The sequence below is a fragment of the Streptococcus sp. DTU_2020_1000888_1_SI_GRL_NUU_041A genome, assembly GCF_032387735.1.
Taxonomy (GTDB): Bacteria; Bacillota; Bacilli; order Lactobacillales; family Streptococcaceae; genus Streptococcus; species Streptococcus sanguinis.
Genome location: NZ_CP135591.1, coordinates 1,729,727 through 1,787,397, shown reverse-complemented (window position 1 = coordinate 1,787,397; position 57,671 = coordinate 1,729,727). Strand labels below are relative to the sequence as shown.

Below are 57,671 nucleotides of genomic sequence, written 5' to 3'. Positions count from 1 at the left end.
GATGCCTATATCGGCGAGCTGTTCATTTCAGTGGACAAGGCGCGTGAGCAGGCAGAGGAATACGGCCACAGCTTTGAGCGGGAGATGGGCTTTTTGGCAGTGCATGGTTTTCTGCATATCAACGGCTATGATCACTATACGCCGGAAGAAGAAGTGGAAATGTTTGGTTTACAGGAAGAAATTTTAACTGCTTATGGACTCACAAGGAAATAACAAACGCAAATGGAAAAATCGAGATGTGGTCTCGAGTCTGGAATTTGCTTTAACCGGTATTTTTACAGCCTTTAAAGAGGAGCGCAATCTGCGCAAACATGTACTTTCGGCTCTGGCGGTGATAGTTGCGGGACTGATTTTTGACTTGTCCGCGATAGAATGGCTCTTTCTCTTTTTGAGCATTTTTCTGGTCATTGCCTTTGAGATTGTCAATTCTGCCATTGAAAATGTCGTGGATTTGGCCAGCGATTACCACTTTTCTATGCGGGCTAAGAATGCCAAGGATATGGCAGCGGGAGCTGTTCTGGTCGTGTCTGGCTTTGCAGTTGTGACGGGACTGATTATTTTTGTTCCCAAAATTTGGGATTGGATTTTTTAAAGACTTGAAAATCGGGGGAGACTGCCGATTTTCTGCTGTTTTTATGGAAATAATAGAGGTAAAATAATGACTTTTAAATCAGGTTTTGTAGCTATTTTAGGACGTCCCAATGTTGGGAAATCAACCTTTTTGAATCATGTTATGGGGCAAAAGATTGCCATCATGAGCGATAAGGCTCAGACCACACGCAATAAAATTATGGGAATTTACACGACGGATAAGGAGCAGATTGTCTTTATCGACACGCCGGGAATCCATAAGCCTAAGACGGCTCTAGGCGATTTTATGGTGGAAGCAGCTTACAGCACCCTGCGTGAGGTGGATACCGTCCTCTTCATGGTGCCGGCTGATGAGCCGCGTGGCAAGGGCGATGACATGATTATCGAACGCCTGAAAGCGGCTAAGGTGCCAGTTATTTTGGTGGTTAATAAGATCGATAAAGTCCATCCGGATCAGCTCTTAGCGCAAATTGATGATTTCCGTCAGCAGATGGACTTCAAAGAAATCGTGCCGATTTCAGCTCTTCAGGGCAACAATGTTTCCCGTCTGGTTGATATCCTTAGTGAAAATCTGGAGGAAGGTTTCCAATATTTCCCAGAAGATCAGATTACCGACCACCCAGAACGTTTTCTGGTATCAGAGATGATTCGGGAGAAGGTTTTGATGCTGACGCGGGAGGAAATTCCCCATTCAGTCGCAGTGGTTGTTGACAGTATGAAGCGAGACGAGGAGACGGACAAGGTCCATATCCGAGCGACAATCATGGTGGAGCGTGACAGCCAAAAAGGCATTATCATCGGTAAAGGCGGATCCATGCTGAAGAAAATCGGATCCATGGCTCGGCGCGATATTGAGCTCATGCTGGGGGACAAGGTCTTCCTAGAAACCTGGGTCAAGGTCAAGAAAAACTGGCGGGACAAGAAGCTGGACTTGGCGGACTTTGGCTATAATAAGAAGGAGTATTGAGGTTTTCTAAGCTAGTAAGTGAGGTGATGGAGATGCCGTCATTATTCATTGATGAAAGAGGGGAGCAAAATCCAAAAAGTATTATCTTTTTGCATGCTTCAGGCTCTAGCAGTCAGATGTGGCGACACCATGTTGCTGTGCTTGAGCAAGATTTTCATTGCATTCTTGTGGATTTACCTGGTCACGGAGCCAGTCATAATATTGAGTGGACAAACTTTGATGATGTCGTGGAAATGATTGTGGCTGTCATTAAAAGCAAAGCACATGGCAAGCCGCACTTGGTTGGGCTTTCATTAGGCGGTTCCCTCATACTTAAGTTGTTGGAAAAACATTCCAGTCTTATAGATAAAGTCATTGTGGATGGGGCAAGCCCTCAGCCAATTAAGGGCTATCTCAAGATCATTGCCATTGTCTATCTTATGTCTTTCTTGAAAAATACTAAATTTGTAGCCAATTTCCTGACAAAGATGATGCAAGAGGACGGAGCACCTGTCCAAGACGTTCAGCGCTTTGTTGCAGATTTCCAAAGAGCTGAACGGCGCTCATTTCGACGTGCGATGTCACAGGCAAATCTGCTGAGACTTGACTTGCAGTTTGATAATCCTGCTTTCTTTGTCTCAGGTGGGAAAGAAGCCGAAACTATTCATGACTGGCACCGCAGGTTGGCACAGAAAAATGTTAGGTCTGAATACGCCTACTATCCTGACAAAGGGCATGCTTGGCTTTTTAGTGATGTGGATACACATATTCAGCTGCTGTGCTATTTCTTTCAAAATGCTGCCTTTCCAGAGAAATTGAAAGGATTTTGATATGGACTATATTTCCTATATTCGCTCCAAGGTGGGGCATGATAAGGTTATCTTGAATTTTGCTGGTGGAATTCTGGCAGACGAGGAAGGTCGTGTGCTTCTGCAGTTGCGAGGTGATAAGAAAACATGGGCGATTCCTGGTGGAGCTATGGAGCTCGGGGAAACTTCTCTTCAAGCAGCCCTGCGTGAATTTCACGAAGAGACAGGCATTGCTGTTGAAGCCAAGCGCTTGCTGAATGTTTATACTAATTTTGATGAATCTTATCCTAATGGTGACAAAGTGCAGACGGTTGTCTTTCTGTATGAATTGCAAGCACTGGAGGATTTTGATATTTCCAATTTTCACAATGAGGAAACTCTACGTTTAGGCTTTTTTTCTAAAGAAGAAATAGCAGAGCTGGAAAATGTATCGGATAAACACCGCCTGATGCTGGGTGAGTATTTTTCGGACAGCTTTGCTATGGGGCTTTGATATTAGGAAGAATAAGAAAGGAGCTTTATGCCTGAATTACCTGAAGTGGAGACGGTTCGGCGCGGTTTGGAGTGTCTGGTTGTTGGCAAGACGATTGATCAGGTGCGGGTCTGCTATGCCAAGATGATTGGTACGGGAGCGGATAGCTTTGTCCATGACTTGCCAGGTCAGACCATTGAAAGGATTGGCCGTCGGGGCAAGTATTTGCTCTTTTACCTGACGGGTGGAGTGCTGCTTTCCCATCTGCGAATGGAAGGCAAGTATCTTTTTTATCCTGATGAGGTGCCTGAGCGCAAGCATGCTCATGTCTTTTTCCAGACGACGGATGGTGGAACGCTTGTTTATGAGGATGTCCGCAAGTTTGGGACCATGGAGCTCTTGAGAAAGGACCAGCTGGAGGCTTATTTTGCTGCCAGAAAGCTTGGTCCTGAGCCGACAGAGGCGGACTTTCTTTTATCTCCTTTTGCAGCAGCTTTGAAGCGTTCCAAGAAGCCCATCAAACCCTATTTGCTGGAGCAGTCCTTGGTCGTTGGGCTAGGCAATATCTATGTAGATGAGGCTCTTTGGCGGGCGCGGATTCATCCGGCAAGGCCAGCAGATAGTCTGAAGCCTGCTGAAGTCAATCGGCTGCGTGAGCAGATTATAGAAGTTTTGCAGCTCGGGATTGAAAAGAGAGGATCGACTATTCGGACCTATCGCAATGCTTTGGGTGAAGATGGCACGATGCAGGATTTTCTGCAGGTCTATGGAAAGACTGGGCAACCCTGCGCTAGATGCGGCAGCCCGATTGAGAAAATTAAGCTGGGTGGACGCGGTACTCATCTCTGTCCTCACTGCCAGAAAGCGAGGTAGCTGTTATGGCAAGAATTATCGGTATCACTGGCGGCATTGCCTCAGGTAAGTCAACTGTGACAGAGTTTTTAAGGCAGCAGGGTTATCAGGTCATTGATGCGGATCAGGTAGTGCATGAGCTGCAAGAGCCGGGGGGACGGCTTTATCAAGCTCTTTTATCTACTTTTGGCTCATCTATCTTACAGGAAGATGGGCGCTTGGACCGGCCTAAGCTGGGAGCTATGATTTTTGGGAATCCCGAACTCTTGGAGCAGTCCAGTCAAATACAAAATCAGATTATCCGCGAGGAACTGGCTGGCAGACGAGATTTGCTGGCAGAGACGGAAGATATCTTTTTTATGGATCTTCCCTTGCTGTTTGAGTTACAATATGAAGACTGGTTTGAGCAGATCTGGCTGGTGGATGTGACTGAGGAAACTCAGCTCAGTCGCCTTATGACTCGAAACTCTCTCAGTCAGGAAGAGGCAGAAAAACGCATAGCAGCTCAGCTATCTCTCCAAGAAAAGCGAAAGAGGGCGGATGTGCTGATAGATAATAATGGCTCGCTTGAGGAAACTCGACAGCAGCTTCGCGATGCTTTGCAGAAATTAGAAAGAAGATGATTTGTCACGACACAAGTAAACTGGAAACATAACCTGAAAGTCGCTTGGTTTGGGAACTTCCTGACAGGTGCTAGCATTTCTCTGGTGACGCCTTTTATGCCACTTTTCGTGGAGCAGTTGGGTGCCAGAGGTCATGAGGTGGAGTATTACGCTGGGCTAGGGATTTCACTCTCTGCAATCTCAGCGGCACTGCTCTCTCCTGTATGGGGAAGTCTGGCCGATCGGTATGGCCGTAAGCCTATGATGATACGTGCAGCTACTGCCATGGTTTTCACGATGGGCGGCATTGCTTTTGTGCCCAATATTTTCTGGCTCTTGCTCCTACGCTTTCTAAACGGTGTTTTCGCTGGTTATGTTCCCAACAGTACAGCTCTGATTGCCAGTCAGGCTCCCAAGGAAAAAACAGGTTATGCTCTGGGAACTCTCTCGACCGGTGTCGTTGCGGGTAATCTTATGGGTCCCTTTATTGGGGGTCTGATTGCGGAGATGTTCGGCATTCGCAATGTCTTTCTCCTGATTGGCGGCTTTTTTCTAGTGGCAGCCTTGATGACCTTTTATTTGATTCGGGAGGATTTTGTGCCAGTGACCCGACAAGAAGAGGTAGGCTTTAGGGAATTGCTGCGTCAACTCAGGTATCCTAGGATGCTGATGAATCTCTTTCTGACCAGCTTTGTTATCCAGTTTGCAGCTCAATCTATCAGCCCTATCCTTGCCCTCTATGTCAGAGAACTGGGTCAAAAGGACAATCTGATTTTTATTTCGGGTCTCATCGTTTCTAGCATGGGACTTTCCAGTATGATGAGCTCCAGCATTCTGGGGCGGTTAGGAGACCGTATCGGCAATCACCGGCTTCTGGTGCTGGCTCAGTTCTATTCAATCCTGATTTATCTGCTCTGTGCCAATGCTGGCTCCCCTATGCAGCTAGGCTTTTATCGCTTTTTATTCGGTCTAGGAACAGGGGCGCTGATACCAGGTGTCAATGCTTTGCTAAGTAAGATAACACCCAAATTTGGAATCTCTAGGATTTTCAGCTATAATCAGATTTTCTTTTATCTGGGTGGGGTGGTCGGCCCTATGTCTGGATCGGTTATTGCGGCAGCCTATGGCTATCATTCAGTCTTTTATGCAACAGCAGGGCTGGTTGCCGTTAGTATGCTGGCCAATCTCTTTAGTTTTCGAAATTTATTTAAAAAGAAGGATATTTAGTGCGCGTTAAAATAAATTTAAAATGTTCCAGCTGCGGCAGTCAGAACTATCTGACCAGCAAAAATACAAAAACGCATCCGGAAAAAATTGAGGTCTTAAAGTATTGTCCTAAGGAAAGAAAAGTTACTTTACATCTTGAATCCAAGTAAATTTTATGATAAAATAGATAGGATTTTAAGGAGTTTTTATTTATGTACAACCTATTATTAACCATTTTAGTCATTTTATCAGCTATTATTGTCATTGCAATTTTCATGCAGCCAACCAAAAATCAGTCCAGCAACGTTTTTGATGCCAGTGCCAACGACTTGTTTGAACGTCCTAAGGCACGTGGTTTTGAAGCTGTGATGCAGCGTATGACGGGAATTATGATTTTCTTCTGGCTACTGATTGCATTGGTATTAGCAGTATTATCTAGTAAATAAAATGGGCTCTGACTTCGTCTTGGCCTATTTTTTAAGTTTTAAAGAGATTTAGCAAGGATGAAGAAAACGCTCATCAAGAGAAGAGGAATATGAAATCAGAAATCATTGAATATTTAAAAGACAAGCAGCAGGCCAGCATGGATGAGCTGGCGGCTGCTTTGGGGAAAGAATCTTCCAAGGACTTTAGTAGCTTGGTCAAGACCATTTCCCAGATGGAAAGAAAGCATCAGATTCGCTTTGATGACAAGGGGCGGATTGAGCTTTATGAGAAGAAAAAGCAGGAGCGTCTGACGCTCAAGGGTGTTTTTCATGCCCACAAGAATGGATTTGGCTTTGTTACCTTGAATGAGGAAGAGGATGACCTCTTTGTCGGCCGTAATGATGTCAATCATGCCATTGATGGTGATACGGTGGAAGTAGTCATTACCAAGGTGGCAGACCGTATCAAGGGAACATCAGCTGAGGCTAAGATTATCGATATTTTGGAGCACAGCCTGACGTCAGCGGTTGGTCAGCTGGTTCTGGATGAGGAAAAGCCCAAGTATGCGGGTTATATCCGCTCGAAAAATCAGAAAATAAGCCAGCCTATTTATGTCAAAAAACCAGCTATGGTTCTGGATGGTACAGAGGTGCTCAAGGTCGCTATTGACAAATATCCGACCAAGAAACACGATTTCTTTGTGGCTAGTCTGGTCGATGTGGTCGGTCATGTCAACGATCCAGGTATTGATGTATTAGAAGTGCTGGAGTCGATGGATATTGTCTCCGAATTTCCAGAAAAGGTCTTGGAAGAGGCCGAGCGAGTTCCGGATGCACCGACAGAGAGTGATTTGGCAGGACGTTTGGATCTGCGCGAAGAGATTACCTTTACCATCGATGGGGCGGATGCCAAAGACTTGGATGATGCTGTCCATATCAAGCGCCTGAAAAATGGCAACTTTGAGCTAGGCGTACATATCGCAGATGTGTCCTACTATGTCAAAGAAGGCTCTGAGCTGGACAAGGAAGCCCTCAATCGAGCGACTTCAGTCTATGTGACCGATCGCGTGGTACCTATGCTGCCAGAGCGCTTGTCAAACGGAATCTGCTCTCTCAATCCCAATGTGGACCGGCTGACCCAGTCGGCTATCATGGAGATAGATGCCAAGGGGTGCGTGGTCAAGCATACCATTACTCAGACTGTCATCAAGACGACCTTCCGCATGACCTACAGCGATGTCAACGACATCATTGCTGGAAATCAGGAAAAAGCTGAGCAGTTCAAGGAAATTGTGCCTAGTATTGACAGCATGGTTCGTCTGCATGAAATTCTGGAAAGCATGCGTTTTAAGCGTGGTGCACTCAACTTTGACACCAATGAAGCCAAAATCATGGTCAATAAAGAAGGCCGGCCGGTTGACATTGTCCTGCGTCAGCGGGGAATTGCCGAGCGAATGATTGAGTCCTTTATGCTGGTGGCGAATGAGACGGTGGCTGAGCATTTTGCTAAGCTAAATCTGCCCTTCATCTATCGGATTCACGAGGAGCCTAAGGCGGAGAAGGTGCAGAAGTTTATCGACTACGCCTCTAGCTTTGGGATTCGGATATACGGGACGGCTAGCTCTATGAGTCAACAGGCCCTGCAGGATATTATGGAATCGGTCAAAGACCAGCCTTATGAGGATGTCCTATCCATGATGCTTCTGCGCTCCATGCAGCAGGCTCGCTACTCCGAGCACAATTACGGCCACTACGGTCTGGCAGCGGAGTTTTATACGCATTTCACCAGTCCGATTCGCCGCTATCCGGACCTTCTGGTTCACCGGATGGTACGGGATTATGGCAAGTCTAAAGAAATAGCAGAGCATTTTGAGCAAGTGATTCCAGAGATTGCCAGTCAGTCTTCCAGCCGGGAGCGTCGGGCTATTGAGGCCGAGCGTGAAGTTGAAGCCATGAAGAAGGCTGAGTACATGGAAGAATTCGTTGGAGAAGAGTTTGACGGCGTAGTTTCAAGCGTGGTTAAGTTTGGACTCTTCGTCGAACTGCCTAATACGGTCGAAGGCTTGATTCATGTTACCAATCTGCCAGAGTTTTACAGCTATAATGAGCGGACGATGACCCTGCAAGGAGAAAAGTCCGGCGTGGTCTTCAAGGTCGGTCAGCAGATTCGCATCAAGCTGGTCCGAGCGGATAAGGCTACAGGCGAGATTGACTTTGAATACCTGCCAAGTGAATTTGACCTGGTAGAAAAGACTAGCAAGAGTGGCAGAGGCAGGTCAGGCAGAAAGAGACGCCGTGAGGATGGCAAGCGCAGCCATTCTTCCAAAGAAAAAGGCAACAGAGATAAGAAAGAGAAGAAGTCCAAGAAAGGCAAGAGCCAGAAGGCATTTTACAAGGAAATAGTCAAGAAAGGAGCCAAGCATGGCAAAGGGAGAAGGAAAGGTCGTCGCGCAAAATAAAAAGTCCAGACACGACTACACCATCGTGGATACCATCGAGGCGGGCATGGTGCTGACTGGTACGGAAATCAAGAGTGTCCGCGCTGCCCGTATCAATCTAAAAGACGGCTTTGCCCAGATCAAGAACGGTGAGGCCTGGCTCAGCAATGTCCATATTGCGCCTTATGAAGAGGGCAATATCTGGAACCAAGAGCCTGAGCGTCGCAGAAAGCTGCTGCTGCATAAGAAGCAGATCCAAAAGCTGGAGCAGGAGACCAAGGGAACCGGAATGACGTTGGTGCCACTCAAGGTCTATCTCAAGGATGGCTATGCAAAGCTCCTCCTAGGCTTAGCCAAAGGGAAGCACGACTACGACAAGCGCGAGTCAATCAAACGTCGCGAGCAAAACCGCGATATAGCAAGACAGATGAAGAACTTTAATACAAGATGAAAGACTGGGCGACCGGTCTTTTTGAATCCTCATTCTAAGTGTGTTAAAATATAAAAGATATTAATAGACTGGAGATTATATGTGAGTTTTAAAAAATTTTCATTATTATTTTTATTTTTTTCTGCTATAGTAGCTTTCTTTGTTTGGAAATACTATAAGGATGAGCAAGCAAAAAAGGCGCAAGATGACTATTACAATAGTATCTATTCTTATAGTGGTGATTATGAAATTGGTGACTATGTATTTTTGGGAGATAAGGGGTTAGTAGCACAATGGATCAGTAAAGATCCAAAAGAAGATAAGAAGATTCAGAAGTATATACAAAATGATTCGGACAACAAAACATTCTCTAGCAATGATGATGTCATTATTGCAGGAGAACGTTTTATAATTCGAAAAAATTTCAAATTAGCTTTTGGGGGGAAAAGTAATAGTAGTTTTAAGATTGTTATATATGATACTCAAAATCAGAAGTTAAAGAAGAAAGAATTTGATTTGTTGGAATGGCGGTATAAAAAGGGGAAAAAATGGAAGCTAACAAACATTGGACCTAAAATTGATAAGTTATCTGATGGACGAGAAGTGCTTTTGATTAATATTGTGACATATGTGGAAAAGACAGTAAATGGTGCACAAGATTCTGAAAGAGTCGTTGAAGCGTACTATCTGGATTTAGAATCTAATAAAATAATCAACTACACACCGGAGAATCAACAAATTGAGAGTTTATATTATTCAATTAATAAAGATTATCAGGGGGAAAATTTACCGGGAGATAGATTGCTTAAATTTGGAATTGACTTCAACTACAACACTGTAAATTTCAAAAAGGAATTCTTTAAACAAAGTAATAATCTCCCAATTCAGAAAGAGTATCCTAAGGCTTATCAAATTCTGCAAGAAAAGAACAGTGCATATTATCCAACTTTTAACAAAAACCGCAGTCCGAAGGATATTCTTAATAGTCTTTCACCCCTTATACCTCAGAACAGTACTATTTTACAAGATACAGAGATTCAATGAAAAATAGAGAATATGACACAGGCTATGCTTCTATTCAAAAAAAAGGAGGTGAATCTTGATGAATAGTTTAGAACCTAAAATAAAAAAGTATATTTTGATATTCATTTCGTTTCTAGCTATTTTTGGACTTTGGATGCTGCTCTCTTATGATAAAACAGAGCCTAAGCCAAAATTTAAGGAAGAATTCGCAGAAAGACCAGCATCTAAGATTGATGATATTCAAATAAAGCCATTGGAGGAAGGCCGTATTATTACAATCGAATCCCCGGATGTCAATGATCATTTTGATATAGGGCATGAAAAGTTTTACCAGCAAGAATGGCGGAGAAACATCAGTCTAGGAATTGATGACGAGAGGCAGAAAAAAGGAGAATATTATTTTCTTCATTCTTACGATATAGATACTAAGAAAGAGGAAAAGAAAATCGATATTTTTGCACTTATTCGTAAGTACAATCCTAATGCAGGAGTAAAGCTTCCTGGAGAGGTGGTTTACTATCAAGGGAAAGACTATTTTCGTATTACACTCCAAGAACAAGATAAGAAAAAGAAGGGATTCTATCCTCTAAAGGAAGTTTTTATTGATTTAGATAGTGGCAAAGTTATTGATGTTATTCGTGAACAGTCAAAGGGAATGGTACAATTTGATGTTGCTCTTAGTTTAACGAACTTATCAGAGCAGTTTGATAAAGAGGGATATAATATGAATCTTTGGTATAATAAACTAACACCTTCTTTAGAAAAGCATACAAATATACCAACAGGGCTAAATATATCACAAGATTATCCAGAGCTTGTGCATAAGTTAAATGAAGGGAAAATTAAGGTTTTCGTGCGTCAAGGAGACAATAGTTATGAGGAATGGTTTAATCTTATAATGCATTGGTTTGCGCCGGTTGGTCAAGATAGACTAGCTTTGTCAATTACTGATAAAGACACTGGTGAGGTAACAACAATCAACTCTTACCAAGATTACTTGGCTTGGCGAGAATCTCATCCGAAGGATAGTGAGGTACAAGGAAGTGAATAGTAGACATTGTGGGAACATGAACCTACTGGCAAATGACACTTACGCCAAGCGCGAGTCTATTAAAGGCCGCGAGCAAAACCGCGATATAGCAAGATAGATGAAGAATTTTAATACAAGATGAAAGATCGGGCGACCGGTCTTTTTTAGTATGCAACTCTGATTTTTGATTTATGCTATAATGGATAATAAAGTATGTCAATTTATTGTCTAATGAGTATCTGGAGGTTTATATATGAAATTGTCGAAAAAAAGTAAGTTGATTATCGTTGTGCTGCTGTTGCTTATGTTCTTACCCTATCTAGCTTATCAGGGATATGTGGCATACTATATAACCCCATATTATAAAATTACATTAAAAAAGAAAATTCAATCTTATCAATTTATTGAAAATAATAATGCTTTGGTAATGAAATGGTCTTATGAAAACCCCTTGGATTATTGGTTAACAAAAGCAAATAAAAGATTGTATCCTCAGGATGCACGAGTGGGTGGATCAAAAATTGTACAAGAGTATCAAAAGCTAAATAGTAATGGAAATATTCATAATGTAGCAGAAGGGAAAGAGTATTGGGGGATTACCGTCTACAATACAAAAGGGGGGAAACTGACTTCTAAGGATTATGATATTTTTAAGATGGTTAGAGAATATGATTCAGATGCTGTCCCAAGTAGAATACAAAATACTGTATATGTAAGTAAGGGAAGAGAGTTATTAGATATTTATCTTAAGACATCAGCAAATAATTATACAGACGGTTTCCTTAAATCTATTGATTTGAACAGTGGTAAGATTGTTGAGGCCGGTGATGAACAGGATAAATGGACAGCTGAAAGCTCTTCGTATTTTAGTCAGTTATTACCTTTATCATCAGATTATTTTTTACATAACTCTGGATTGTATCTTAATAAAGGTAAAAAACTAGCTTCGGCTGCCCTTATCCGCCAAAAATATCCTAAATCAGCTGCACTTTTAGAAGACGAGAATGGTATGATTGCTATTTTGACTGACAAACCTGATTTTGAAAACAGTCTTTCGTTTTTACAGTTACTGTATAAAAAAGGAGTCAATTTATTTGAAAATGTGACGATTCCAGCAGATAGCTCAATAGATGGTCAGGAACATATTGTCAACAGCCAAGAAGAGTTTGTCAAGTATTATAATTTTGAACAAGTATCACCTTCTAAGAAGTAACTAATAGCTTTAAGCTATCAGCTTAAAAAGACTAGATGTTTAAGATGAATAGAAAGGATAATTAGATGAGTCGTAAAGAGATAGATGCTGAAAAGTAAACTTTCTATGTGAGAAAGAACTGGCTGATTGGCCAGTTTTTTCTTTTTGCAGGGAAGGACATTTCAATTTGCCACTTGTCAAGTAGGTTCTTTTCGAGTATGATAAAGACAGTTAGATTATTTGTAGCTTGGCTTTCAGAGAAAGGATTTTTTATGACAGAAGAATTGCTAGCCTATAAACGTATGCCGCTGTGGACTGCTGAGACCATGCCAGAAGCGGTAAAGAGAAAGCACAATACCAAAGAGGGAACTTGGGGTAAAATCACTGTTCTCAAGGGACATCTTAAGTTTGTCGAGATGTCAGAGGAGGGTGAGGAGCTGGCTGAGCACATCTTTGAAGCTGGTCAGGACAATCCTTTTGCCCAGCCCCAAGCTTGGCATCGGGTTGAAGCCCTGACTGATGACCTAGAGTGGTATTTGGAGTTTTACTGTCGGCCTGAGGATTATTTCCCAAAGAAATACGGCAGTAATCCAGTGCACTCAGAGGTTTTGGAAGCTATGCAGACAGTCCGGCCAGGGCGGGCGTTAGACCTAGGCTGTGGTCAAGGTCGCAATGCTCTCTTTCTAGCCAAGCAGGGCTTTGAAGTGACGGCTGTAGATCAGAATGAGCTGGCACTGGAGATCTTACGGAGCATTGTGGAGCAGGAGGATTTAGATCTGCCAGTGGGTAGCTACGATATCAACTCAGCTAGTTTGACCCAGACTTATGATTTGATTGTTTCCACCGTTGTACTTATGTTCCTGCAGGCGGAGCGGATTCCGGATATTATCCGCAATATGCAAGAGCACACAGCGCTTGGCGGCTACAATCTCATCGTCTGTGCTATGGATACAGAAGACTTCCCATGCTCTGTGCCCTTTCCTTTTACTTTTAAGGAAGGTGAGCTTGCCGAGTATTATAAAGGGTGGGAGCTGGTTAAGTACAATGAAAATCCTGGTCACCTCCATCGACGTGATGAAAACGGCAATCGAATTCAGCTGCGCTTTGCGACTATGCTGGCTAAAAAGGTTCAGTAGAAGACAGTAGGACAGAAGTTGATTTTTGAAAATTTAGCTTGGCTCACTTATTTTGAGGCTCTGGTTTAAAAGGTCTGGGAGAAAATTTAAATTATCTCAACCTCAATATTTTTTGAAGATAATAAAGCTAGACTGAGGCATTTTTGTCCCAGTCTTTTTTATTTTAGTAAAAAACTTTAGAAATATTTTAGAATTTCTTGAGAAATATCTGAAGTTTAGAGGCTATACTAGAAAGTGCAAGGGGGAGAGAAAAGAGCTGGAAGCAACAGGACAGCTGGTAGAAAACTTTAGTTTTTCTTTAAGTGTGAGTCTAGAGCAGATCACTTTTAAAAGCAGACTGAAAGACCTTATTCTCTCCTCTTGCGGCAATTTTTTCCAGACCTTCAGTTTTCTGTTGACGAGGAAAAAAGAATATGTTAAAGTAAATGAGTAAAATAAAAAAGTCAATTATAATTTACTTAATATACAAGGAGGAACTCATGAAGAAAAGAACCAAAATCATTCTAACTTCTACGTTGACTGTGACCGGCCTAATCTTGGCTGCCGGTGGCTACTGGGCTTATAAGACCTTTGTCCCTCAGGAGACACCGATCGATAAGAATGCCACAGTGAGGACCAATTACTATCAGGCCATCAATAAAAAATGGCTGGAAAAGGCAGAGATCCCTAGCGACCAGCCGTCTAACGGTGTGTTTTATGAGCTGAACGAGAAGGTCAAGGATAAGATGAAGGCGGATGTCAAAAATCTAGTCTCTGGTAAGGAAGAGTCTACGATTGAAGGCATGCCTGAGTTTATCAAATACTACCAGCAAGCGACTGACTTCAAGCAGCGGGAAAAGGATGGCTTAGATCCTCTCAAGTCCTATCTCAAGGAAATTGAAGACTTGTCCGATCCGAAGGACCTAGCTGGCAAGGCTGTTGACTGGGAAAAGCGTGGTCTAGCACTGCCGTTTACCCTTGAAATTAGTTCTAACCTAGAAAATACCAATCAGAAACAAGTGAATCTGTCCAGTCCAAGTCTTATGCTGCCGGATAAGAGCTACTATGAAGATGAAGGTGCTAAGAAAAGGATGATGGATCCGCTGGAAAAAGCATTCAAAGAAGCCATGCAAAAGCTGGGCTACAGTGAAAAAAACAGCGAAAAGATTGTCAAAGAAGCCTTAGAATTTGATGGAGAACTGGCCAAGTATGCCCAAAGTAATGAAGAAACTTCGGAAATTAAAAATCTTCACCATCCTAAGACGGCTGAAGACATCAATGCCTACTCTGATACCTTTAAGTTTCACGATATTATCAATGACTATCTAGGCCAGGAAGCTGGTGATGTCAATGTACCTAACCCTAAGTATTATGAAAATTTTGCCAAGGTAGTTAATGACAAGAACTTTGGCAAGCTCAAATCTTGGATGCTTGTGAAGCAGGCAGCATCAGCATCTAGTTTTCTAACCGATGACTATCGGCTGATTTTTGCAGAGTACCAAAAATCCTTGCAAGGTACTAAGGAAGCAACTTCAAAAGAAGATGCAGCATACAATCTGACAACAGGAACTTTTTCAGATGTCTTCAGTCTTTACTACGGTCGCAAATACTTTGGTGAGGAAGCCAAGCAAGAAGTGACCCAAATGGTCAAGGATATCAAGGAAGTCTATCGGGAACGTATGCTGAAAAACGAATGGCTATCAGAAGAAACCAAGCAGAAAGCAGTCAAGAAGCTGGATACGATGAAACTCTATATTGGCTATCCTGAAAAAGTTCGTGAAGTGACTAAGGCTTTGAAAGTAGACGATAAGAAATCCTTCTTTGAGAATGCAATTGCTTTGAGTCAGGCAAAACATCAATATGATGTTGAGCACTTCTCTGAGCCAGTAGACAAGGACGAGTGGGTCATGCCTTCCTATGATATCAACGCTTACTACTCACAGGAAAATAACAGTATCAACTTCCCAGCCGCAATCCTGCAGAATCCATTCTTTGATGTTAAGCAAGAAATGGAAAAGAACTACGGCGGTATCGGTATGGTTATCGGTCACGAGATTACTCACGCCTTTGACTCAAACGGTGCAAACTTTGATGAAGAAGGGAATTTGAACAATTGGTGGACAGAAGCAGATAAGAAAGCTTTTGACAAGAAAATTGAAGCTGTTACCAAGCAGTGGGATGGTATTGAAATCTACGGTGGCAAGGTCAATGGCAAGCTTACGGTAACAGAAAATGTAGCCGATGCGGGTGGACTTTCAGCCACTCTCGAAGTTGTGAAAAAGAAATATCCAGATGCAGACTTGAAGAATTACTTTGAAAACTATGCCAATATCTGGAGAAGCAAGGCTAGTCTGCAATTTAACCAACTTCTCCTGAAGGTAGATGTTCATGCTCCTTCCGAGCTGCGGGTCAACCAGCAACTCAAAAATGTAGAGGCCTTCTATGAAACCTATCCAGAAATCAAAGAAGGTGATGCCATGTATCTGGCTCCAGATAAGCGGGTCAGCGTATGGTAAGATTGCTTGTCTAGAGAAGACGGTAAAATAATATAAGTTATGAAGAACAACCAGTTTGGTAATAGGAGAGAAGTTTGTTCTTTTTCTCCTATCCATTCTTTCCTGCGACACATGCGCGGCTGCGGGTTGTGCCTCCGCAGCCACGTGTCTTTAAAGTCAGATTTTATCTGGCTTTTTTCTTTTACAAAAAAATTTTTATACAGCTTGATATACACCTATGGAAATTTATACAACAGGCTTGGAGGGGCTGCTAGGTATACAGCTAGAGTAATTTTTTCCTAGGGGAATTTATTCATTTTAGCTAGCAGAAGAGGTTTTGGAAACGCTTGCAATCATATCAAGAGAATAGTATACTAAATATGCGATAAATATTTTATCAATTAATATACAAAGGAGAAACTGATGAAAAAGAAATTTTTCAGTTGGGCTATTTCAGCCTTGATGCTTCTTACACTCTTTCCTTTTCAGGCTGTCTCAGCCTGTACCGGCTTTATTATCGGGAAGGATTTGACGACGGATGGTTCGACTCTCTATGGTCGAACAGAGGACCTAGAGCCCAATCACAACAAGAATTTTGTGGTGCGGGAGCGCAAGTATAACAAGGCTGGTGATAAATTTGTAGATGAGACCAACGGCTTTAGCTTTGATTTGCCAACTGTTAGCTACAAGTATACGGCGGTACCGGATGTGACACCAGAGCAGGGAGTTTTCGATGAGGCCGGTTTTAATGAGGAAGGCGTTTCTATCTCTGCGACAGTCTCAGCTAGTGCCAATGATGATATTCAAAAAGTAGATCCTTATGTCAAGGACGGTATCGCTGAATCTGCTTTAACTTCTGTGATCCTGCCTCATGTAAAAACAGCAAAAGAAGGAGTAGAGTTATTAGCTAAAATTGTCAGGGAAAAAGGTGCAGCCGAAGGCAATATCGTGACGATTGCTGACAAGACGGGTGTATGGTATATGGAAATCCTTTCTGGCCATCAATATGCTGCCATCAAGTTTCCAGATGACAAATACGCTGTTTTTCCCAATACATTTTTCCTAGGCAGTGTAGATAAAAATGATACTGAAAACACGATTCTTTCAGCTGATCTTGAAAAAATAGCCCAGGATGCTGGCACCTATAAGGAAATCAATGGCAGCTTCCATGTAGCCCAATCCTATAATCCGCCGCTGGCTGAAGCTGACCGCTCTCGGGTTTGGTCTGGTATCAAGGCGCTGGATCCCAATGCAGATGTGCAATATGATGATGAATACTTTGAACTCATGCACTCAACCAGCGATAAGCTTAGTCTGCGTGATGCGATGAACTTGCAGCGCAATCGCTTGGAAGGAACAGACTTTAAACCACAAGATCAGATGGAGCTAGACGGAAAAGGGATTCCTGATAAAACCAAAGCAGACCCAGTTTATAAATATCCTATCTCCAATCCAAATGTCATGGAGGCTCACATCTTCCAGCTCAAGGATAATTTACCTGCCAATACTGGCGGGGGAATTCTCTGGCTGGCCATGGGAAGTCCGCGCAATGCACCCTACCTCCCTTACTATGGCAACATCAGCAATACCTCTCAGCCTTATCAAGAAATGAGTACAGCCTACAATGAGAATTCCTGGTATTGGACTGTTAGCCGCATCAATGATTTGGTTGCAAAATATCCAGAACTATTTGAAGATGGCTCTATTCGCACTGAAATTGAGCGTATGGAAAGCCAATGGATGGAGGAACAGCCAGCTCATGACAACGAGCAGATTAGTCTATCTGAACAGCCAGAACAAGCCAGTCTGAAAGCAACAAAAGATTCTATGGAGCGAGCGGATTCAGTCTTTAAGCGCCTTAAGGAAATTCAGAAGATTGCTGAAGATAAGGTCGTGGCTGAATATGGTACAAGTGCTTTAGAAGAGATTGAGGAGTTAGAGGACTCTGACACAGAGGAGACCATTCGTCTGGAAGATTTTGACTATGATATTGCTATTGCAGGAGGCATCTTTGTGCTGACTGTCATTGGAATAGCGATTTATCTTGTCAAAGGAAAAAATAGAAAAGGAGCAGACAGTCATGAATAAAACAAGAAGAATTGCTCTCTATATCTACTTAGTCCTAGCTGGTATCGGCTTGCAGTTTGAGCTTGGGAGCATGGCAGAGAAGGATGTCACCTTAGAAGCTGGCCGCGACTTGGTTCTGAACTTAGCTGTTTTAGCTGCTTTTTTCCTGCCTTTCTATTTCTTGATTAAAAAACTTGCCAAGAAGTTATCGGTTGAGATGATTGTTCTAGCAACAGCCCTCTTTGGAGGTGCCTTTATCTCTGGCTGGCTAAGCTTTGCGGGCAATAGTTTGATTGATATTATTAACTCTAACTTTATCAAGGATCCTGCTGTTTTCAATGATTGGACAAATGCACTGACAGCTCCTTTTGCAGAGGAATTTTTCAAGTCTCTGACAGCCTTTGCCGCTCTCTACATTTTGGGACGCAAGGATATTCAGTCTGTCTTAATCGCTGGACTGAGTTCGGGTTTTGGCTTTCAAGTCATAGAGGATATTGGCTATGTATCCAGAGTGACTTTCGGAGGACAATATAGTGGTTCCTTAGAAGCAGTTGGCAGAATTGCTGGCGGATTGGCTTCGCATACTCTCTATACAGCAGTGGTGACTGTTGGGGTTTATCTTCTCTTTTCCACGGCTTACAAGAAATACCGTCTCTTTGGTCTCTGGTGCGTCGTGTCAACCGTTGCCAATCACTTTATTTGGAACTCTCCTTTCTTCGAAACAGAGCATCGGATTAACATCGTTGTCGGTTTCTTATTTGCCTTTCTCGTTGCTACCTTTATAGAAGTCTACCGACTGGTTTTGAAGGAGAAAAAGACAGATTTAGAAATTTAAATAATTTTCAGGGAATATATCAAACAAGAGCTTGAAATCGCTTGCAAAGTCTGAATTAAAAGGCTATACTGAATATAGTATTTAATTTTGTAATTTTTTACAAAAAAACAAAGGAGATATTTTTATGAAAAAAATATTGTTTCGTTCCTTGTTAGCTCTTTCGACCATTTTCCTCTTTCCTTTCCAAGTGGTCGAAGCCTGCACAGGATTTATCGTCGGGAAAGACCTGACTGCAGACGGCACAACGCTTTACGGTCGGACAGAGGACTTGGAGCCTAATCACAATAAGGTCTTTCTAGTTCATCCGAGAAAGACCAATGCGAGTGGTGCCAAGCTGGTTGACGAAACCAACGGTTTTGAATGGACCCTGCCGGCAGAAAGCTACAAGTATACCTCGGTCTCAGATGTGACCCCATCCCAAGGTATTTTTGACGAGGTTGGCTTCAATGAGTACGGAGTCTCTATTTCTGCGACTGTTTCTGCCAAGGCTAATGATGCCATCCAAAAAGTGGATCCTTATGTAGCAAATGGCTTGGCAGAGTCTATCCTGACAACTGTCGTTCTGCCTCATGTTCAGACTGCCCGTCAGGGTGTGGAGCTGATGGCACAGATCGTCAGAGAGCAGGGAGCAGCAGAGGGGAATATTATCACCATTGCTGACAAGACTGGTGTCTGGTATATGGAAATCCTATCTGGCCACCAATATGTTGCTATTAAATTCCCAGATGACAAGTATGCAGTCTTTCCTAATACTTTCTTCTTAGGCGGTGTTGATTTTGATGATACGGAAAATGTCATTGCCTCAAAAGGTGTTCAGGATGTTGCCAAGCAAGCTAACTCTTATAAAGAAATTGACGGCAAATTCCACATTTCTCAGTCCTACAATCCACCGATGGCAGAGGCAGATCGTTCGCGTGCCTGGGCAGGTATCACCAGTCTAGATCCAAATGCGGCCGTATCTTATAACGACTCTTACTTTGATCTCATGCACTCCACAGACAGAAAGATCAGTGTAGCAGATGTCATGGCTATGCAGCGCAATCGCTTTGAGGGTACTCAGTTCAAACCGCTGGACCAAATGGAGCTAGATGGTAAGGGGCTGCCACAACGTGGTACGACAGACCCTGTTTACAAATATCCGCTGGGCAACCCAAATGTCATGGAAGCTCATATCTTCCAGCTCAAAGACGGTGTTCCAGCCAATATGGGCGGAGGCACTATGTGGCTGGCGGTAGGCAGTCCGCGCTTCTCACCTTACCTGCCTTATAATGGGAATATCAAGGATACTTACGATGCTTATAAGGTCAACACAACTAGCTACAGTCCAGACTCTTGGTACTGGGTAGCATCTCATATCTACGATATGGCAGCCAAGCATCAGGACCTCTTTGGTACTTCTGTCCAAGACAAGTGGAAGGCCTTGGAAGCCCGATTTATTGAGGAGCAAAATGCTCTAGATGCAGCCAATGCAGCTCTGCCAGACTCTTCAGCCAAAGTCACAGAGGAAACACAGGCTCGAGCAGCGCAAGTCTTTAAGGAAATGAAAGAGCTAGAAGCAGAAATGGAAGCTAAAATCAAGGAAGCAGCAAAAACCACTCCTTATAGCTCCAGCAAAGATTCTAGCAGCGCTTCATCAACTCAAAGTTCGTCATATTCTTCTTCAGCAACTTCTAGTAGTTTTGACACACGGACAGAAGTCAATGTAGAAGATGACAGCTTGGTGGATGTCGCAACTGGCATTCGCTTGAAAAATGCTGACTTGGTCAAGGCTGGTCTTCAGCTGTCAGTGAAAAAAATTGAAAGCAAGATTCAGCCGACAGATACCTATGACATTAGCTTGACCGATCCGAATGGTCAGCCGGTGCATCAGGTCAGTCCAACCCTTGTGACGATTCCAGTTCGCAAAGACCTGCCAGTAGATGCCGTCTATGCTCTGGATGAAAATGGCAAGCAGGTTGAGAAATTTGATGTAACGGTTAATCAAAACCAGACCCTCAGCTTCACGACCAATCATTTCTCTGTTTACCAAGTGCAGTATCGAAATGAGCAGTCCGTCAAGGCCAAGAAAAAAGACCTGCCATCAACAGGTGAGCAAGTGACCATCATGGGCCTTGCAGGCTTGATTATCCTAGCAGGAGTCTTCTTCCTTTTGAAGAAAACAAAGAAAAACTAATCTAAAATAAAAAGAAGGCCGAGCAAAATGTTCGGCCTTTCATAGTGGAAAAAACGACTCTTGTCCAGGCTATCCTTCAAGCTAGAGCCTTTATCTTAAATAATCATAGTTATAAGTAGTCAAAATTATGTCAGTGAGTTCTTCAGGTTCTTCTTGAGCTCCGCCGGCTATCCAAAGAGAAATAATCCCCTCAACACTGGATAGGAAGATTTCCAAGGCGTATTTCTGTGGGATGTGAAAATTCTCCTCTAAAAAACGCTGGGTAGAAGCCTTTTGCTTATTACTCAGAATGATAGTGGTTATGTACTCCCGAATAGCCCCGCGAAAGTCAATATAATGGCTCTTGGTCAGGGCATTGATAAGACGTTCATTAGCGCGCAGTATATGAAATTTTGCTATCATTAACTTTTTGGGATATTCATTCTCCGCTTCAAACATACTATAACTAGAAAGTTGGGAAATAATGTCGCTTTTGAGACTATCAACCATCTGATACTTATCTTGGTAGTGGAGGTAGAAGGTGCCGCGATTAATCCCTGCCCGTTTGCAGAGTTTGCTGATGGAGATATTATCAAACCTTTCCTCTGATAGTAGCTGAATCAAGGCTTCTTTGATGTCTTCCTTAGTGCTAGTTTTTCGTTTCTGGACCATTTTTCTTCCTTTTTCCTTAAATCAACACTTTGTTGATTTTTGATTATTGCTTTTTATCTAAGCTCATTATATAATATCTGTGATTTAGAATCAACACCTTGTTGATTTAAGGAAAAGAGCTTTGAAAAGGAGAGAGACGATATGGCTTACATTGAAATGAAACATAGCTTTAAACGTTATCAGGTAGGTGACACAGAAATTGTCGCTAATCACGATATTTCTTTTGAGATTGAAAAGGGAGAACTGGTCATTATCCTGGGTGCTTCTGGTGCTGGTAAGTCTACGGTGCTCAATATCCTCGGCGGTATGGATACCAATGATGAGGGAGATATCCTGATAGACGGCCAGAATATTGCTGACTACAATTCCCACCAGCTTACGGACTATCGCCGCAATGACGTGGGCTTTGTCTTTCAGTTTTACAATTTGGTGCCCAACCTGACGGCCAAGGAAAATGTCGAATTGGCTTCTGAAATCGTCAAAGATGCTCAAGATCCAGTGGCCGTTCTAACCGCAGTTGGTATGGAAAATCGCCTCAATAATTTTCCAGCGCAGTTGTCAGGTGGGGAGCAGCAGCGGGTCTCTATTGCTCGGGCTGTGGCAAAAAATCCTAAGATTTTGCTCTGCGATGAGCCGACAGGGGCTTTGGACTACAATACCGGCAAGCAAGTGCTGCAAATTTTACAGGATATGTCCCGCAATCAAGGGGCGACGGTGATTATCGTGACCCACAATGCTGCCTTGGCTCCCATTGCTGACCGGGTTATTCGCATGCATGACGCGAGAGTCAAGAGTGTTACAGTCAATGAAGAGCCTCAGGATATAAGTACATTGGAGTATTGATATGAAGAGAAAGATTTATTGGAAAGATATTCTGCGCTCCTTCACTAGCTCTAAAGGACGTTTCCTATCTATTTTAATCCTCATGATGCTGGGTTCTCTAGCTCTCGTGGGGCTCAAGGTCGCTCCTCCCAATATGCGCAGAACAGCTACAGATTACTTGAAAGAGCGGCGAACCATGGACTTAGCTGTTATGGCAGACTATGGTTTGGATGCGGAGGATCAGAAAGAGCTGGAAGCTATCAAGGGAGCTGATGTCGAGTTTGGCTATCTGACAGATGTCACCGTGGACGAGGAGGCCCTCCGAGTATTCTCAGATACCAAGGATATTTCAAACTTTCAAGTGGTCTCAGGCCGTCTACCTAAGAATAAGCAAGAAATTGCCCTGGCTAGCTTTTGGTCTAAGAAATATAAGCTTGGTCAGGAGATTGATCTGACCGAGAAAGCAGGCAGTCGGTCAGTTTTAAAAAACAAGACCTATAAGGTCGTGGGATTTGTCAACTCAGCAGAGCTCTGGTCTGATAGAAATCTGGGCAATGCGACTAGTGGCAGCGGTGCTTTATCAGCCTATGCTGTAGTCAGCCCCAAGGCCTTTGATACAGATGTTTACAGTATTGCCCGCCTGCGCTATCATGATTTAGAAAAGCTGGCTCCCTTCTCTGAAAGCTATCAGGAGCGTTTGGAGCAGCACCAGACTGCTTTGGACAAGAGCCTGGAAGATAACGGAGTGGCTCGCTTTAAGCGATTAGAGGCAGATGCCAAAAGCACCATTCAGAAGGGCCAAGATAAGATCGGTCAGGCTGAGAGTGAGCTGACCCAAGGTAAAAAACAGTTAGAGCAAGCTCAGAGTCAGCTAGACCAGCAAAAAAGCCAGCTAGAAGCAGCTCAATCCGCTTCTATCCTCCCTCCTGCACAGCTCAGCCAGAGCCAGCAGCAGATTCAGGAAGCTGAGTCCCAGCTCAATCAGAAAAAAGCAGAGCTAGCAAAGGCAGAGAAAGACTTATCAGCTAGCAAGGACAAGCTAGCTGACGCTAAGGCAAACCTTAGTCGTTTGAAAGAGCCGGCCTATCATAGCTATGACCGCAAGTCTCTGCCAGGTGGGAATGGCTATCATATGTATAAAAACTCCATGAATAGTATTGCGTCGATTGGTAATATCTTCCCGGTGGTGCTCTATCTGGTGGCAGCTATGGTGACCTTCACTACCATGACGCGCTTTGTCGATGAGGAGCGAACAAATGCAGGCGTCTTCAAGGCTCTAGGCTATCATAGCCGAGATATCATTCGCAAGTTTGCCCTTTACGGTTTGGTGGCGGGGAGTCTAGGTACCCTCGTAGGGATTCTGCTGGGACATTATTTCTTGTCGGGAGTGATTTCTTCTATTATTACTAGAGGAATGGTACTTTCTGCCCCTCATGCATATTTTTATGTTTCCTATAGTTTACTGGCCCTTGGGCTTTCCCTTCTATCCAGTGTTCTTCCTGCCTATTTGGTGGCAAGACGGGAGCTGACAGAGGAAGCAGCTCACTTGCTTTTGCCCAAGCCGCCGGTCAAGGGCTCCAAGATTTTCTTGGAAAGACTGACCCTTATCTGGCGACGTCTTAGCTTTACTCAGAAGGTCACAGCTCGCAATATCTTTCGCTATAAGCAGCGGATGTTTATGACCATCTTTGGTGTGGCGGGTTCTGTTGCCCTGCTCTTTGCCGGCCTAGGACTCCAATCTTCTATTGGTGGTATTCCCAAACGTCAGTTTGAGGAGATTCTGCGCTACGACTTGATTGTCGCTGTCAATCCTGGGGAGAATCAAGCTGAGCAAGACGAGCTGAAAAAGATGTTGGCAGATGACTCGATTGCTGATTATCAGGAGATCTACAGTGAAACCTTGACAGAGAAATACAAAGGAAAAAAAGAGACAGAATCAGTCACTTTAATGGTTACGGACAAGGAAAATTTTGAACCTTTTATTTCTATGGAGAGTCCTGACAACCAGCAAAAGCTGACTATCAAGGACGGTGTAGTTGTTTCGGATAAATTGGCCCGTATAGCTGGAGTTAGCCCCGGTGGTAGTATAGAGCTGGGTGGTAAGTCAGTCAAGCTCACAGGAGTCAATGAGAATCATTTTGGCCATTTTGCCTTTATGAAGGCAACTGACTACCAGAAGATTTACGGGAAAAAGCCCGAGAAAAACGCTTATCTAGTGCGGATCAAGGACTCTTCTAGCAAAAATATTGTGGACAAGGCCAATGAATTTATGAGTCTCAAGTTTGTCAAGAGTGTTTCTCAAAATGCAAGCATGGTGAAGCAGTTCAATGTTTTAGCTGATTCTCTTAATAATACAATGCTAATTTTGGTCCTGATTTCCATTCTTTTAGCAATCGTCATTCTCTACAACCTGACCAATATCAATGTAGCTGAGCGGATTCGCGAGCTGTCCACTATCAAGGTTTTGGGCTTCCATAATAAGGAAGTGACCCTCTATATCTATCGAGAGACCATTATTCTGTCAGTGATTGGGATGGCAGTTGGGCTTCTAGGCGGTTTCTTCCTGCATCGTTTTTTGATTGAGAAGGTTGCGCCTAGCATTATCAGCTTAACCCCTCAAGTAAGTCTCTCAGTCTATCTGTTTCCTCTAACAGCGGTGACTCTTATTCTGACCTTGCTTGGCTTCTTTGTCAATTACCGCCTCAGAAGGGTGGATATGCTGGAAGCACTCAAGTCTGTTGATTGATAAAAAGACTTCAAAACTTTCACTCACTTGATGGGTGGAAGTTTTTTTGAACTTTGATATAATATTCCTTGTAAAGAAAGAGAAAGACACACAATGACACGAAAAATTGCCTTATTATCCGATGTGCATGGGAATAGCACAGCCTTGGAAGCAGTGCTGACGGATGCGGAAAGCCAGCAAGTGACAGACTATTGGTTTTTGGGGGACTTGCTCCTGCCAGGAACCGGTCGCAGAAATATCTTAGATAGGATGGAGCAGCTGCCCATCAGTCTCCAGGTCAGGGGGAATTGGGAAGACAGTCTCTGGCATGCCCTGCATCAAAAGTTAGACTTGACACGTCCCAGCCATCTCTACCTGACCCGGCTCTGCCATTTTGTCCTAGAGGAAATCCGTCCTGAAGAGATTGACCGCATGCAGGAACTTCCTCTGCAAGTCTTGACAGAAGTAAAGGGATTGAAGATTGCGGTCAGCCACCATCTGCCAGATAAGAATTGGGGACGGGAGCTGATTCATATTGGCGAGCAGAGCGATTTCGACCGCCTTTTTGATGGGAATGACTGTGCTGTTGCTGTTTATGGTCATATTCACCAACAGTTTCTCCGCTACGGGACCAAGGGACAGCTGATTATCAATCCCGGTTCTATTGGTCAGCCGTTCTTTCTAGATTCAGCTTTGCGTCAGGACTTGCGAGCCCAATATACCATTTTAGAGATAGATGAGACGGGTCTGGCTGATGTCGACCTTCGGCGCGTGGCCTACGATGTGGAGCAGGAGCTGAGATTGGCGCGGGAGCTCCACTTGCCTTACTATGAGATTTATCGGGAGAGCTTGGTCAATGGTATCCACCATACCCATAACCACGACCTGCTGCGGGAAATCAGTGAGCGGGAAGGCTATGCAGATGAGATTGCAGCTTTCTTAAAGTCCAGTCGTAACTCTTGAAGTTACACCCTTTTTGGGATATAATAGTGAGAGAAAATGATGAGGGAGGAGAGAAAATGCAGATTTCCAGCCGTTTTACCATTGCCACTCATATGCTGATTGTACTGGCTTTGGAGGGAAAAAAACAAAAACTGACAAGTGATATCCTTGCTGGCAGTGTTGGCGTCAATCCAGTTATTATTCGCAAAACCCTGTCTCAGCTCAAGAATGCCGGGATGATTACCGTTGCTCGTGGGACTGGAGGAGCAGAGATTGCCAAAGATTTGAAAGACATTAGCCTGTTGGACGTCTATAGCGCGGTTGAGTGTCTGGGCAAGAGCGGCCAGCTCTTTAGCTTTCATGACAAGCCCAATCCAGACTGTCCTATCGGCAAGAACATTCACAATGTTTTAGATGACCGCTTGGCAGCTATTCAGGCAGCCATGGAAGCTGAATTGGCTCAGACCAGTCTTGACGAAGTTGTCGCAGCGACCGAAAAAGAAATTAAAGAACAATCTGTTTCCTAGGAAGCAGGTTGTTTTTTGTTAAGAATTTTACGAGATGTAATTATTGACATTACATTAAGGTGTGGTATACTAATAGATGTAATATAATTGATTACAATTTCAAAAATAATCCTTCAGAGCAAATGGAGATGTGGAAGACCACATCAAGAAACGTATTTCTGTTTTGGGAAAATAAAAAAAGATTTGGCAGGAGCACTGCTGAAATTTTAAATTTAAGAGAGGAGAAAAACATGACTTTTGAATATCAAAGCAAGATTTATCTAGGAGAGGTGGCACTTTATGTGGCTGACCTAGCAAGACAAAGGGATTTTTATCAGCGTGTTTTAGGGCTGGAGCTTTTGGAAGAGCAGGACGGACAGGTGGCTTTGGGCAGGAACGGACAAGCGCTGGTGAGGCTCTTAGCGACTAGTGACCGTCAGACCGTTAAGTCGGCTTATGGTCTTTATCATCTGGCGCTTTTGCTTCCAAGCCGCCAAGCTTTGGCGGATATCCTTAAGCATTTATCAGAAAATAAAGTTCCTATGGTTGGAGGGGCGGACCACGGCTATAGTGAAGCCATTTATCTGGAGGACCCAGAAGGCAACGGCATTGAGCTTTATCGGGACAAGCCTCAGGCTGATTGGGATATTCGAGAAGATGGCCGCATTATCGGAGTGACGGAAGCTCTAGCTGCTCAAGAAATCTATGAACTGGGTCAGGAAGTCCAGCCGTTTAGTATTGCTGAAGGCACTCGTATGGGCCATGTCCATCTGTCTGTGAAAAATAGCAGAGCAGCCAGTCATTTTTACCAAAAGCTTCTAGGCTTGGAGGATAAATTTTCTGTACCTTCTGCTAGCTGGCTGGCATCCGGAAACTACCATCATCATTTAGCTGTTAATGAATGGGGAGGTTCTCACTTGAATCATCGCCAACCTAAGCAAATGGGACTAGCCTATTTTGAAGCGCAAGTAGAAGGGAAAGAAGACCTAGTAGCTATTTATGAAAATGCTCAGGACTTGCAAGCGCCAGTCCGATGGATTAGCTCCCAAGAGCTAGAAGTCACAGACCCAGATGGGATTGTGGCAAAAGTTAAGACAAGAGTGGTATAATAAGGCTTATCAAGAAGCTAAAAGAAAGAAAAAATATGTACAAGACTTATTATACATCGCCGATTGGCCGGATTCTCATCTTGACAGACGCAAATGCCTTGTTGGGGCTTTGGCTGGAGAATCAGAAATATTTTGGGGCAGGCTATGATCTGGAGCAAGCGCAGCAGGAGGAGACAGAAATAAGCCGACGCGTCTCTGCTTGGCTGGATGCTTATTTTAAGGGAGAAAATCCCGCAATAAATGAAATTTCATTGGCACCCCAAGTAACTGAGTTCAGAAGCAAGGTTCTGACAGTGCTGCAGAAGATTCCTTATGGACAAACGTCTACCTATTCAGACATTCTACGAGAATTACAAGCTGAGTACGGTAAGATTGGCTCGGCTAGAGCAGTCGGTGGCGCTATCGGTCATAATCCGATTTCCCTTCTGATTCCCTGTCATCGGATTGTCGGAAGCGACGGCAAGCTGACCGGCTATGCCGGCGGTCTTGATAAAAAAGCTTTCTTGTTGAAACTAGAGGCGGGAGAGAAAACGGAATAAATCTTTCTACTCAAGACTTTTACCATTTTACTGGTAAAAGTCTTTTGCTTGCATTAATAAACTAAAAAACCCCTTTGTCAGCTGCTGTAAGTGACAAAGGGGTTTTTCATTAGTCAATATGCCATTGTGTGGCCAGCCAGTCGGCAAAGGCAACATAGCGCTCTTTGAGGGCTTCATGATGCCCATAAGGGTCAAAGATGGAGCAGGTGGTAAGGATTTCTTTCTGAATCAAGCGATGAATTTCTTCAGCATAGAAAGGAGCCTTGGAAAGTCGGTTCGAGTGATTCGCACCTTCTGTCTTTCCATTCTGCAAATAGACTAGACAGTCCTTGTTTTTCAAGTCCTGTGTTCGGCAATAGTCGGTAAAACCCGGGTACCAAAAGGAACCGCAGATAGAAAAGACACAAGGAATCTCGCAGACGCTATAGAGACTGTAAACAGCCGCTAGTCCACCGAGAGAGTAGCCACCATAGGCAATTCTCTTGTCATCCAGTAGGTAGTGCTGTCTGATTTCTGCTAATATATCGTTGAATAGTTTCTGATGATAGCTATCTGCTCTGCCGCCAAAATCAGCATTGCCAGGCTTTAGAGCATTGGCTTTCCAGGGTGTATAATCGTCCAGCCTGTTGTTTGATATCAGTCCGATCAAGATTACCGATGAAGAAAGCCTGCTCAGGTAGTTTATCTGGCCATCATTTAGCAAGATTGCTGGATAAGGTCGTGATCCGTCATAATCTTGGGGCAGGGCAATATTGACAGTGATACCCTCCCAGACAAAGGTCTTATTTATTGATAAAGTCATTGATTTTCTCGAGTGAGTCAATTACAGAAGGACCATAATCCATGAACTCATCATAGGAGATGGTCATGATTTTCTGATTTTTGACCGCTGGGACATCTTCCAGAACTGGATTGGCTTTCATTAGATCAACTGCTTGCTCATCCATGGCCTTGTTTCGGTCGCTGGTTACATAGATGATGACTTCTGGATCCATAGAGACCAGATTTTCCAAGGTTAGGTCAGAGGTTCCGGTCGCTACATTGGTATAGCCGAGCTGGTTAAGCAGGCTCTCCTGCAGGGCAGATTTATAAGCACCGAAAGTCTCATCTTTGTAGGCACACATGATGAGCGCTTTTTTCTTTTCGCCTTGGCTAGTCTTATTGGCCTTCTTGACACTGTCAATTCTTGTCTGCAGCTGGTCAGCATACTGATTGGCCTTGTCTTGAACGTTAAAGATGGTTCCTATATTCTTGACATCTTCAACGATATTTCCTAGGTCTTGCTTGGTATTAGACAGGGAAGCCTTCTGTGTGTAGACAGGGATTTTGTTTTCATTCCAGGCACTGACTGTTCCCAGAGACTTCTCGGAAAACATCATGTTTCGGCCAAGAAGAGCGTCTGGCTCATAAGATAGCACAGTTTCCTGTGATACGTTTTTCTTGTCGCCGACTTGCGGAATGGTGGCAATATCAGCCTTGTATTTATCTGTGACATCGTTGTCTGGATTGAGCATACCAGCGATCTTGTCTTTCAATCCTAGTTCAATCAAGATTTCGGTCGTCGAAAGGTTGTTGGTGATGACCTTTTCCGGTGCCTTTTCAAAGATCTGATCAATCTCCTTGCCTTCGGCATCGTAAGTTTTGATTGTCACTGGATATTTTGTCTCTGCTGTGCTCTTTTTCGCGCTCTCTGTTTTGGAGGAAGATTGCGAAGTTGAGCTTTCTTTCGTACTTTCCTTAGATGAAGAATTGCAGGCTGCCATTGTCAGTGCAGCAGTTGCGACGAGTAAGATACTGAGTGTTTTTTTCATATTGCCTTCCTTTCTTGGGCTTGGAGCTTGTATAGATAAAGCTGAAAACAGACTCTTATAGATATTGAATCATAGCCTGTCGATCCTTGGTCCAGATCACTTTGCTCTGAATACCGTAAACGGCTCGCAGTGAATCATGAGTGATGGCCTCCTTTGGAGCGCCTTGGTATGCAATCTCACCTCCCTTCATGAGGTACAAATAGTCTGAATACCGACAAGCCAGTTGGATATCGTGCAAGACAGCCAAAACATTGATCTTCAGGTCTTTGACGATACGCAGCATATCCAGCTGGTATTTGATATCCAGATGATTGGTCGGCTCGTCTAGGAGCAGTAGGCTTGGCTGTTGAGCCAAAGCGCGTGCCAGCAGGACTCTTTGCTTCTCACCGCCAGACAGGGATAGATAGGTTCGCTCTCTCTTGTCCAGCATGTCTACCTGACTCAAGGCATGACGGACAAGGGCATAGTCTTTTTCGCTCTCTTTTTGAAAAAGGGACAGATGCGGCGTCCTGCCCAGCATGACGATTTCTTGGACGGTACAGTCAAACTGAAGATAGTTAAACTGAGTTACAACGGCTATTTTCTGGGCAGCTTTTTTTATGCTGACCTGTTCCAGTGGCCTTCCGTTTAGATAAATGTTCCCGCTGTCAGGTTTGATTTGGCGGTAGATGGTTTTGAGCAGACTAGTTTTGCCGCTTCCGTTGGGTCCTAAAATAGTGTGAAACTGATTTCGCTCGACCTTGAGTGAAATCCCTTTTAAGATCTCTTTTTGGCCGACAGCATAGTGGATATTTTGGCAAGTTAGATCCATATCAGCTGCTTACCTCCTTTCGGCTTTTGGCTACAATGTAGATAAAGAAGGGTGCACCGACCAAAGCAGTGAAGATTCCAATCGGCAGTTCGGCATTTTTAACCAAAATTCGAGCTAAAACATCTGCCCAGACAAGAAAGAGTGAGCCGAGCAGGGTAGCGATAGGAAAGAGCCTTTTGTAGTTGGTACCGACTAATCTGCGAGCAATGTGCGGAGTGATTAGTCCGACGAAGCCAATAATACCGCAGCAGGCAACCAGCACCGCTGTCATGACTGCGACAACTGTGATATAAAGAAACCAGTAAAAACGCAGAGGGACTCCCAGGGTCAAAGCTGCTTCGTCCCCCATCATCATAGTATTGAAAATACGATACTGAGAACAGAAAAACAAAAAGGAGAGACTAACAACAAGAGCCGGCAAGGCTAAATCTGACCAAGAAGTTCCAGCCAGTGAGCCCATAGTCCAGAACTTGATTGTCATAAGGCTATCAGCATTGGCACCGACGGAAATGATAAAGTTGGAAAAAGCGATAAAGAGGGCATTTACAACTGTTCCTGATAAAATCAGACTGCTTGTCGTCATCTTTCCCTGCATGGATGCGATAAAAAGGACCACAGCTGATGCCAGAATGGATCCTATAAAGGCGCCTGCGCCAGTAATGGATTTGAGCCCTAAGATAATGCTTAGTGTGGCTCCGAAGGTTGCACCGGCTGAAATTCCCAGGATATAAGGCTCTGCGATAGGATTATTGACAGTAGATTGCATGACGCTGCCACAGACAGAAAGGCCAGCACCAGCTAGGATTCCCAAGAGCACTCTTGGAACCCGCATGTTCCAAACAATAGCAATTGTAGACGGAGATAGTTTGCCTGTGCCAAGGGGAAATCCGAGTTTGCTGAAAATAATCTGGTAAGTATCCTGTATATCAATAGTGACCGATCCCAAAGATACAGCTAAAAAGAGGGAGAAAGCCAGAAAAATGATGAGAAGCAAGATTAGGCAGAGATAGCGAGAAAATCCGTGATTTTCTGACCTTTTGAAGAGCATCCAGACCTCCTTAACAATAAAGATTAGAATTTTTAGACAATTTTTCATAAAAAATTATAACATTTTTAAATCAGAAGGGCAAGAAGGGCTAGAAACCTCTGATATGATAAGGATTTGTAACGCTTTCTCTTCTCAATGATGAAAGCATCTTGTTGGTGTAAAAACTGGTTAGTGCGGAGCAAATGAGTTCTTCGGAAAGTCTCTGACAGCTCACATCATTAGAGAAAAAGTGGGTGAATCTAAATGACTTAGTATAATTTCTAGGAAACAAGAAAAAAACGACAGAAACTTTTCTATCGTTTTTTTGAAATTATAAATGCGTAAGAACTGAGGTAGCTATAACGATGTCCAATAATGATAGCTCAAATAACCAGAAGTCGTCTACCAAACCCAATAATCATTCGAGACATAATATAGGCTGATAAAATTCTATTCAAAATACAGCAAGTCCTTGCTAGTCTCGGTGAAGAGTTCAAAACCATTCTTAGTGACATAGCCGCAGTCCTCGATGCGGACACCGACCTTGCCAGGGATGTAGATACCAGGCTCAACAGAGAAGCACATGCCTTCTTCGATGACCATGTCGTTGCCTTCCATAATGGATGGAAATTCGTGAACATCCATACCGATACCGTGGCCGAGGCGGTGATTGAAATACTCACCATAGCCCGCTTTTTCGATGACTTGCCGAGCGGCACGGTCTACTTCATGAGCTGTGACGCCTGGCTTGATAAAGTCAAGAGCAGCTTGCTGGGCTTCCAATGTCAGATAATAGATATCTTTTTTGAACTGATCCGGCTGGCCAACAGCAACAGTCCGCGTCATATCGCTAGCATAGCCATTGACCATGCAGCCAAGGTCAAAAAGGAGGAGGGCGTTGTTTTCGACTTTATTTGCTCCGGGAATGCCGTGCGGATTAGCTGCATTATCTCCCGTCAGCACCATAGTTTCAAAGCTCATTTCATAGCCTTCGCGCTTGATAGCAAAGTCAATCTGAGCGATGATATCTGTTTCGGTATTTTCCAGCGAAATATTGTCAAAACCGATATTAACAGCCTTGTCAGCATATTGCCCAGCTACCAGCATTTTCTGGATTTCATCGGCAGACTTAATCAGGCGCAAGCGGTTGACGTAAGGAGTCAGGTTGGTAAATTCTGCAGTTTCAAAGACAGTTTTCAATCCATGATATTTGGTCAAAATCAAGTTATCAAACTCAAGAGCGACAGTCTTGAAGGAGTGATTAGGCAGGGCAGCTTTAATCTTCTGCCAAGGATTTTCAGAGTCCATATAGCCAAGGACTGAAAAGGAAACAGCTCCTGAAGCCCGCTCAACTTCTAGAGCAGGCACAAAGAGCAGGGGCTCATGGTCAGAATAGACAAACAAAAACATCTGCCGCTCATGCGGGTCGCTATAGAAACCAGTCAGATAATTGATAGTGACTGGATCAGACAGAACAGCGGCATCTAGCTTCTCATTCTCGAGATAGTGGGTGATTTGTTGAATTTTTGTCATGGTCACAACCTTCTTTCTATGCCTCTATTTTGGCAAAAAATGTCAAAAAAAGCAAGACTTTTCAAAAACTTATCAAAATACTTGAAAGTGTTTACAAGAAGTGATAAAATGGTGAATGTAGGAAAGTGAAAACGATATTTTCAATAGAAGAAAGGAAACTATATGAACACAGACGACACAGTAACGATTTATGATGTCGCCCGTGAAGCGGGAGTTTCGATGGCGACAGTCAGTCGAGTAGTGAATGGAAACAAGAACGTCAAAGAAAACACACGTAAAAAAGTTTTAGAGGTCATTGATCGTCTTGACTATCGTCCAAATGCAGTGGCACGTGGATTAGCCAGCAAGAAGACTACAACCGTCGGCGTTGTCATTCCAAATATTACCAATAGTTATTTCTCAACCTTGGCAAAAGGGATTGACGATATTGCTGAAATGTATAAATACAACATTGTCTTGGCTAACAGTGATGAGGATGATGATAAGGAAGTATCCGTTGTCAATACGCTCTTTTCTAAGCAGGTGGATGGCATTATTTTCATGGGCTATCATCTGACGGAGAAAATTCGCTCAGAGTTTTCACGTTCGCGTACACCGGTCGTTTTGGCGGGTACTGTCGATGTGGAGCATCAGCTTCCGAGCGTCAATATTGACTACAAGCAAGCAACGGTTGATGCTGTAGAATTACTGGCTAAGCGCAATAAGAAAATTGCCTTTGTCAGCGGACCGCTTGTTGATGATATCAACGGGAAAATCCGTCTATCAGGCTATAAAGATGGCTTGAAGAACAAGAAACTTTCATACAGCGAAGGCTTGGTTTTTGAATCTAAATATTCTTATGATGATGGCTACCATTTGGCAGAGCGTGTCATTGCTTCCAAAGCAACTGCGGCTTTTGTCACAGGAGATGAATTGGCAGCAGGCCTCTTAAATGGTCTGTCTGATCAAGGCATCAAGGTTCCAGAAGATTTTGAAATCATTACCAGTGATGATTCACAAGTAGCTCGTTTCACTCGTCCTAACCTTTCCACAATCGGTCAGCCCCTCTATGACATCGGCGCTATCAGTATGCGCATGCTGACTAAGATTATGCATAAGGAAGAATTGGAAGAACGCGAAGTTCTCCTAGCTCACAGCATTAGCGAGCGTAAATCAACTCGGAAATAAGCGGTGTCCGCCAGTCTGATTAGGAATTTCTCTGAATTTGAAAAGAGACAAAGGTGATTAAGGAATTACTGCTTTAATAGATTTTCACTATTATTGAGTGAGGCTGAGGTACTATACCTCAGCTTTTTTGTGTTTCCGTTCAGTTAGAGCAGTTTTCTAAGCCTTATCAGGCTTTGGATGGATTTTTTACCTCTTTTGCCCTTGTGGTTTTCCTTTTTATTTGATTTTCGGTATAATAGGAAGTATGAAAGTATTACTGTACCTTGAAGGAAAGTCCGTTTTGGAGAAATCAGGAATCGGCCGAGCCCTCCAGCATCAGATGCATGCCTTGGATTTGGCTGGGATTCCTTATACGACGGACGTTTTAGGAGATTATGATGTGGTCCACATCAATACCTATGGTCCCCGTAGCTTGTTTCTTCTGCATGCTGCCAAGAGGGGCAATAAAAAAGTGATTATGCATGGGCATTCAACCAAGGAGGACTTTGAAAATTCCTTTATTGGATCCAATCTCTTTGCTCCGCTCTTTGGTAAATACCTGACGCACATGTATAAAAAGGCGGATTTCATTATCACGCCATCGGAGTATTCCAAGCAGCTGATCCAGTCTTATGGGGTCACTACACCTATGGTGGCTGTGTCAAACGGTATTGACTTACCAAAGTATAAGAAAGATGCTCATAAGGAAGAAGTTTTTAAAAAGTACTTTAAGATTGAAGAGGGGCAGAAGGTGGTCGTCTGTGCTGGCCTTTATTTCCGCCGCAAAGGGATTGAGGATTTTGTAGAGGTTGCCCGCAGGATGCCAGATGTGCGCTTCATTTGGCTGGGCTCTATCAATCTCTGGCTGATTCCGCGCAAGATCCGCCGTCTGGTCCTCTTTGACCACCCTGATAATGTCGAATTCCCTGGCTATTTTAAGGGAGCTGTTTTCCAGGGAGCCATGTCTGGAGCAGATGCTTTCTTTTTCCCATCCTATGAGGAAACTGAAGGAATTGTTGTCCTGGAGGCCTTGGCCAGTGAGCAGAATGTTGTGCTGCGTGATATCCCAGTTTATCATGGCTGGGTGGATGAGCGTTCAGCCGAGCTCTGTCATAACGTAGACGAGTTTGTCCAGTCTCTGAGAAATGTCTTAGATAAAAAGGTGGACAAGCGCGAAGCAGGCTATCAGGTGGCTAAAAGCCGGTCTATTGACGATGTTGCAGATCAGTTAGTCAAGGCTTATCAAACAGTTTTGGAGATGTAAGATGCGTATTGGTCTTTTTACAGATACCTATTTTCCTCAGGTCTCTGGGGTTGCTACCAGTATTCGGACTTTGAAGACGGAGCTGGAAAAATTAGGTCACACGGTATTTATTTTTACGACGACGGACAAGGATGTCAATCGTTATGAGGATTGGCAAATTATTCGGATTCCCAGCGTACCTTTCTTTGCCTTTAAGGATCGAAGAGTGGCTTATCGAGGATTTTCTCATGCGCTAGAAATTGCCCGTCAGTACCAGCTGGACATTATCCATACCCAGACTGAGTTTTCACTAGGGCTGCTGGGGATTTGGATTGCTAAAGAGCTTCGGATTCCGGTAGTACATACCTACCATACCCAATATGAAGATTATGTGCACTATATTGCCAAGGGGATGGTCATCCGTCCTAGCATGGTCAAGTACATCGTCCGTGGCTTCATGAGTGACTTGGATGGGGTTATCTGCCCTAGCGAGATTGTTTATGACCTTTTGGTTGATTATAAAATCGAAGCAGAAAAACGGGTGATTCCGACAGGAATTGAGCTGGCGAAGTTTGAGCGGCCGGAAATTTCGCGTGAGGATATCAAGAAGCTGCGTTTCAAGCTAGGACTGGCTGAAGATGAGATAATGCTGCTCAGTCTGTCCCGTATTTCTTATGAAAAGAATATCCAGGCTATCGTTGAGGCGATGCCTGCCGTCCTTGAAGAAAATGACAAAGTCAAGCTGGTCATTGTCGGCGACGGCCCCTACGCGGAAGACTTGAAAGAAATGGTTGCTAAGCTTCAGATTGAAGAAGCGGTCATCTTTACGGGGATGATTGCTCCTAGTGATACGGCCCTTTACTATAAAGCTGCGGATTTCTTTATCTCTGCCTCAACCAGTGAGACCCAAGGTCTGACCTACTTAGAAAGCTTAGCCAGTGGCACGCCGATTATTGCTCATGGCAATCCTTATCTGGATAATGTTATCAGTGACAAAATTTTTGGAACCCTTTATTACCAAGAGCGTGATTTATCAGGCGCTATTTTAGAGGCAATTATTGCGACACCTGATATGGATGAGCAGAAGTTAGCAGACAAGCTCTACGAAATTTCAGCGGAGAATTTTGGTCGCAGAGTCTATGAGTTTTATCTGGATTTAACCATTTCCAAGGACTTCCACAACGAGCTTAGCCCAGAGGAAAGTGCTGCCAAGCGTCTGGCCAAGACGGTGGCCTATTTGCCTGGCAAGGTCATCTCTCTACCAATCAATGGCTCTGTTCGTATCCTCAAAGCTTCGAGTAAGCAAGTGAAAAAAATAAGGAATATAACTAAATTATTAGAATAGAAACATGCCTTGCATCATTGCGGCAATAGCTATTTATGCAAGGTTTTATTTAGAAATAGAGGAGAAATCTTATGAAAAAATATCTCAAACAGTTGCCGTGGCTGCTTTTGTTCTATGGCATTTTCATTGCTTCAGATTGGATTTGGCAAGAGCTTTGGAGATATCTTATAGACAATACAGAAAGTATGGGAAGCGATTTGAGCTGGCTTTCTAATCTTAATTTATTTTATTATGCTGTGCTGCTTCCTTTGTTTGGTGCAGTGATTGTTTATATAAATACTCGGATGCAAGGTTTTTCTCTGCCCTTTCTTCTTTTGATTCCAGGGGTTCAGTATTATTATCTATTCAAAAACTTTTTTGACGGACTTTTTTACTCAGGAGACAAGATTTATAATCCAATCACTTCCACGCTTTATAATGCTAGGGATATTCATGTCTTGTTATTCCTTTCTTTGGGAGGAATGCTGTTGGCAGAGCAATACCGCAAAAAACGTCAAGCTGCAACTTTGAGTCAAGAGGCTCTAAATCATTTTTCTGGTTTTGATGGTCAATAGCTCTTGCAAATTTTTCCAATCGTGCTATAATGTTTTCTAGAGACATATCACCTGCAGGAAATCTTTTAGAGAGCGCGTGGAGCTGGAAATCGCGTAGAGGATGCAGTTGAGACTACTCTATCAGCTTTTATGCAAACATAAAACGGTGGCTACGTTAGAGCCGATTCGAGGTGTAAGTCTTTTGACTTGCATAAATGAAGGTGGAACCACGTTGCGACGTCCTTTTAGGATGTCGTTTTTTGTTTTCATTTTTCTTTTCTTGCTTTTTGAGTGGCGAGAGATGGCTTTTCCTTTGCTACAATATTATAAAAAATAAAATGAATAAAGGAGATCTGTATGGGATTCAAATTCGAAGAAATTAAGGCTTATTTAATGAAACATGGCTTAGATTCTAGCATAGCTGAGTCGCTGCATGCAGTCTATGGAACTCAGCGTTTGGGAGGCACTGCAAATGCCTACTTTTTAATTGTTTTTACTGAGACAGGAATCTACATCATTTCTATTACCCCTATGGGGAAATTAGGAGATATTGTAGGAGAATTTTCAGCAGAAGATATCCAAGCATATCAATTTAAGAAGCGCTTGTTCATGGGATATAAACTTAAGTTTTCGATGAATGATAAACAGAGTTTTGAATTTAATGTTAATAAGGTAATGATTGGTGCAGGCTGGCATAAAACTGAGCTACAAGAAATCCTAGAAATCAACTATTACAATAAAAGAATAGATTCTTAAAATATTTGGATGATAGATAAGGAGAAAACTCATGATTAAGATTACTTTCCCAGATGGCGCTGTTCGTGAATTCGAATCTGGCGTTACAACTTTTGAAATTGCTCAATCTATCAGCAATTCCCTAGCTAAAAAAGCTTTGGCTGGTAAATTCAATGGCAAATTGATTGATACGACTCGTGCTATCACTGAAGATGGTGCTATTGAAATCGTGACACCTGACCACGAAGATGCTTTAGATATCTTGCGTCACTCTGCAGCCCACTTGTTTGCGCAAGCAGCTCGCCGTCTTTTCCCAGATATTCACTTGGGCGTTGGTCCTGCCATTCAGGATGGTTTCTACTACGATACGGACAATGAAGCAGGGCAAATTTCAAATGAAGATCTGCCTCGTATCGAAGAAGAAATGAAGAAAATCGTCAAAGAAAACTTCCCATCCATCCGTGAGGAAGTGACTAAGGATGAGGCGCGTGAAATTTTCAAAAACGATCCTTACAAGTTGGAATTGATTGAAGAGCATTCAGAAGATGAGGGCGGTTTGACCATCTACCGTCAGGGTGAATATGTGGATCTCTGCCGTGGGCCTCACGTTCCATCTACAGGTCGGATTCAAATCTTCCATCTCTTGAACGTGGCTGGAGCATACTGGCGCGGGAACAGCGACAATGCTATGATGCAGCGGGTCTATGGTACTGCTTGGTTTGACAAGAAAGACCTGAAGAAATATCTGCAAATGCGGGAGGAAGCTAAAGAACGCGACCACCGTAAGTTAGGGAAAGAGCTGGATCTCTTCATGATTTCTCAAGAAGTGGGTCAAGGTTTGCCATTCTGGCTGCCAAATGGTGCGACTGTCCGTCGCGAGTTGGAGCGTTACATCGTTGATAAAGAGTTGGCTTCCGGCTACCAACACGTCTACACTCCGCCTTTGGCTTCTGTGGAGCTTTATAAGACTTCTGGCCACTGGGAGCACTACCAAGAAGATATGTTCCCAACCATGGATATGGGTGATGGGGAAGAGTTTGTTTTGCGTCCGATGAACTGCCCTCACCACATCCAAGTCTACAAACACCATGTTCACTCTTACCGTGAGTTGCCAATCCGTATCGCTGAGATTGGCATGATGCACCGCTACGAAAAATCTGGTGCTTTGACTGGTCTTCAACGTGTACGTGAAATGTCCTTGAATGATGGCCACTTGTTTGTAACGCCAGAACAGATTCAAGAAGAATTCCAGCGTGCGCTGCAGTTGATTATCGACGTTTACGCTGACTTCAACTTGACAGAATATCGTTTCCGTCTCTCTCTTCGTGACCCTCAAGATACTCACAAGTACTTTGACAACGATGAGATGTGGGAAAATGCCCAAACCATGCTTCGTGCAGCCCTTGATGAAATGGGCGTGGACTACTTTGAGGCAGAAGGAGAAGCAGCCTTCTACGGTCCCAAACTCGATATCCAGGTCAAAACAGCCCTAGGGAATGAAGAAACTCTGTCAACTATCCAGCTGGACTTCCTCTTGCCAGAGCGTTTTGACCTCAAGTATGTCGGAGCTGACGGTGAAGAGCATCGCCCAGTTATGATTCACCGTGGAGTTATCTCAACCATGGAGCGCTTCACAGCCATCTTGATTGAAAATTACAAGGGTGCCTTCCCGACCTGGCTGGCTCCGCATCAAGTGACTTTGATTCCTGTTTCTAACGAAGCCCATATTGACTATGCTTGGCAAGTGGCTAAAAAGCTGCGCGACAAGGGTGTACGTGCTGATGTGGATGAGCGCAATGAAAAGATGCAGTACAAGATTCGTGCTTCACAAACTAGCAAGATTCCTTATCAGCTCATCGTTGGTGACAAGGAAGTAGAAGACGGTACTGTTAATGTCCGCCGCTACGGTCAAAAAGAAACACATACAATACCAGTAGACGAATTTGTAGAGCAAATCTTAGCAGACATTGCCAGCAAATCCCGCGTTGAAAAGTAGCATTTGTTAGATAACAATTAAACCCGAGCAATTGGCTCGGGTTTCGTTTATAGACTATTTAGGAAGATTCCTGATTTCTGCTTGATACCATTCAATTTTATTATCTAATTTTTTAAGTGACATTTGCCAATTTTTAATTTGTTCTTGAACAAAGCTGCGGTGCTTCTGCAGCATTTCTAAGCGTTCTTTCAGGCTGCCATCACCTTGGTAGCGTAAGTCAGCATATCTCTGAATATCTTTCAAATGCATACCCGTATCTTTTAAACGCTGGATAAACTGAACCCAAGCAAGATCGTTCTCATCATAGAAACGCTGACCACTTTGATCTCTATCAACTTTAATCAATCCTCGTTTCTCATAATATCGAAGCGTATGCGTTGATAAATTCACTTTTTGGGCAAATAGACCGATTTTCATAAAAAACCTCCTTTGATTTCTTGACTTAGAGTATGGTCTAAGATTTATAATGACATTGTAATCGTTTAAGGAGGTAAATGCAAATGAAAAATAAGCGATTTGAACGTGGATTAGAAAGACTCAATCAGATTGATGGTGAGGGCGGTGAGAAGGTCATTTCCTCTCTGAAAGAAATAGCTCCCGATCTAGGAGACTACATTGTAGAATTTGCTTTTGGTGATATCTATAGTCGTGAGGGACTGAATCTACAGGAGCGAGAAATCGTCACTCTTGCTAGCCTTTTGACACAGGGAGGTTGTGAAGCACAGCTGGAAGTACATATTCAAGCGGCTTTAAATGTTGGCTTAACCCCCGAAAAGATTATAGAATGCTTTTTGCAGTGCATCCCTTACGTTGGATTTCCTAGGGTACTAAATGCTGTTTTTCTAGCTGACAAACTATTTAAAAAAGAGTAATAAAAAGGCCGCTGATTACATCAGTGGTCTTTCTAGTTTTAATGCAAGTATTTATTCACATAATCATCAAAATCAGGATACTCATTTCGGTTCATGGCATAGAGCATTTCCCCATAGAGAGGGTCGCTAGACGGGTCATCAGGTTCTAGAAGAGTAGCTATTTTCATATCATCATCTGGGAAAAGGATGGTGTAGTGATAGGTGTCGCTGACAGTAATACTGTAATATTTGGTGTTATCTTGATAGCCTGACTTATCTATCTTATAGTGAAATTCTTTATCGCCTAGCTTGCCTGTTTTGCCATTAAAGACAATGTCAATGTCCTCGCCGTTTGCTTTCTGAGCCTTCCATTTTCCTTGAAAGCTAGCGTGCTGACCGCAGGCGCTGAGAAAGATTAGTGATAAGAAAGTGATGAAAAGCCATGTTAGTTTTTTCATATCGTTCTCCTTGTCTATCCTTTGATATTATTCTACCACAAATATTAAAAATAAAAAAGCTGAGTTGGTAAACTCAACTTTTAGAAAGTAGTTCTGTATTTGAGCTATCTATTCCGCAGCTTGGGCCCAGCGTTGGGATAGCTTGCGCGAGAAGCTGGAAATGGCGAAGTTAATCAGGAAATAGATGGCTGCTACTAATAAGTAGAGTGCGAAGACCTGTTCAGCTTCAAAATAGCGTCCCATTAGAATTTGAGCAGAACCAAAGAGTTCTTGGAGCGCAATAACAGAATAGAGCAGGCTGGTATCCTTAATCACTGTGACAAACTGAGAAATGATGGCTGGCAGCATTTTCCGAATAGCCTGAGGTAGGATGATATAACGCAGAATTTGAAACTGAGTAAATCCTTGAGATAAGCCAGCTTCAGTCTGACCTGGATCAATAGCATTGAGGCCGCCTCGGATAATTTCTGCCAAAGCAGCAGAAGTAAAGACAGTGAAGCTGATGATACCGGCTGGCGTTGACTTAATCTGAAAGACTAAAAAGATAGTGAAAATCCAGAGCAGATTGGGTACATTACGGACAAATTCGATATAAATGCTGGCAATCAGTTTGAGCAGTTTATTTTTTCCGTTTCTCATGACTGCTAGAATAGTTCCAAAAATCGTGGATAGAACAATGGAAATGAAAGAAATTTGCAGTGTCAGCCAGAGTCCCTTAAGGATAAAGAGGAGGTTGTTTGCGGTTAAGACTTTTAAAATATTTTCCATAGAGACCTCCTTAGATGCTGTAAGCTTGTTTATTGGCTTCCTCTACCTTACGTCCCCAGCTAGCGATTGGGAAGCAAAGGAGGAAGTAGAGCAGAGCAGCTCCGGCAAAGGCTGGGATGTAGTTGGAGTTCAGAGCAGACCAGGACTTGGTCACGAACATCAGATCCATACCAGAGATAATAGCGACGGTAGATGTATTTTTTATCAGATTGACGACCTGATTGATTAGCGGTGGCAGGATAATCCGAAAAGCTTGAGGCAGGATGATGTATCGCATGGTTTCGACATAGGTAAAGCCCTGAGATAGTGCAGCTTCTGTCTGCCCGCGAGGAATGGACTGGATACCTGATCGGATAACTTCGGCGATATAAGCACCGTGGTACAGTCCCACACAGAGAACCGCAGTCCAATAGATTGAGGGCATGATGGTGTAATTGCTGACTAGCGGAAGACCGTAAAAGACAATTACAAATTGCACTAAGAGTGGTGTGTTCTGATAAAACTCAACAAAAACACGAGCTAGACCACGTAGAACTTTATGCTTACCTGTGCTGATAGCTCCAAAGAAAATCCCTAGTAGAAGAGCCAAGGTCAGGGCACCGATAGAAATAGCTAAGGTAAAGAGGAATCCTTGGAAAAACTTGCCAAAGTCCGCAAAGTAGGCCTGCCAAGAAGAAATACTAAAACTCATAGGGTCTCCTTTCTAATCATCTGTTGAAGCAGATGGTTTTAAATTATATTTGTCATAAAGTTTCTGCAGACTGCCGTCTTCCTTCCATTTAGAAATTAGGCTATCTACATAGTCATTCAATTGAGTATTGGATTTTTTTGTTACTACACCATAATCGGCTTTTTTGAAGCTGTAATCCAGAATGTTTGACTTGGAGCTTACATAGCCAGTCAGGATAGACTTGTCAACAGAAATGGCATCAATACGGTGAGCTCGCAAGGAAACAGCAAGTTCAGGGTAAGAGCCTAACTCCACATATTTGAAGTTGAGTTTTTTCTCTTGGGCGATTTCTTCCAGTAAGGTTTGAGTAATAGAGCCCTGGACGACGCCGATAGTCTTATTATTCAAGTCCTTAACGTCTGTAATTTTGCTGGATTTATTAACTAGAAAACCAGAAGCATCAGTGTAGTAAGGGGTTGTGAAATTATAGATTTCCTTACGCTCATCTGTGATGGTAAAGGTCGCAATGACCATGTCAACTTGTCCGTTGTCCAGAAGTGGTCCGCGGGTTTGTGCAGTAACTGGGACGTAGTTGATTTTGACGCCTAGTTCCTTAGCAATCTTCTTTGCAATATCGATTTCTAAGCCGCTGTAAGTATTGCTATCAGGATTGAGGTAACCAAAGTTAGGTACATCCTGCTTGACACCGACATTGAGGACTCCGCGTTTCTGGATGGCCTTGACCTGTTGGCTGGTACTGGAATCGGCTTGTGCGGGAGCGGCATTGATTAAGCCAAGAGTCAGAAGGAGTAAGAGTAGGATAATGAGTATTTTTTGTAGTTTCATAGGTCTTCTCCTTTTTAAGAAAGCACATTATCACTCTCATGGTTGATAATTTTACTGAGAAACTGCTTAGCACGAGGTTCGGTAGGATTGTCAAAGAAAGCATCAACATCAGTAGTATCTACTAGCACCTCGCCATCTGCCATGAAGATAATGCGGTCAGCTACCTCACGGGCAAATCCCATCTCGTGTGTGACCACAATCATATTCATGCCGTCTTTGGCTAGTTTTTGCATAACAGCCAGAACATCCCCGATTGTCTCAGGGTCAAGGGCAGAAGTCGGTTCATCAAAGAGCAGGAGCTCAGGATGCATGGCTAAACCGCGGGCAATGGCAATCCTTTGCTTTTGTCCACCGGATAACATGCCTGGGTAAGAGTCTTTCTTGTCCCACATGTTGACAAATTCTAGATATTTTTGAGCGATTTTGTTAGCTTCTTGTTTATCCATTCCTAGAACTTTAATAGGCGCCAAGGTAACATTTTCTAACACCGTTTTGTGGGGGTAAAGATTAAAATGTTGAAAGACCATTCCGACTTCTTTGCGTAAGTTGACCAAATCTTTGGCAGCAGTGTTCGTGACCTCGTGGCCATTGACAATTAAGCTTCCCTGGTCAATGTCTTCTAAAGCGTTGATTGTACGGATAAGAGTAGATTTTCCTGAGCCGGATGGTCCCAGCAGTACAACTACTTGCCCTTTTTCAAAACTGAGATTGATATTGCGCAGAGCATGGTAGTCTCCGTAATACTTTTCGACATTTTTAAATTCAACTAAAGCCATATCTTTCTCCTTTGTGTTAGATAATATGACATAGATTTTACCATAGAATAAATAAACTGTCAAATTGAATAAAAATGAGTATTTCCATTTAGGAAAAAAATTTTTTAGATGAGAATTGTCCATTTTCTACAAATGTGGAATAAAAATGGCTTGAATTAGTGTTTTTTAAGAAAACTTTGGTATAATAAGACTAGATAAATAAATAAAATTGGATTGGGAGTCTAGCTAGGCAAACTAGATTGCCTTTTGCACGTGTTGATGCAGGACGACTTAGCTGACTATGTCACAACTTTTCTATCATGGAGTTGATTCAATCCCAATCTTATGTTAAGGTGAACATATGAAGAAAATATTAGTTGTAGATGATGAGAAGCCAATCTCAGATATTATTAAGTTTAATATGGCCAAGGAAGGCTATGAGGTTTTGACTGCTTTTGATGGTAAGGAAGCCTTGGAAATGTTTGAAGCAGAACAGCCAGATATCTTGATTTTGGACTTGATGCTGCCAGAAGTGGATGGATTGGAAGTGGCTCGGACTATTCGTAAGACCAGCAATGTTCCGATTATTGTATTGTCTGCTAAGGACAGTGAGTTTGACAAGGTTATCGGCCTTGAAATCGGTGCAGATGACTATGTGACTAAGCCTTTCTCAAATCGTGAGCTGCAGGCGCGTGTCAAGGCACTTCTTCGTCGGGCAGACCTTGTTGTGGAAAACCAAGTAGAAGAAAGTGGCCCGAACGAGCTGACCATTGGGGAACTGCAGATTTTGCCAGATGCTTTTGTTGCTAAGAAGCATGGCAAGGAGCTGGAGTTGACTCACCGCGAGTTTGAATTGCTTCACCATTTGGCGACACATATCGGTCAGGTGATGACACGTGAGCACTTGCTGGAAACAGTATGGGGCTATGACTATTTTGGCGATGTCCGTACAGTGGATGTGACCATTCGCCGCCTGCGTGAAAAGATTGAAGATACGCCAAGCCGACCTGAGTATATCTTGACTCGCCGCGGAGTTGGCTATTATATGAGAAATAATGATTGAAGCAATTAAACAATTTGTGATTTCTGCGGATTTTGTCTTTGCAATCATTATTATCGGCTTCATTGTAGTTGTTGCCTTGCTTTTATTGGAAAATCGCCGGGATAATCAAAAGCTTGTACAGCTTAATCAAAAGGTTAAAGATTTGATTGCAGGTGACTATTCTGAAGTGCTGGACATGCAAGGGAGTCCAGAAATCACAGATATGACCAACAGTATCAATGATCTTTCAGAGGTCATTCGACTGACACATGAAAACCTTGAGCAAGAAACAAAACGCCTTTCCAGTATCCTGTCCTATATGACAGATGGCGTGCTTGCGACTAACCGCCGGGGGCAGATTATCACTATCAACGATATGGCAACCAAGCAGTTGGGAGTTAAGAGAGATGAGGTCCAAAATATGAGTATTTTGGATCTGCTTTCGATTTCAGACGAGTATGATTTGCGGGACCTGATTACCAATGTTCCTGAGCTGACGATTGATTCTCAGGATGAAAATGGTGAGTACTTGAGTTTGCGGGTTCGCTTTGCCTTGGTAAGGCGGGAGTCGGGCTTTATTTCTGGTTTGGTAGCTGTCTTGCATGATACGACAGAGCAGGATAAGGAAGAGCGGGAGCGTCGCCTCTTTGTCTCCAACGTCAGCCATGAGTTGCGGACTCCGCTGACCAGTGTTAAGTCCTATCTGGAAGCCCTGGATGAGGGAGCTTTGTCTGAGCCAGTAGCACCGGACTTTGTCAAGGTATCGCTCAATGAAACCAACCGCATGATGCGGATGGTGACGGACTTGCTTAGTCTGTCCCGTATTGATAATGAGACCAGCCATCTGGAAGTGGAGTTGACGAACTTCACGGCCTTTATTACCTTTATCCTCAATCGCTTTGACAAGATAAAAAATCAAGACGAAACTAAGAAATATGAGATTATCCGTGATTATCCTATAACACCGATCTGGGTAGAGATTGATACAGATAAGCTGACCCAGGTCATTGATAATATCATGAACAATGCCATCAAGTATTCGCCGGATGGTGGAACCATTACTGTTTCCATCAAGACAACGGATGAGCAGTTGATTCTCTCTATTGCAGACGAGGGACTAGGAATTCCCAAGCAGGACTTGCCTAAGATTTTTGATCGCTTTTATCGAGTGGACAAGGCACGCAGCCGCGCACAGGGCGGAACGGGTCTGGGGCTGGCTATTGCCAAGGAAATTATCAAGCAGCATCAGGGCTTTATCTGGGCTAAGAGTGAGTATGGTGTGGGCTCGACCTTTACCATTGTCTTGCCTTATGAGAATGATGGCGTCCGGGATGACGACTGGGATAATGAAGATATATAGAAAGTAAACATGACTAAAGGATTTCAATACAGTATTCTGGCGTCAGGATCAAGCGGTAATTGTTTCTATCTGGAAACAGACCAAAAGCGGATTCTGGTTGACGCTGGCTTATCAGGCAAGAAAATTACGAGCTTGCTGGGCGAAATTGGCCGCAAGCCTGAGGATTTGGATGCTATTTTAGTGACTCATGAGCACAAGGACCACATTCATGGCGTTGGAGTGTTGGCCCGCAAGTATCATCTGGATATTTATGCTAATGAGGCTACTTGGAAGGCTATGGAAAAGGACTTGGGGAAGCTGGATGCTAGTCAAAAGCATATCTTTGAATTGGGCAAGACCAAGACCTTTGGAGACTTGGATGTGGAGAGCTTTGGTGTCAGCCATGACGCAGCCTGTCCACAGTTTTACCGCTTCATGAAAGATGACAAAAGCTTTGTCATGCTTACGGATACGGGCTATGTCAGTGACCGGATGGCTGGGATTATCGAAAATGCCGACGGGTACTTGATTGAGAGCAACCATGATATTGAAATTCTTCGCAGCGGCGCCTATCCTTGGAGTCTCAAGCAGCGAATTCTGTCGGATATGGGTCACCTGTCCAATGAAGATGGAGCAGAGACCATGATTCGGACTCTGGGTAATCGCACCAAGCGAATCTATCTGGGGCATCTCAGTAAGGAAAATAATATCAAGGAATTGGCTCACATGACCATGGTCAATCAACTGGCTCAAGCCGATATGGCAGTCGGCCATGATTTCCAGGTCTATGATACCTCGCCTGATACCGCAACACCTTTGACGAGTATTTAAACACCAGACCGAAAGGTTTGGTTCTCTTGCTCTAGTGCGGTATCCATTAAAGATTTAAAAAGCAACGGTTTTATTTTGCAAAGGAGCTTGTATGCGGCCAATTTACTTTGTGGTAGGTCTATTATCTTTAGGGTTAGGAGTTTTGGGGATTTTTCTGCCTCTCCTGCCGACGACACCATTTCTTCTCTTGTCCATCGCCTGCTTTTCGCGCAGTTCCAAGCGCTTTGAGAATTGGCTCTATCATACCAAGATGTATCAGACCTACGTGGCAGATTTTCGAGAGACGGGAACGATTGCCAAGGAGCGTAAAAAAAAGATCATCGTTTCCATCTATATCTTGATGGGGATTTCCATTTTTCTAGCGCCTATTATTTGGGTTAAGATTGGACTGTTGGGTCTGACCATTTTTATCACCTATTATTTGTTTAAAGTAATTCCGGATAAGGAATAGAAATCACTGTCAGCAGGTGCGTTTGCGCCTGTTTTTTGTTATAATAGAGACTGTATATCTTTGGAAAGGAAAAGGTATCATGCTGCTTATCTGACTGAAGCCAGCATGATATAAAATAGTAATGGAAAATTTGAAAAAAGCATTGCTGGAGCAGTTTGACTTGGTTTTCTCTGACGAGACCTTGTTGGAAACGGCTTTTACCCATACGAGCTATGCCAATGAGCACCGCCTCTTAAAAATTTCACACAATGAACGCTTGGAATTTTTAGGAGACGCTGTTCTGCAACTGATTATTTCGGAGTATCTTTATACCAAGTATCCTAAGAGGCCAGAGGGAGACCTGTCTAAGCTGCGTTCCATGATTGTTCGGGAGGAGAGCTTGGCAGGCTTTGCCCGAGATTGTCAGTTTGATCAGTTTATCAAGCTGGGACGTGGAGAGGAGAAGTCTGGTGGCCGGAATCGTGATACGATTTTAGGAGATTTGTTTGAGGCCTTTTTAGGCGCTTTGCTCTTAGATAAGGGTGTGGAAGCAGTCAAAAGCTTTCTCTACCAAGTCATGATTCCCAAGGTGGAAGCGGGAGATTTTGAGCGGGTGACGGACTATAAGACCAAGCTGCAAGAGTTGCTGCAGATTAATGGTGATGTGGAAATTGCCTATCAGGTCGTGTCTGAGACAGGGCCGGCTCATGCCAAAAATTTCGAGGTGGCTGTTCTCATCAATGGCCGCAAGTCCGGTCAAGGCCAGGGGCGTTCTAAAAAGCTGGCCGAGCAGGAAGCTGCTAAAAACGCATTTGAAAAGGAAAGTTCTTCATGTTTTTAAAGGAAATTGAAATTCAGGGCTTCAAGTCGTTTGCTGATAAGACTAAAGTTGTCTTTGATCAGGGAGTGACAGCGGTTGTTGGGCCAAACGGTTCCGGCAAGTCCAACATTACAGAGAGCCTGCGCTGGGCCTTGGGAGAGTCCAGTGTGAAAAGTCTGCGGGGCGGCAAGATGCCCGATGTGATTTTTGCGGGAACAGAAACCCGCAAGCCACTTAATTACGCATCCGTGGTAGTGGTTCTGGACAACAGTGACCAATTTATCAAGGATGCTGCCAATGAGATTCGGGTGGAGCGTCACATTTACCGCAGCGGTGATAGTGAGTATAAGATTGACGGCAAAAAAGTCCGTCTGCGCGATATCCACGATCTCTTCATGGATACTGGGCTGGGACGAGATTCCTTCTCCATCATTTCCCAAGGGAAGGTCGAGGAAATCTTCAACAGCAAGCCGGAGGAACGCCGGGCAATTTTTGAAGAAGCTGCTGGAGTGCTTAAGTATAAGACACGTCGTAAGGAAACGGAAAGCAAGCTTAGTCAAACTCAGGATAATCTGGACCGTCTGGAAGACATTATCTACGAGCTGGAGAGCCAGGTCAAGCCCTTGGAGAAGCAGGCTGAAACTGCTAAGCGTTTCTTGAGTCTGGATGGCCAGCGCCGAGAGCTTTACTTGGATGTTTTGGTAGCTCAGCTGACAGCTAACAAGGAAAAGTTGACCCAGTCTGAAGAAGATTTAAGGAATATCCAGCAGGAGCTGGCAGCCTACTACAGCAAGCGCGATGAGCTGGAAGTTGAAAACCAAACCTTGAAGGCCAAGCGCCATGAGCTCAATCAAACTTTGTCTGATGATCAAGCTAGTTTGCTGGAATTGACCCGCTTAATCAGTGATTTGGAGCGGCAGATTGACCTCTCTAAGCTGGAGTCCAGCCAGGCAGCGACGAGCCGCCGGGAAAATGAAGAGCGCTTGGCTGCTCTGTCAGAAAAACTGGCTCAGATAGAAAGCAACATAGAAGACAAGCAGGCTGAATTGAGCCAAATAGCTGCCAAACTGAGTGACAATGAGCAGTCTATCGCTGCTTTGGAAGCAGAATTAGCAGACTTTTCAGATGATCCAGACCAGCTGATTGAACATCTGCGTGAGCAGTATGTCAAGCTCATGCAGGAAGAGGCAAATCTTTCTAATGACTTGACATCTCTGGAGAGTCAGCTGGCTAGTGAGCTTAAATTGGCTGAGAGCAAGAAAGCTGACTATGCTAAGCTGCAGGCTGATTTGGAGGCTAGTCAGGCGCAGGAGCAAGCTGGTTTGGAGGAGTTGGAAGTTGCTCGCCAAGCTCTCAAGAATCTACTGGCTGACTACCAAAGTCAGATACAGTTAGTAGAGAAGCTGGAGGCTGACTATAAGCAGCAGCAGACTAAGATGTTTGATCTTTTGGACGACCTCAAAAACAAGCAGGCACGTTCCAATAGCTTGGAGGCCATTCTTAAAAATCACAGCAATTTCTATGCTGGGGTTAAGAGTGTGCTGCAGGAAGCTGGCCGTCTAGGTGGCATTGTTGGAGCAGTTAGCGAAAAACTCAGCTTTGACCCCCACTATCAGACTGCGCTGGAAATTGCGTTGGGAGCCAGCAGTCAGAATATCATCGTGGAAGATGAGGCGGCTGCGACTCGGGCTATCGAATTTCTGAAGAAAAATCGGGCTGGCCGGGCAACCTTCCTGCCTTTAACAACCATCAAGCCGCGTCAGCTGCCTGACTATAACCGTGCTACAATTGAAAAAAGTGCTGGTTTTCTGGGGCTGGCTTCTTCCTTGGTCAGCTATGAGTCATCGTTAGACAGCATTTTTCAAAATCTGCTGGGGACGACCGCTATTTTTGATACAGTGGAGCATGCCCGAGCAGCAGCTCGCCAAGTGCGCTATCAGGTTCGCATGGTGACTTTGGATGGAACAGAGCTTCGGACTGGCGGTTCCTATGCCGGTGGTGCCAACCGCAATAACAATACCATCTTTATCAAGCCGGAGCTAGATGCTCTGCTTGAGGAGATTAAGCAGAAAAATGTCAGCTTGAAAGAGCAGGAAGAAGCAGTACAAATTCTGCAAAACCAGCTGAGTCAGGCTAAGCAGGTATTGGAACAAATCAAAACAGATGGTGAGCAGGCTCGCTTGGCTGAGCAAAAGGCTAATCTAGCCTATGAACAGTTAGCCAAGCGCGTAGAAGAGCTCACAAGTCTGAAAAATCTACAAGAACAGGAGTTGGCTGATCAATCTGCTTTGGATATTTCAGAAGAGAAAGACCGACTGCAGACCCGCTTGACCGAGGTTGAGCAAGAAAAAACGGACATCACTGCAGAAATAGAGCAGGTTAAGTCGAACAAAGATGCAGTTCAGGCTCGTTTCGACAAACTTTCCTCTCGTTTAGCTGAACTCAAGCTCCAGCGAACAGAGCTGACCTCCAATCAACGCTTTGAAAAGAATGACTTGGAACGTCTGTCCGAGGAAAAAGCCAGCCTTGCAAAAGAGCAGGCGACCTTGGAGCTCTTGATGGAGCAAAAGGAGCAGTCCAGCCTGCAAAAGGTGGATATTACAATCCTGGAAGAGCAATTAGAGACCGCCAAGCAAGAAAAGACTGAGCTGGATCAAAGACTGATTCGTCTGAAATTTGAGATTGAAGATTTAGAAGGTCAGTCTGACGATATTGCCAGTCGTTTGGAGCAAGCCCGCCATCAAAATGAAGAATTGATTCGTCGGCAAGCCAAGGCAGAGGCAGAAAAGGATAAGCTCATGGATGTCATGCGCCGTCTGGCAAGCAATCTGACAGATGACTATCAGATGAGTTTCGAAGAAGCAAGCAGCCAGGCTCGTCCGTTAGAAAGTTTGCCAGCTGCTGAAAGCCAGGTGAAGGATTTGGAAAAAGCCATTCGAGCTTTAGGTCCAGTCAATCTGGAAGCAGTTGAGCAGTTTGAAGAAGTCAGCAATCGTTTGAACTTCCTCAACGAGCAACGAGACGACGTTCTATCAGCCAAAAATCTGCTCTTAGAAACGATTGAAGAGATGAATGATGAAGTCAAGGAACGCTTTAAATCAACCTTTGAAGCCATTCGTGAAAGCTTCAAGGTGACTTTCCGACAGATGTTTGGCGGTGGTTCTGCAGACCTGATATTGACGGAGGGAGACTTGCTGACGGCTGGTGTAGAAATCTCTGTGCAGCCACCAGGCAAGAAGATCCAGTCGCTTAATCTGATGAGCGGTGGCGAGAAGGCCTTGTCGGCTTTAGCTCTGCTCTTCTCTATCATCCGCGTTAAGACCATTCCTTTTGTCATCTTGGATGAGGTGGAAGCAGCGCTGGACGAGGCGAATGTTAAACGCTTTGGGGATTATCTCAATCGCTTTGACAAGGACAGCCAGTTCATCGTGGTCACTCACCGTAAGGGAACCATGTCAGCTGCAGACTCTATTTACGGAGTTACCATGCAGGAGTCTGGCGTTTCCAAGATTGTCTCGGTCAAGTTAAAAGATTTAGAAAGTATGTAAAATGAGTATAAAATTAGTAGCAACGGATATGGACGGCACCTTTTTAGACAGTAAAGGTCAGTTTGATATGGACCGTCTCAAGCAAGTTTTGGCTCGCTTCAAAGAAAAAGGCATGTATTTTGCCGTAGCCAGCGGGCGCGGCCTCTTGTCGCTGGAAAAGCTGTTTGAGGAAGTGCGCAATGAGATTATTTTTATTGCTGAAAACGGTAGTTTAGTGGAATTTCACGGTGAGGATCTCTATGAAGCAACCATGCCACGGGACTTTTATCTTAAAGTTTTTGACAAGCTGCAGGAATCTCCCTATGTCAATGTCAGTGAGCTGCTTTTGACAGGTAAACGTGCCTGTTATGTCTTGGAGACTGTGGATCCGACCTATCTTTCCTTCAGTGCTCATTATAATGAAAATATTCAAAAAGTAGCTAGCCTTGCTGATATCGATGATGATATTTTCAAGTTTACGACCAATTTTGCTGAGGACCAAGTCGCAGCTGGTGAAGCTTGGGTCAATGAGAATATCGACGGAGTCAAGGCCATGACAACTGGCTACAAGTCGATTGACATCGTTCTGGACCATGTGGATAAGGGGGTTGCCATTGTCGAGTTGGCCAAGAAGCTAGACATAGATCTTTTTCAGGTTATGGTCTTTGGTGATAATCTCAATGATTTGCACATGATGCAGGTGGCTGGCTATCCGATTGCGACTGAAAATGCTCGCCCTGAGATTTTAGAAGTGGCCAAGGAAGTCATCGGCCACCATGATGCTCAGTCGGTTATCACTTACATGGAGGGATTATAATGGCAGATATAAAACTGATTGCTCTGGACTTGGATGGAACTCTCCTGACTTCAGACAAGAAGATTTCTGACCGCAATTTGGCAGCTCTAAAAGCAGCTCAGGATAAGGGAGTTAAGGTAGTTCTGACTACTGGTCGTCCCCTTAAGGCCATGGACTTTTTCCTGCATGAGCTGGGAACAGACGGTCGAGAGGATGAGTACACCATTACTTTTAATGGTGGTCTTGTTCAGCGCAACACTGGAGAAATCCTCGATAAAACAGTCTTTTCTTATGATGATGTAGTCCGGATTTATGAGGAGGCTGACAAGCTCCATATCCCGCTTGATGCTATCTGCGAAGGACTTGTCTATCAGATTCAATCCGATCAAGATTCGCTTTATGCTCAGTTCAATCCTGCTCTGACCTTTGAGCCTGTTGATTTCAGCGACTTATCCAGCCAGCAGACTTACAATAAATGTGTCACTGCTTATGCTCAAGAACCACTGGATGCGGCTATTGAGCAAATTTCACCGGAATTATTTGAGCGCTATGAGATTTTTAAATCTAGAGAAATGCTGCTGGAGTGGTCCCCTAAAAATGTCCATAAGGCTAATGGTTTGGAGAAACTGATTGCCCATTTAGGCATTGAGAGAAGTCAGGTCATGGCCTGTGGTGATGAAGCCAATGATCTGTCTATGATTGAGTGGGCTGGTTTAGGAGTGGCCATGCAAAATGCAGTAACCATCGTCAAGGAAGCAGCCAATGTGGTGACACCTATGACCAATGATGAGGATGCAGTGGCTTGGGCTATTGAAGAATATGTACTAAAGGAGGATTAGCCGATGGGATTATTTGACCGCCTTTTCGGCCGAAAAAAACAAGAACCGCCAATTGAAGAAGTTGTCAAGGAAGCATTGGAAAATATTGGCGAGATTGAAGAAGAAACAGCACCTGTTCCAGAAGCAGGAGAAAATCTTGAAGCGGAAGCTGTTCAGTCCTATCAGGACGAGCAGCAAGTTGATGATCAAATTTCGGATACAAAAGATGGTTTGGCTGATGTTGAAGAGCTAGCATCTCAAGCCATCCAAGAAGAAAGCAAGGAGCCAGAGCATGAAAGAGAAATTATTGCAGAAAATCAAGAAGTGGCTCAAGGAGCAAGTCAGACTGAAGAAACTCTAGAAGAGCATCATGCTGAGAGCAGTGACGAAGCGGTAGAAGAACTTGTTGAACAAACGGATCTTTCGGATGAAGCATCATCTCATACCGAGCATGAAGCAGCTTCTTATGACGAGGTGATAACTGATTCAAATAATGAGTTCGAGCCAGAAACAGAAACTGAGTCACTAACAGAATCAGAACAGGTCGTTCAAGCAGCTGATGTTGGTGAAGAATCAGAAGCAGCAGCTACAGAAGAGTCTGCTGAACTTCCTCAAGAGGAATCCACTCAGGAAAAATATGACCGCAGCCTAAAGAAGACTCGGACAGGATTTGGAGCACGGCTTAATGCCTTCTTTGCTAATTTCCGCTCGGTAGATGAAGAGTTCTTCGAAGACTTGGAAGAGCTGCTCATCACTAGTGATGTAGGAGTTCAAGTGGCTTCCAGTCTGACTGAGGAACTACGCTATGAAGCCCGTCTGGAAAATGCTAAAAAACCGGCTGCTCTACGCCAGCTGATTATTGAAAAATTGGTGGACATTTATGAGAAAGATGGCCGCTTTAATGAAAAAATCAATTTCCAAAATGGTCTGACTGTCATGCTCTTTGTTGGAGTCAACGGAGTCGGTAAAACGACCTCTATCGGTAAACTAGCCTATAAGTACAAACAACAAGGCAAGAAAGTCATGTTGGTAGCAGCAGATACATTCCGAGCTGGAGCAGTGGCTCAGCTGGCTGAATGGGGCCGGCGCGTAGATGTTCCAGTAGTAACGGGGCCTGAGAAGAGCGACCCTGCCAGCGTGGTTTATGACGGAATGGAGCGTGCTCAGGCAGAGCAGGTTGATGTTCTTATGATTGACACGGCTGGTCGCCTGCAAAATAAGGACAACCTCATGGCGGAGCTGGAGAAAATTGGCCGCATTATTAAGCGGGTAGATCCAGAAGCGCCACATGAAACTTTCCTAGCTCTCGATGCTTCAACTGGTCAGAATGCTCTGGTTCAGGCCAAGGAATTTTCTAAAATCACCCCAGTCACAGGAATTGTACTGACGAAGATTGATGGAACTGCTCGAGGTGGGGTTGTGCTAGCCATTCGTCAGGAATTGGATATTCCAGTGAAGCTGATTGGCTTTGGAGAAAAGATTGATGATATCGGTGAGTTTAACTCAGAGAACTTTATGAAAGGCCTGCTTGAAGGCTTGGTATAAAACAAAAAACCAGTACGAGTACTGGTTTTTTATGAACAATTTTTAAATCTTATTTTTTTGGAGACCACTGCCAGTCAGCTCCAAATTCTCTAAGGAGTTCAAAGGAAGCATCTGGTCCCATAGAACCGACAGGATACTCATGAAGAGGCACTTCGTTGCTACGCCAGAGCTCTTCAATCTGATCGATCAGCTCCCAGCTGGAGCGGACTTCATCCCAGTGGCTGAAGTTAGTTGAGTCATTGTTAAGGACGTCAAAGATTAATTTTTCGTAAGGATCAGGGGAAGCACCGCTAGCTGTTGCGTCTGTTCGATAGTCCAGAGAGAGAGGAGCCAAGCTGAAGCGCTCGCCGACCTCTTTGCCATTCATGCTGAGAGAGAAGCCCTCAGTCGGTTGGATATGAATGGTCAGAACATTTGGTGCTAACTCCTCACCAAAGATAGACTCCATCTGCTTAAAGACAATATTGACAAGAGTGCCTTTTTCAGTGAGGCGTTTACCAGTTCGGAAGAAAAATGGAACATCACGGAAACGCTCGCTATTTACGAAGAAAGCTCCTGAAGCAAAAGTCTCGGTCATGGAGTCAGGATTAACATTAGGCTCGCTTCGGTAGGAGATGTATTTCTTGCCTTTGACCGTGCCTGACTTATACTGACCGCGGATAAAGAAGCGTTTCAAGTCTTCTTTATCGGGCTGTACCAAGCGTTCAAAAACTTTGACTTTCTCTGCCCGAATGTCCTCTTTGCTGAAGCTTTTCGGCTTGTCCATAGCTAAGAGTGACAGGAGCTGTAAGGTATGATTCTGCACCATATCCCGTAGAGCACCGGACTGGTCATAGTAGCCGCCACGTTCTTCGACACCTAGCTTTTCAGCAAAAGTAATCTGGACATTGTCAATGTAGTCACGATTCCAGATGTTTTCAAAGAGAAGATTGGCAAAGCGGATAGCGAAGATGCTCTGAATCATTTCCTTGCCTAGGTAATGGTCAATACGGAAAATCTGCTCTTCATCAAAGGCCGCCAAGAGTTCTTCATTAAGTTGGCTGGCAGTTGCCAAGTCTGTTCCGAAAGGTTTTTCGACAATCAGACGTTCAAATCCTTTGCCATCTACGATATTTTCAGACTTGAGGTGTTTGGCAATGGTACCGAAAAATTGCGGAGCCATGGACAGGAAGAAGAGTTTATTGTGCTCAGCTTGGTATTGCTCATTGAGTCGATTTTGAAGCTTGCGCAGCTCAATGTAGTGCTCGGTATCCTGCACATCATGACTTTGATAGTAGAAGTGACTGGCAAATTCTTGGGCTTGCTCGGGGCTGTCAGCTAAATCAGCGATTGCTTCGACAACGACAGACTCAAAATACTCCTTGCTCCAAGGCCGGCGTGCTGTTCCAATGACTGCAAAATGCTTGGATAGATTGCCAGACTTATAGAGCCTGAAGAGGGATGGATAGAGTTTTCTTTTGGCCAAGTCACCGCTGGCTCCGAAAATTGTTACAATAACTTTTGAAGACATCCTGATACCTATTTTCTAAATGATGTCTCTATTTTATCACAATTTTTCTAAAGATTGTATTCAGAAATTCGGTTTCTGAAAAGGGAGATAAATAGTAAGAAATAGACCGCTGCTTGAAACATATTCAAAGATAAAAAATGAGGCTAAGACACGATTGTGCCAGCCTCGTTTTCTTTATTCAAATACCCGATAAACGTAAGGATTGTCCGGTTTTTCTACCTTATCAAAGCTTTCAACTTCTAGAGTTGGCAGGCTTTGTCCCAGACTTTTATGGTAATGCATGGTAATTTTTCCCTTGGCATGAATCCAGGTATTATTCTCGAAATGCTGAGTATTTCCAGTCGTCAAGAGTCCATAGACACCTGAGTCGGCGATACAATGGATAATACCGAAACGAAAGAGAAATTGGCTCTTCTGGTCGCTGGGGTCATTGTAGACAAAGCCGGTGAACTCCAGCGTTTTGCCTACAAACTCGTCGGGATAATCATAG

At 43.8% G+C, this 57,671-nt stretch carries 56 protein-coding genes (2 of these 56 running past the window's edge); 42 read left to right on the top strand and 14 right to left on the bottom strand.

Annotation, left to right across the window (positions count from 1 at the left end):
• The 20 genes from ybeY to RSK81_RS08700 form a co-directional block, all read left to right on the top strand.
• Window positions 1-213 carry the final stretch of an rRNA maturation RNase YbeY gene (gene ybeY / locus RSK81_RS08795; protein WP_023916514.1) on the top strand. It extends 285 nt beyond the left edge of the window, so only the last 213 of its 498 coding nucleotides appear in the window; its start codon lies off the left edge, out of view; its stop codon occupies window positions 211-213.
• Window positions 194-592 (top strand): diacylglycerol kinase family protein, encoded by a 399-nt coding sequence (locus tag RSK81_RS08790; RefSeq protein ID WP_002894866.1) that lies wholly within the window; start codon window positions 194-196, stop codon window positions 590-592. The genes ybeY and RSK81_RS08790 overlap by 20 nt, the downstream gene beginning before the upstream one ends.
• Window positions 593-658: 66 nt before the next feature.
• On the top strand, window positions 659-1,558 hold the full coding sequence (gene era / locus RSK81_RS08785) for a GTPase Era (protein WP_002931140.1): 900 nt from the start codon (window positions 659-661) through the stop codon (window positions 1,556-1,558).
• A gap of 26 nt (window positions 1,559-1,584) precedes the next feature.
• Window positions 1,585-2,367: an alpha/beta fold hydrolase gene (locus RSK81_RS08780; RefSeq protein WP_125378139.1), complete on the top strand. Its 783-nt coding sequence runs from the start codon at window positions 1,585-1,587 to the stop codon at window positions 2,365-2,367.
• Between the two features lies 1 nt (window position 2,368).
• Complete coding sequence (locus RSK81_RS08775) at window positions 2,369-2,839, top strand: NUDIX hydrolase (protein ID WP_315686558.1); 471 nt, start codon at window positions 2,369-2,371, stop codon at window positions 2,837-2,839.
• 27 nt (window positions 2,840-2,866) lie between these two features.
• Window positions 2,867-3,691, top strand: coding sequence for a DNA-formamidopyrimidine glycosylase (gene mutM, locus RSK81_RS08770; RefSeq protein ID WP_315686556.1), 825 nt, complete (start codon window positions 2,867-2,869; stop codon window positions 3,689-3,691).
• Between the two features lie 5 nt (window positions 3,692-3,696).
• Entirely contained in the window at window positions 3,697-4,293 is a 597-nt protein-coding gene (gene coaE / locus RSK81_RS08765) for a dephospho-CoA kinase (RefSeq protein ID WP_223322415.1), read from the top strand.
• 33 nt (window positions 4,294-4,326) lie between these two features.
• Window positions 4,327-5,499 carry a multidrug efflux MFS transporter gene (locus RSK81_RS08760; protein WP_315687774.1) on the top strand — a complete coding sequence of 391 codons (1,173 nt, stop codon included), beginning with the start codon at window positions 4,327-4,329 and terminating at the stop codon, window positions 5,497-5,499.
• A complete protein-coding gene (gene rpmG, locus RSK81_RS08755) occupies window positions 5,499-5,648 on the top strand; it encodes a 50S ribosomal protein L33 (protein ID WP_072074309.1) in 150 nt (49 codons plus the stop codon). The genes RSK81_RS08760 and rpmG overlap by 1 nt, the downstream gene beginning before the upstream one ends.
• Window positions 5,649-5,690: 42 nt before the next feature.
• Window positions 5,691-5,924: a preprotein translocase subunit SecG gene (secG, locus tag RSK81_RS08750; RefSeq protein WP_002894878.1), complete on the top strand. Its 234-nt coding sequence runs from the start codon at window positions 5,691-5,693 to the stop codon at window positions 5,922-5,924.
• An 89-nt stretch (window positions 5,925-6,013) separates the two neighbouring features.
• Entirely contained in the window at window positions 6,014-8,362 is a 2,349-nt protein-coding gene (rnr, locus tag RSK81_RS08745; protein ID WP_223322416.1) for a ribonuclease R, read from the top strand.
• Window positions 8,325-8,792: an SsrA-binding protein SmpB gene (smpB, locus tag RSK81_RS08740; protein WP_315686553.1), complete on the top strand. Its 468-nt coding sequence runs from the start codon at window positions 8,325-8,327 to the stop codon at window positions 8,790-8,792. The genes rnr and smpB overlap by 38 nt, the downstream gene beginning before the upstream one ends.
• 81 nt (window positions 8,793-8,873) lie before the next feature.
• Window positions 8,874-9,815 carry a hypothetical protein gene (locus tag RSK81_RS08735; RefSeq protein ID WP_315686551.1) on the top strand — a complete coding sequence of 314 codons (942 nt, stop codon included), beginning with the start codon at window positions 8,874-8,876 and terminating at the stop codon, window positions 9,813-9,815.
• A gap of 58 nt (window positions 9,816-9,873) precedes the next feature.
• Window positions 9,874-10,845, top strand: a complete 972-nt coding sequence (locus RSK81_RS08730; protein WP_315686550.1) for a hypothetical protein — start codon at window positions 9,874-9,876, stop codon at window positions 10,843-10,845.
• A 232-nt stretch (window positions 10,846-11,077) separates the two neighbouring features.
• A complete protein-coding gene (locus RSK81_RS08725) occupies window positions 11,078-12,037 on the top strand; it encodes a hypothetical protein (protein ID WP_315686549.1) in 960 nt (319 codons plus the stop codon).
• Window positions 12,038-12,288: 251 nt separating this feature from the next.
• On the top strand, window positions 12,289-13,152 hold the full coding sequence (gene tehB, locus RSK81_RS08720; protein ID WP_061595094.1) for an SAM-dependent methyltransferase TehB: 864 nt from the start codon (window positions 12,289-12,291) through the stop codon (window positions 13,150-13,152).
• Between the two features lie 425 nt (window positions 13,153-13,577).
• Complete coding sequence (locus tag RSK81_RS08715) at window positions 13,578-15,647, top strand: M13 family metallopeptidase (RefSeq protein ID WP_315686547.1); 2,070 nt, start codon at window positions 13,578-13,580, stop codon at window positions 15,645-15,647.
• A 402-nt stretch (window positions 15,648-16,049) separates the two neighbouring features.
• On the top strand, window positions 16,050-17,714 hold the full coding sequence (locus RSK81_RS08710) for a C69 family dipeptidase (RefSeq protein WP_315686546.1): 1,665 nt from the start codon (window positions 16,050-16,052) through the stop codon (window positions 17,712-17,714).
• Window positions 17,707-18,528, top strand: coding sequence for a PrsW family glutamic-type intramembrane protease (locus tag RSK81_RS08705; RefSeq protein ID WP_002909271.1), 822 nt, complete (start codon window positions 17,707-17,709; stop codon window positions 18,526-18,528). The genes RSK81_RS08710 and RSK81_RS08705 overlap by 8 nt, the downstream gene beginning before the upstream one ends.
• Window positions 18,529-18,652: 124 nt before the next feature.
• Window positions 18,653-20,701 (top strand): C69 family dipeptidase, encoded by a 2,049-nt coding sequence (locus RSK81_RS08700; protein WP_315686544.1) that lies wholly within the window; start codon window positions 18,653-18,655, stop codon window positions 20,699-20,701.
• 90 nt (window positions 20,702-20,791) lie between these two features.
• On the opposite strand, the gene RSK81_RS08695 is transcribed toward RSK81_RS08700, so the two are convergent.
• Complete coding sequence (locus tag RSK81_RS08695) at window positions 20,792-21,352, bottom strand: TetR/AcrR family transcriptional regulator (protein ID WP_268689043.1); 561 nt, start codon at window positions 21,350-21,352, stop codon at window positions 20,792-20,794.
• Between the two features lie 141 nt (window positions 21,353-21,493).
• Here RSK81_RS08695 and RSK81_RS08690 point away from each other — a divergent pair, with 141 nt between their 5' ends.
• The 6 genes from RSK81_RS08690 (at window position 21,494) to RSK81_RS08665 (ending at window position 27,995) form a co-directional block, all read left to right on the top strand.
• The gene (locus tag RSK81_RS08690; RefSeq protein ID WP_125340958.1) at window positions 21,494-22,195 is read left to right on the top strand and encodes an ABC transporter ATP-binding protein; all 702 of its coding nucleotides are present in this window, start codon (window positions 21,494-21,496) and stop codon (window positions 22,193-22,195) included.
• Between the two features lies 1 nt (window position 22,196).
• Window positions 22,197-24,920 carry an FtsX-like permease family protein gene (locus RSK81_RS08685; protein WP_315686541.1) on the top strand — a complete coding sequence of 908 codons (2,724 nt, stop codon included), beginning with the start codon at window positions 22,197-22,199 and terminating at the stop codon, window positions 24,918-24,920.
• Between the two features lie 93 nt (window positions 24,921-25,013).
• Window positions 25,014-25,862 (top strand): metallophosphoesterase family protein, encoded by an 849-nt coding sequence (locus tag RSK81_RS08680; protein WP_315686539.1) that lies wholly within the window; start codon window positions 25,014-25,016, stop codon window positions 25,860-25,862.
• A gap of 56 nt (window positions 25,863-25,918) precedes the next feature.
• Entirely contained in the window at window positions 25,919-26,368 is a 450-nt protein-coding gene (locus tag RSK81_RS08675) for an Rrf2 family transcriptional regulator (RefSeq protein WP_002912933.1), read from the top strand.
• Window positions 26,369-26,598: 230 nt separating this feature from the next.
• Window positions 26,599-27,456: a VOC family protein gene (locus tag RSK81_RS08670; protein WP_315686538.1), complete on the top strand. Its 858-nt coding sequence runs from the start codon at window positions 26,599-26,601 to the stop codon at window positions 27,454-27,456.
• A 35-nt stretch (window positions 27,457-27,491) separates the two neighbouring features.
• Window positions 27,492-27,995 carry a methylated-DNA--[protein]-cysteine S-methyltransferase gene (locus tag RSK81_RS08665; RefSeq protein WP_315686537.1) on the top strand — a complete coding sequence of 168 codons (504 nt, stop codon included), beginning with the start codon at window positions 27,492-27,494 and terminating at the stop codon, window positions 27,993-27,995.
• A 109-nt stretch (window positions 27,996-28,104) separates the two neighbouring features.
• Here RSK81_RS08665 and RSK81_RS08660 read toward each other — a convergent pair whose 3' ends face one another.
• The 5 genes from RSK81_RS08660 to RSK81_RS08640 all read right to left on the bottom strand — a co-directional run bounded on the left by RSK81_RS08660 (window position 28,105) and on the right by RSK81_RS08640 (window position 33,177).
• Window positions 28,105-28,797: an alpha/beta hydrolase-fold protein gene (locus RSK81_RS08660; RefSeq protein WP_315686536.1), complete on the bottom strand. Its 693-nt coding sequence runs from the start codon at window positions 28,795-28,797 to the stop codon at window positions 28,105-28,107.
• The gene (locus RSK81_RS08655; protein ID WP_315686534.1) at window positions 28,778-29,806 is read right to left on the bottom strand and encodes an ABC transporter substrate-binding protein; all 1,029 of its coding nucleotides are present in this window, start codon (window positions 29,804-29,806) and stop codon (window positions 28,778-28,780) included. Before RSK81_RS08655 ends, RSK81_RS08660 begins: the two co-directional genes overlap by 20 nt.
• 55 nt (window positions 29,807-29,861) lie before the next feature.
• Entirely contained in the window at window positions 29,862-30,617 is a 756-nt protein-coding gene (locus RSK81_RS08650; protein WP_315686533.1) for an ABC transporter ATP-binding protein, read from the bottom strand.
• Between the two features lies 1 nt (window position 30,618).
• Window positions 30,619-31,665, bottom strand: a complete 1,047-nt coding sequence (locus RSK81_RS08645; protein ID WP_315686531.1) for an iron ABC transporter permease — start codon at window positions 31,663-31,665, stop codon at window positions 30,619-30,621.
• A gap of 429 nt (window positions 31,666-32,094) precedes the next feature.
• Entirely contained in the window at window positions 32,095-33,177 is a 1,083-nt protein-coding gene (locus RSK81_RS08640) for a Xaa-Pro peptidase family protein (RefSeq protein WP_315686529.1), read from the bottom strand.
• Between the two features lie 162 nt (window positions 33,178-33,339).
• Here RSK81_RS08640 and ccpA point away from each other — a divergent pair, with 162 nt between their 5' ends.
• The 6 genes from ccpA to thrS all read left to right on the top strand — a co-directional run bounded on the left by ccpA (window position 33,340) and on the right by thrS (window position 40,175).
• Entirely contained in the window at window positions 33,340-34,344 is a 1,005-nt protein-coding gene (ccpA, locus tag RSK81_RS08635) for a catabolite control protein A (protein ID WP_002894913.1), read from the top strand.
• A gap of 244 nt (window positions 34,345-34,588) precedes the next feature.
• Window positions 34,589-35,587, top strand: a complete 999-nt coding sequence (locus tag RSK81_RS08630; protein WP_227969613.1) for a glycosyltransferase family 4 protein — start codon at window positions 34,589-34,591, stop codon at window positions 35,585-35,587.
• A 1-nt stretch (window position 35,588) separates the two neighbouring features.
• Window positions 35,589-36,911 (top strand): glycosyltransferase family 4 protein, encoded by a 1,323-nt coding sequence (locus RSK81_RS08625; RefSeq protein WP_002904960.1) that lies wholly within the window; start codon window positions 35,589-35,591, stop codon window positions 36,909-36,911.
• 71 nt (window positions 36,912-36,982) lie between these two features.
• Window positions 36,983-37,465 (top strand): hypothetical protein, encoded by a 483-nt coding sequence (locus RSK81_RS08620; protein WP_002909288.1) that lies wholly within the window; start codon window positions 36,983-36,985, stop codon window positions 37,463-37,465.
• Window positions 37,466-37,801: 336 nt separating this feature from the next.
• Window positions 37,802-38,200, top strand: a complete 399-nt coding sequence (locus RSK81_RS08615; protein WP_048774242.1) for a hypothetical protein — start codon at window positions 37,802-37,804, stop codon at window positions 38,198-38,200.
• Between the two features lie 31 nt (window positions 38,201-38,231).
• Window positions 38,232-40,175 (top strand): threonine--tRNA ligase, encoded by a 1,944-nt coding sequence (thrS, locus tag RSK81_RS08610; RefSeq protein WP_002923947.1) that lies wholly within the window; start codon window positions 38,232-38,234, stop codon window positions 40,173-40,175.
• A 54-nt stretch (window positions 40,176-40,229) separates the two neighbouring features.
• Here thrS and RSK81_RS08605 read toward each other — a convergent pair whose 3' ends face one another.
• Window positions 40,230-40,592: a MerR family transcriptional regulator gene (locus tag RSK81_RS08605; protein ID WP_049553289.1), complete on the bottom strand. Its 363-nt coding sequence runs from the start codon at window positions 40,590-40,592 to the stop codon at window positions 40,230-40,232.
• A gap of 77 nt (window positions 40,593-40,669) precedes the next feature.
• Between RSK81_RS08605 and RSK81_RS08600 the strand changes: the two genes are divergently transcribed.
• On the top strand, window positions 40,670-41,047 hold the full coding sequence (locus tag RSK81_RS08600; protein WP_002899930.1) for a carboxymuconolactone decarboxylase family protein: 378 nt from the start codon (window positions 40,670-40,672) through the stop codon (window positions 41,045-41,047).
• A gap of 38 nt (window positions 41,048-41,085) precedes the next feature.
• Here RSK81_RS08600 and RSK81_RS08595 read toward each other — a convergent pair whose 3' ends face one another.
• The 5 genes from RSK81_RS08595 to RSK81_RS08575 all read right to left on the bottom strand — a co-directional run bounded on the left by RSK81_RS08595 (window position 41,086) and on the right by RSK81_RS08575 (window position 44,544).
• Entirely contained in the window at window positions 41,086-41,484 is a 399-nt protein-coding gene (locus tag RSK81_RS08595) for a hypothetical protein (protein ID WP_002897198.1), read from the bottom strand.
• Window positions 41,485-41,592: 108 nt separating this feature from the next.
• Entirely contained in the window at window positions 41,593-42,252 is a 660-nt protein-coding gene (locus RSK81_RS08590) for an amino acid ABC transporter permease (RefSeq protein WP_002912899.1), read from the bottom strand.
• Window positions 42,253-42,262: 10 nt separating this feature from the next.
• A complete protein-coding gene (locus RSK81_RS08585; RefSeq protein WP_002906090.1) occupies window positions 42,263-42,943 on the bottom strand; it encodes an amino acid ABC transporter permease in 681 nt (226 codons plus the stop codon).
• Between the two features lie 12 nt (window positions 42,944-42,955).
• Complete coding sequence (locus RSK81_RS08580) at window positions 42,956-43,768, bottom strand: transporter substrate-binding domain-containing protein (protein WP_002906091.1); 813 nt, start codon at window positions 43,766-43,768, stop codon at window positions 42,956-42,958.
• A 14-nt stretch (window positions 43,769-43,782) separates the two neighbouring features.
• Complete coding sequence (locus RSK81_RS08575) at window positions 43,783-44,544, bottom strand: amino acid ABC transporter ATP-binding protein (RefSeq protein ID WP_032913415.1); 762 nt, start codon at window positions 44,542-44,544, stop codon at window positions 43,783-43,785.
• A 340-nt stretch (window positions 44,545-44,884) separates the two neighbouring features.
• On the opposite strand from RSK81_RS08575, the gene yycF reads away from it, so the two are divergent.
• The 9 genes from yycF (at window position 44,885) to ftsY (ending at window position 55,671) form a co-directional block, all read left to right on the top strand.
• On the top strand, window positions 44,885-45,586 hold the full coding sequence (gene yycF / locus RSK81_RS08570; protein ID WP_002894937.1) for a response regulator YycF: 702 nt from the start codon (window positions 44,885-44,887) through the stop codon (window positions 45,584-45,586).
• Complete coding sequence (gene vicK, locus RSK81_RS08565; RefSeq protein WP_002894938.1) at window positions 45,579-46,925, top strand: cell wall metabolism sensor histidine kinase VicK; 1,347 nt, start codon at window positions 45,579-45,581, stop codon at window positions 46,923-46,925. The genes yycF and vicK overlap by 8 nt, the downstream gene beginning before the upstream one ends.
• Before the next feature lie 9 nt (window positions 46,926-46,934).
• Window positions 46,935-47,735, top strand: coding sequence for an MBL fold metallo-hydrolase (locus tag RSK81_RS08560; RefSeq protein WP_002914756.1), 801 nt, complete (start codon window positions 46,935-46,937; stop codon window positions 47,733-47,735).
• A gap of 91 nt (window positions 47,736-47,826) precedes the next feature.
• A complete protein-coding gene (locus tag RSK81_RS08555) occupies window positions 47,827-48,186 on the top strand; it encodes a YbaN family protein (RefSeq protein ID WP_002906095.1) in 360 nt (119 codons plus the stop codon).
• Between the two features lie 121 nt (window positions 48,187-48,307).
• Window positions 48,308-49,006, top strand: coding sequence for a ribonuclease III (gene rnc, locus RSK81_RS08550; protein WP_002903151.1), 699 nt, complete (start codon window positions 48,308-48,310; stop codon window positions 49,004-49,006).
• A complete protein-coding gene (gene smc / locus RSK81_RS08545) occupies window positions 48,997-52,533 on the top strand; it encodes a chromosome segregation protein SMC (RefSeq protein ID WP_315686521.1) in 3,537 nt (1,178 codons plus the stop codon). Before rnc ends, smc begins: the two co-directional genes overlap by 10 nt.
• Before the next feature lies 1 nt (window position 52,534).
• Complete coding sequence (locus RSK81_RS08540; protein ID WP_315686520.1) at window positions 52,535-53,329, top strand: HAD family hydrolase; 795 nt, start codon at window positions 52,535-52,537, stop codon at window positions 53,327-53,329.
• Entirely contained in the window at window positions 53,329-54,147 is an 819-nt protein-coding gene (locus RSK81_RS08535) for a Cof-type HAD-IIB family hydrolase (protein WP_061595114.1), read from the top strand. Before RSK81_RS08540 ends, RSK81_RS08535 begins: the two co-directional genes overlap by 1 nt.
• A 3-nt stretch (window positions 54,148-54,150) precedes the next feature.
• Entirely contained in the window at window positions 54,151-55,671 is a 1,521-nt protein-coding gene (gene ftsY / locus RSK81_RS08530; RefSeq protein WP_061595115.1) for a signal recognition particle-docking protein FtsY, read from the top strand.
• Window positions 55,672-55,720: 49 nt separating this feature from the next.
• On the opposite strand, the gene zwf is transcribed toward ftsY, so the two are convergent.
• Window positions 55,721-57,181, bottom strand: coding sequence for a glucose-6-phosphate dehydrogenase (gene zwf / locus RSK81_RS08525; protein WP_002923968.1), 1,461 nt, complete (start codon window positions 57,179-57,181; stop codon window positions 55,721-55,723).
• Window positions 57,182-57,355: 174 nt separating this feature from the next.
• Window positions 57,356-57,671, bottom strand: partial view of a TIGR03943 family putative permease subunit gene (locus RSK81_RS08520; RefSeq protein ID WP_061595116.1) — the 3' end only. 503 nt of this gene lie beyond the right edge of the window; 316 of the gene's 819 nt are visible here — the last part of the coding sequence; the start codon falls outside the window, past its right edge; it ends in the stop codon at window positions 57,356-57,358.

Bases quoted from the DNA above. Each gene is read 5' to 3' on its own strand.
- RSK81_RS08660 (WP_315686536.1), bottom strand. From the start codon at position 28,797: ATGACTTTATCAATAAATAAGACCTTTGTCTGGGAGGGTATCACTGTC.
- RSK81_RS08705 (WP_002909271.1), top strand. From the start codon at position 17,707: ATGAATAAAACAAGAAGAATTGCTCTCTATATCTACTTAGTCCTAGCT.
- RSK81_RS08560 (WP_002914756.1), top strand. From the start codon at position 46,935: ATGACTAAAGGATTTCAATACAGTATTCTGGCGTCAGGATCAAGCGGT.
- RSK81_RS08650 (WP_315686533.1), bottom strand. From the start codon at position 30,617: ATGGATCTAACTTGCCAAAATATCCACTATGCTGTCGGCCAAAAAGAG.
- RSK81_RS08620 (WP_002909288.1), top strand. From the start codon at position 36,983: ATGAAAAAATATCTCAAACAGTTGCCGTGGCTGCTTTTGTTCTATGGC.
- vicK (WP_002894938.1), top strand. From the start codon at position 45,579: ATGATTGAAGCAATTAAACAATTTGTGATTTCTGCGGATTTTGTCTTT.
- RSK81_RS08790 (WP_002894866.1), top strand. From the start codon at position 194: ATGGACTCACAAGGAAATAACAAACGCAAATGGAAAAATCGAGATGTG.
- RSK81_RS08630 (WP_227969613.1), top strand. From the start codon at position 34,589: ATGAAAGTATTACTGTACCTTGAAGGAAAGTCCGTTTTGGAGAAATCA.
- RSK81_RS08665 (WP_315686537.1), top strand. From the start codon at position 27,492: ATGTACAAGACTTATTATACATCGCCGATTGGCCGGATTCTCATCTTG.
- mutM (WP_315686556.1), top strand. From the start codon at position 2,867: ATGCCTGAATTACCTGAAGTGGAGACGGTTCGGCGCGGTTTGGAGTGT.
- yycF (WP_002894937.1), top strand. From the start codon at position 44,885: ATGAAGAAAATATTAGTTGTAGATGATGAGAAGCCAATCTCAGATATT.
- RSK81_RS08695 (WP_268689043.1), bottom strand. From the start codon at position 21,352: ATGGTCCAGAAACGAAAAACTAGCACTAAGGAAGACATCAAAGAAGCC.
- RSK81_RS08615 (WP_048774242.1), top strand. From the start codon at position 37,802: ATGGGATTCAAATTCGAAGAAATTAAGGCTTATTTAATGAAACATGGC.
- RSK81_RS08575 (WP_032913415.1), bottom strand. From the start codon at position 44,544: ATGGCTTTAGTTGAATTTAAAAATGTCGAAAAGTATTACGGAGACTAC.
- RSK81_RS08555 (WP_002906095.1), top strand. From the start codon at position 47,827: ATGCGGCCAATTTACTTTGTGGTAGGTCTATTATCTTTAGGGTTAGGA.
- smpB (WP_315686553.1), top strand. From the start codon at position 8,325: ATGGCAAAGGGAGAAGGAAAGGTCGTCGCGCAAAATAAAAAGTCCAGA.
- zwf (WP_002923968.1), bottom strand. From the start codon at position 57,181: ATGTCTTCAAAAGTTATTGTAACAATTTTCGGAGCCAGCGGTGACTTG.
- secG (WP_002894878.1), top strand. From the start codon at position 5,691: ATGTACAACCTATTATTAACCATTTTAGTCATTTTATCAGCTATTATT.
- RSK81_RS08645 (WP_315686531.1), bottom strand. From the start codon at position 31,665: ATGCTCTTCAAAAGGTCAGAAAATCACGGATTTTCTCGCTATCTCTGC.
- RSK81_RS08655 (WP_315686534.1), bottom strand. From the start codon at position 29,806: ATGAAAAAAACACTCAGTATCTTACTCGTCGCAACTGCTGCACTGACA.
- RSK81_RS08605 (WP_049553289.1), bottom strand. From the start codon at position 40,592: ATGAAAATCGGTCTATTTGCCCAAAAAGTGAATTTATCAACGCATACG.
- ccpA (WP_002894913.1), top strand. From the start codon at position 33,340: ATGAACACAGACGACACAGTAACGATTTATGATGTCGCCCGTGAAGCG.
- RSK81_RS08700 (WP_315686544.1), top strand. From the start codon at position 18,653: ATGAAAAAAATATTGTTTCGTTCCTTGTTAGCTCTTTCGACCATTTTC.
- RSK81_RS08725 (WP_315686549.1), top strand. From the start codon at position 11,078: ATGAAATTGTCGAAAAAAAGTAAGTTGATTATCGTTGTGCTGCTGTTG.
- RSK81_RS08685 (WP_315686541.1), top strand. From the start codon at position 22,197: ATGAAGAGAAAGATTTATTGGAAAGATATTCTGCGCTCCTTCACTAGC.
- RSK81_RS08670 (WP_315686538.1), top strand. From the start codon at position 26,599: ATGACTTTTGAATATCAAAGCAAGATTTATCTAGGAGAGGTGGCACTT.
- tehB (WP_061595094.1), top strand. From the start codon at position 12,289: ATGACAGAAGAATTGCTAGCCTATAAACGTATGCCGCTGTGGACTGCT.
- rnr (WP_223322416.1), top strand. From the start codon at position 6,014: ATGAAATCAGAAATCATTGAATATTTAAAAGACAAGCAGCAGGCCAGC.
- RSK81_RS08680 (WP_315686539.1), top strand. From the start codon at position 25,014: ATGACACGAAAAATTGCCTTATTATCCGATGTGCATGGGAATAGCACA.
- RSK81_RS08675 (WP_002912933.1), top strand. From the start codon at position 25,919: ATGCAGATTTCCAGCCGTTTTACCATTGCCACTCATATGCTGATTGTA.
- RSK81_RS08730 (WP_315686550.1), top strand. From the start codon at position 9,874: ATGAATAGTTTAGAACCTAAAATAAAAAAGTATATTTTGATATTCATT.
- RSK81_RS08690 (WP_125340958.1), top strand. From the start codon at position 21,494: ATGGCTTACATTGAAATGAAACATAGCTTTAAACGTTATCAGGTAGGT.
- RSK81_RS08540 (WP_315686520.1), top strand. From the start codon at position 52,535: ATGAGTATAAAATTAGTAGCAACGGATATGGACGGCACCTTTTTAGAC.
- RSK81_RS08585 (WP_002906090.1), bottom strand. From the start codon at position 42,943: ATGAGTTTTAGTATTTCTTCTTGGCAGGCCTACTTTGCGGACTTTGGC.
- ftsY (WP_061595115.1), top strand. From the start codon at position 54,151: ATGGGATTATTTGACCGCCTTTTCGGCCGAAAAAAACAAGAACCGCCA.
- RSK81_RS08715 (WP_315686547.1), top strand. From the start codon at position 13,578: ATGAGTAAAATAAAAAAGTCAATTATAATTTACTTAATATACAAGGAG.
- RSK81_RS08580 (WP_002906091.1), bottom strand. From the start codon at position 43,768: ATGAAACTACAAAAAATACTCATTATCCTACTCTTACTCCTTCTGACT.
- era (WP_002931140.1), top strand. From the start codon at position 659: ATGACTTTTAAATCAGGTTTTGTAGCTATTTTAGGACGTCCCAATGTT.
- RSK81_RS08640 (WP_315686529.1), bottom strand. From the start codon at position 33,177: ATGACAAAAATTCAACAAATCACCCACTATCTCGAGAATGAGAAGCTA.
- smc (WP_315686521.1), top strand. From the start codon at position 48,997: ATGTTTTTAAAGGAAATTGAAATTCAGGGCTTCAAGTCGTTTGCTGAT.
- RSK81_RS08775 (WP_315686558.1), top strand. From the start codon at position 2,369: ATGGACTATATTTCCTATATTCGCTCCAAGGTGGGGCATGATAAGGTT.
- rnc (WP_002903151.1), top strand. From the start codon at position 48,308: ATGGAAAATTTGAAAAAAGCATTGCTGGAGCAGTTTGACTTGGTTTTC.
- RSK81_RS08625 (WP_002904960.1), top strand. From the start codon at position 35,589: ATGCGTATTGGTCTTTTTACAGATACCTATTTTCCTCAGGTCTCTGGG.
- RSK81_RS08595 (WP_002897198.1), bottom strand. From the start codon at position 41,484: ATGAAAAAACTAACATGGCTTTTCATCACTTTCTTATCACTAATCTTT.
- RSK81_RS08590 (WP_002912899.1), bottom strand. From the start codon at position 42,252: ATGGAAAATATTTTAAAAGTCTTAACCGCAAACAACCTCCTCTTTATC.
- thrS (WP_002923947.1), top strand. From the start codon at position 38,232: ATGATTAAGATTACTTTCCCAGATGGCGCTGTTCGTGAATTCGAATCT.
- coaE (WP_223322415.1), top strand. From the start codon at position 3,697: ATGGCAAGAATTATCGGTATCACTGGCGGCATTGCCTCAGGTAAGTCA.
- RSK81_RS08780 (WP_125378139.1), top strand. From the start codon at position 1,585: ATGGAGATGCCGTCATTATTCATTGATGAAAGAGGGGAGCAAAATCCA.
- RSK81_RS08710 (WP_315686546.1), top strand. From the start codon at position 16,050: ATGAAAAAGAAATTTTTCAGTTGGGCTATTTCAGCCTTGATGCTTCTT.
- RSK81_RS08600 (WP_002899930.1), top strand. From the start codon at position 40,670: ATGCAAATGAAAAATAAGCGATTTGAACGTGGATTAGAAAGACTCAAT.
- RSK81_RS08535 (WP_061595114.1), top strand. From the start codon at position 53,329: ATGGCAGATATAAAACTGATTGCTCTGGACTTGGATGGAACTCTCCTG.